Below are 55163 nucleotides of genomic sequence, written 5' to 3'. Positions count from 1 at the left end.
CGTGGTCTTGCCCGCGCCGTTGGGGCCGATGATGGCATGCAGCTCGCCCACCTCGACGGAAAGGGTGAGGTCGTCGGTGGCGCGGATGCCGCCGAAGCTCTTCATCAGGCCGCGGGTTTCGAGCAGGCTCATTTGCGCCCTCCGAACATGCCCATCAGCCCGCCGCGGGTGAAGAGCACCACGGCGATCAGCAGCAGGCCGAAGGGCAGGTGCCAGTAGATGGTGAAGTGGCTGAGCACTTCCTCGAGGATGATGAAGGCCGCCGCGCCCAGCACCGGGCCGCCGGTGGTGGAGGCGCCGCCGAGGATGACCATGAACATCAGCTCGCCGGAGCGGGTCCAATCCATCATCTCGGGCGAGATGAAGGTGGTGAAGTTGCCCAGCAGCGCGCCCGCGTAGCCCGCCATGGCGCCGGAGATCACGTAGGCGGTGAGGCGGTAGGCGTAAGGATTCAGCCCCATCATCTGCACCCGCTCGGCATTGCCCTTGGCGCCGCGCAGCACCATGCCGAAGCGCGAGCGGGTGATCATCCGCACGATCAGCATCGCCGCCACCAGCGAGACATAGGCGAGGCCGAAGAGTTGCAGCGGATCATCAAGGCTGACCCCGGGCAGCTCGGAGCGGGTGTCGATCACCAGCCCGTCGTCGCCGCCGTATTCCTCGACCGAGACGATGGCGTAATAGACCATCTGGGCGAAGGCCATGGTGATCATGATGAAGTAGACGCCTTTGGTGCGCAGGCAGATCGCGCCGGTGACGAGGGCGAAGAGGGCGCAGACCGCCATGGCCAGCGGGATCTGGACCAGCCCCGATGTGGTGGCCAGCCCGAGGTGCTCGAGCCCGCCGTAGAGCCAGTGATAGGCCGGGATGCCGACGGCATAGGCCCCGAGGCCGACGTAGGCGGCATGGCCGAAGCTCACCAGCCCGCCGTAGCCGAGGATCAGGTTGAGGCTGACCGCGGCGATGGCGAGGATCACCAGCCGCGTGGCCAGATCGAGCCAGAAGGCGTTGCCGGTGAAGTAGAACACCGGCGGCAGCACGGCGAGAAGGGCCATGGCGGCGAGGGTGATGAGGGTGCGTGACGTCATCTGCGGGCCTCCGCGCCCGGCTGCACTGTGGAGTGAGTATTTGCAGCAAGAAAATGGGCAGGGAGGGGCGCCGGAACGCGGACAATTTGACTCAAATTGCGCATTTTCTTGCGGAAAATATCCCCGCCGGAGGCATTGAATCTTTTCTGGAGCGCCATCAGCCTCACCGCACCTTCGGCGGGAACAGGCCCTGCGGCTTCAGGGCGAGCACGCAGGCCATGATGATGTAGATCAGCATGGCGGAAATGGCGGGGGCGGAGTTTTCGGCGGCGTCGGGGGACATCACCAGCTTGAAGATGTCGTCGAGGAAGGAGCGGCCCAGCGTGTCGATGAGGCCGATCAGCAGGGCGGCGATGAAGGCGCCCTTCATCGAGCCGATGCCGCCGACGATGATGACCACGAAAGCGGTGATGATAACCTGGTTGCCCATGCCGATGGAGGCCTCGGTGATCGGGGCGATCAGCATGCCCGCCAGCCCGGCGAGCGCGGCGCCCAGCGCGAAGACGAGGCCGAAGAGCAGCTCGATGTTGATGCCGAGCGCGGCGACCATGGTGCGGTTGGAGGCCCCGGCGCGGATCAGCATGCCGAGGCGGGTGAAGGTGACCATCCAGTAGAGCCCCCCCGCCGCCGCCAGCCCGGCGGCGATGATGACGAGGCGGAAGGTGGGGATGACGAGGGTTTCGGAGAGGGCGAGCTGGCCCTGGAACGCCTCGGGAAGGGGCACGGCGATGCCCTCGGGGCCCCAGATCAGGTGCGCTGCCGTATCGAACACGAGGATCAGGCCGAAGGTGGCGAGCACGTGGTCGAGGTGGTCGCGGGCATAGAGCGGGCGCGCCACGAATCGTTCCACCGCCCAGCCGAGCGCCGCCGTCACCGGCAGGGCCAGCACCACTGCCAGAAAGAAATTGCCGACGAGATAGGTCAGCGAGGCGCAGACGAAGGCGCCGATCATGTAGAGCGAGGCATGGGCGAGGTTGACGAAATCGAGGATGCCGAAGACCAGCGTCAGCCCGGAGGCGACTAGGAACAGCAGCAGGCCCAGTTGCAGCCCGTTCAGCGTCTGGATGATGAGGAGAGAGGTGTCCACGGAGGTCTCGCGTGTTGGGCGGGCAGGGAAAGGCCCCTGCCCGCCCGGATTTCAGGTCATTCCATCGAACATTCGGCGGCGAAGCTGTCGACGTGGTCTTCGAAGACGGTGCTCACAACCTTGGTCGTCCAGGTGCCATCGGCATCGGCCACCACCTCGCGCAGGTAGAAATCCTGCACCGGGATGTTGTTCTTGCCGAACTTGAAATCACCGCGCACCGAGTCGAACTCGGCGGCCTTGAGGGCGGCACGCAGGGCGTCCTTGTCCTCGGTATTGCCGACCTTGGCCACGGCGGAGGCGATCAGCATGATCGAGTCGTAGCTTTGGGCCGCGTAGTAGCTCGGGTAGGTGCCGAACTTGGCCTTGAAGTCGGTGACGAACTTCTTGTTGGCTTCGTTGTCGAGCGTCGGGTCCCATTCCTGCGTGGTCTGCGAGCCGAGCACCGCCTCGAAACCGGCCTCTTGCAGCTTGGGCAGGGAGAGCGCGTCGACGGTGAAGACCGAGTAGAGCGGCAGCGTGTCTTTCAGGCCGGCCTGATCATACTGCTTGATGAAGGCCCCACCGGCGGCACCGGGGTAGAAGACGAACAGCCCGCCTGCGCCCGAAGCCTTGGCCTTGGCCAGCTCTGCCGAGAAGTCGAGCTGTGCGTCGGCGCCCCACTTGGTGAGGTCCTTGCCGGCGATCTCGCCCTTGAAGGTGCGCTCCACGCCCGCGGTCATGTCCTTGCCGGCGGCGTAGTTGGGGGCCATCAGGTAGAGTGATTTCACGCCCTGCTGGTTGAGCACCTCGCCCAGCGCCATCGGGGTCTGGTCGTTCTGCCAAGAGGTGGAGAAGAAGTTGGGGTCGCAGAGCTTGCCGGCCATCTGCGAGGGGCCGGCGTTGGCCGAGATCAGGAACTTGCCGGCATCGAGCACCGATTTGCGCGAGGCGAGAAGCACGTGGGACCAGATATACCCGGCGACGAAATCGACGTCGTCCTGCTTTACCAGCTTGTCGGTGGCCTGCTTGCCCGCTTCGGGGGCGAACTGGTCATCGCCGAAGATGACCTCGATGTCGAGATCCCCGGCTTTGCCGCCGAGATGTTCGACCGCGAGGTTCACCGCGTTTTCCATATCCTTGCCGATCACCGCCGCGGGCGTGGTGAGCGTGGTGACGAACCCGATCTTGACCGACTCGGCAAAGGCGCCGGTGGCTGCAAAGCTGGCCGCAAGGGCCGCTGTCAGTAGCTTGTTCATGTTTTCCTCCCTATGTGGGGCCGCGTTTGCACCGGCCACCGTGAGTTTTGTGCACTATATTGCTGAATTAGGCAATATTCTTCTCATTTCCCTGTAAGAGCGATTTGACAGCCTGCCGGTCGATTTTTCCAGTGCCTGTTTTGGGCAGGTCTTTCACGAAGGTGATCTGTCGGGGGTACTTGTAGGGCAGCAGGGTGGATTTGACGTGGTCCTGCAGCATCTTCACCGCGCCCGCGTCGCCCGGGCCGGAGCGGAGCGAGACGAGGGCGGAGAGGGTCATGCGGCGGTCGGGCAGCTCGTGGGCGAGGACGGCGGACTCGTGCACCTCGGGGTGTTCGTTCAGGGCGCGCTCCACCTCGAGCGGCCAGACCCATTGGCCGGAGACCTTCACCAGGTCATCGGCGCGACCCTGAAAGTAGTAGAAGCCCTCGCGCTCCTCGAAGCGGTCGCCGGTGTTGATCCAGTCGCCCTGCATGGTTTCGGCGGTCTTGTCGGGGCGGTTCCAGTAGGCGGGCGCGGAGGAGTGGCCGCGCACGAACATCACCCCGCCCTCCCGCAGCTCAATCTCGTAGCCCGGCACCCGCTTGCCCGCCGCGCCATGGCGCATGTCGTCCGCCGTATTGGAGAGGTAGACGTGCAGCATTTCGGTGCTGCCCAGCCCTTCGATGGGCGAGAGGCCGGTGAGCGCCTTCCAGCGGTTTGCGACGTCTTCGCTGAGGATCTCGGCGGCGGACATGCACTGGCGCAGCGAGGAGAGGTCGCGCGCGGACACGCCGGGGGCGTTGATGAGCGCGGTGTAGAGCGTGGGCAGGCCGAAGAAGACCGTGGGAGCGTGCGCCTCGATCATGTCGAGCACGGCATCGGCCTTGGGCTGGTCGGGCATCAGCAGGGTGCAGGCGCCGATGGCGAAGGGGAAGGTGATGCTGTTGCCGAAGCCGTAGGCGAAATAGGCCTTGGGCACGGAAAAGCAGACATCATCGTGGCGCAGGTGCAGCACGTGGGCGGCGAAGCTGGCCTGCGAATAGGCCATGTCGTGGTGCAGGTGGACGATGCCCTTTGGGCGGCCAGTGGAGCCGGAGGAATACATCCAGAAGGCCATGTCGTCGGGGCCGGTGGGAGCGGCGTCGAGCGTGGTGGGCCGGCCTTGGGTGAAGGCGGCGTGATCGGTGATGACCGGGGCGCCCTTGGGGAAGCGGTCGGCGTAGTGGGGTTCGGTCACGGCGAGCGGGGCGCCGCTGTCGGTGAGGTAGAAGGCCAGCAGCTCGGGCGGGGTCATGGTGTTGAGCAGCACCGGCACGAAGCCCGCGCGGGTGGCGCCGAAGAAGGCGGCGGGAAAGCTGGGGGTGTCGTCGAGAAACAGCGCGATGCGGTCGCCGGGGGCGAGGCCGTGGGCGGCGAAGGCGTGGCCCCACTGGGCGGCCTTGGCGATGAGCTCGGCGTAGGTCAGGTCGCCGGCGGGGCCGGTAAGGGCGCGGGCCTCGGGGTTGCGGGCGAGGTTCTGCCAGAGGATCTCGGCGCAGTTGGCGTGGGCGGCCTTGGTGAAGCCGATCTCGGCGGCGCCGGGCGGGTTGGTGACGGGGTCGATCATCGGGCGGCCTCGTATTGCGCCATGAAGCCGGGCGAGAGGGCGCGGAGCTTTTCCGGCGGCACGCGGCCCGAGCGGGTGATGTAGGACATGGCGAAGTCGAGCGGCGGCTGGTCGAGGCGCTGGGAGAAGGTCTCGTACCATTGCGCCGAGGTGTTGGCGCCGGTGACGATCTTGCGGGCGATCGGGGGGCGGGCCTGCTGGTAGGCGGCGAGGCCGGCCTGAAGACTGGGCGCGTCGCGCAGGGCGGCGTTGAGGGCGATGGCATCTTCCATCGCCAGCCGGGTGCCGGAGCCTATGGAGAAATGCGCGGTGTGGACGGCATCGCCCAGCAGGGCCACGTTGCCGGTGGTCCAGCGCTCGCACCAGAGCCTGGGAAATTGCCGCCAGATTGAACGGTTGGTGAGCAGCGGCGCGCCCTCTAGAACCTCCGAGAACAGCGCGGCGCAGTAGGCGGCGCTCTCTTCCTCGTCCATCTCCGCCAGCCCGTGGGCGGCGAAGGCCTCTGCCTCCAGCTCCACGATGAAGGTGCTCATGTCGGGGGCGTAGCGGTAGTGGTGGGCGTTCAGCGCGCCCTTGGGGTGGCGGATGAAGCTCTGGGTCAGCGCGTTGAAGGGACGCGGTGTGCCGAACCATGCGAAACGGTTGGACATGTGCGACAGCTCGGGCGCGTTGGCGGCGCTCCGGGTGCGGGAGTTGAGGCCGTCTGCGCCGATGACGAGATCGGCGGCGAGGCTCGACGGGTCGACCTCGGAGCCGAAGTGGAGATCGACGCCGAGGGCCTCGGCGCGGGCGGTGAGGATGGTGAGCAGCTCGAGCCGGCCGATGGCAGCAAAGCCGATGCCGTCGAGGGTGACGGCGCCATCGGGGTGGTTGAGAACCATGTTCTGCCAGCGCTCCATGCGGGGCGTGATGAGAGCGTGGGTTTCGGGATCGTCGGCGGCGAGAAAGTCGAGCGCCTGGGTCGAGAAGACCACGCCGAAGCCCCATGTCACGCCGCGCGGCGCGGCTTCGTGCAGGGTGATGCGGGCGTCGGGAAAGGTGCGGGCGGCGAGGATCGCCGCGACCAGCCCGCCGGGGCCGCCACCACAGATCGCGATTGAGGAAAGTTCTGCCATTCCGCCCTCCCCTGCGGTTTGGTCTTGTGTCAGGGTGAGGCTAGGCGGTAATTCCGTATTACGCAACTGATTTCACGGAGTGGAAATTATGGACGACAGCAGCCCGCTGCACCTGCTGGAGATCGCGATCAGCTTCGGAGACTGCGACCCGGCGGGAATTGTCTATTATCCCAACTACTTCCGCTGGTTCGACCGGTGCTTTCACAGCTATGTCGCGGCCCGTCACGGCGGCCATGATGCCCTGCGCCGCGCGCTGCAATCGCGCGGGCTGGGGCTGGTTTCGGCGAGCGGGCGGTTTCGGACGCCGGGGCTGGAGGGCGAGCTGCTGCGAGTCGAGATGCGGGCGGTGAACTGGTCGAAGCGGACGATGACGCTGGGCTATATCGCGCGGGTCGGCGAGCGGGTCGTGATCGAGGGCGAGGAGGTGCGGGCGATCTTCGTGGAGGACGGTGCGGGCGGCATAAGGGCCGGGTCGATGGAGCCGTTCCGGGAGATGGTCGATGGCTGAGGGGCTCAGTTCTCTCGACGCGGCGCTGGGGCTGCTGAAGCTGCTCTCGCAGCAGGGCGGGCCTGTCGGGCTGAGCGAGATTGCGCGGGAGGCGGGGATGCCTGCCAGCAAGGCGCACCGCTACCTGGCCAGCTTCATGGCCGCCGGGCTGGTGAGCCAGGCCGGGCGCTCGGGCAAATACGACCTCGGCCCCGGCGCGGTGGCGCTTGGCGTGGCCGGAATGGCGCGGATGGAGCTGGTGAACCGCACCGCCGATGCGCTGCCCGAACTGGTGGAGCAGACCGGGCTGACCGCCCTGCTCTCGGTCTGGGGCAACGCGGGCGCGACGGTGGTGCGCTGGGAACGCGCGCCGCGCTTCGTGGTCACGACACTGGGGCTGGGCACCGTGATGCCGCTGCTGAACTCGGCCTCGGGCCGCGCCTTTCTGGCCTGGGCACCGGAGGCGGTGGTGTCGGGGCGACTGGCGGAGGAACTGGCGCTGGAGCCGGGACGGGACGCCGCCGTCCTCGCGGCAGAGGTCCGGGCGGCGGGATACGCGCAGGTGAGCGGCGACCTGATCCCCGGGCTGGCGGCAATTTCGGCTCCGGTGCTGGACTGGCAGGGCGAGATCGGCGCGGCGGTGACGCTTTACGGGACGGACCCGGTGATTTGCGGGGCGGATCGGGCGGAAGTGGCTGCGCTGAAGACGTTTTGCGCGGGGCTTTCGGCGGTTTAGGCCGGGGCGGGCGCGCCCGCCTGCATGGCACATGAAAAAGGGCGCAGAGGTTCCCCTGCGCCCTTGTTTCGTTGTGCTAACGCGCGATCAGACGTCGAAGCGGTCGGCGTCCATCACCTTGGCCCAGGCGGCGATGAAGTCTTCGACGAACCCGTGCTGCGCATCGGACTGGCCGTAGATTTCGGCAATCGCCCGAAGCTGGCTGTTGGAGCCGAAGACCAGATCGACTCGGGTGGCGTCAAACTTCTTTTCGCCGGTCTTGCGGTCCTTGCCGATGAAGACCTTTTCGTCGCCCGCGTCTTCCCACTTGGTCGACATGTCGAGCAGGTTGACGAAGAAGTCGTTGGTCAGCTGGCCCTCGCGGGTGGTGAAGACACCTGCCTTGGAGCCGCCGTAGTTGGCCCCGAGCACCCGCAGACCACCCACCAGCACCGTCATCTCGGGGGCGGTGAGGGTGAGGAGCTGGGCCCGGTCCACCAGCATCTCTTCGGCGGAGACCGAGAAGTTGCCGCCCATGTAGTTGCGGAAGCCGTCGGCGCGGGGTTCGAGCGGCTCAAAAGCCTCGGCATCGGTCTGCTCGGCGCTTGCGTCCATCCGGCCCGGGGTGAAGGGCACCTCGGTCGGCGAACCGGCATCGGCGGCGGCCTTCTCGACGGCAGCACAGCCGCCGAGCACGATCAGGTCGGCCAGCGAGATCTTCTTGGCGCCCTGCCCGTCGAACTCGGACTTGATCCCTTCGAGCACACCCAGCACGCGGGCCAGCTCGGCGGGTTCATTTGCTTCCCAGTCCTTTTGCGGTGCGAGACGGATGCGCGCGCCGTTGGCCCCGCCGCGCAGGTCGGAGCCGCGGAAGGTGGAAGCGGAGGCCCAGGCGGTTTTGACGAGGTCGGACACCGGCAGCGCAGCGAGGAGCTTCTGCTTCAGCGCGGCGATATCGGCGGCGTCCACCAGCGGGTGATCGACGGCCGGGATCGGATCCTGCCAGATCAGGTCTTCTGCCGGGACTTCGGCGCCGAGGTAGAGATCCTTCGGCCCCATGTCGCGGTGGGTCAGCTTGAACCAGGCGCGGGCAAAGGCATCGGCAAACTCTTCCGGGTTTTCGTGGAAGCGCTTGGAGATCGGCCCGTAGATCGGGTCGAACCGCAGGGCGAGGTCGGTGGTGAGCATGGTGGGGGCGTGGGTTTCGCCCTCGCGGTGCGCGTCGGGCACGGCATGCTCGCCGTTCCAGTCCTTCGGGGTCCACTGATGGGCCCCGGCGGGCGACTTGGTCAGCTCCCACTCGAAGCCGAAGAGGTTGTCGAAGTAGCCGTTGGACCATTTGGTCGGCGTCGAGGTCCAGGTCACCTCGAGGCCCGAGGTGATGGTGTCGGCGCCCATGCCGGTGCCGTGGCTGTTGATCCAGCCGAAGCCCTGCTCGGCCATGCCGGCCTGCTCGGGCTCGAAGCCGACGTTTGCGGCATCTGCGGCGCCGTGGGTTTTGCCGAAGGTGTGGCCGCCGGCGATGAGCGCAACGGTCTCCTCGTCGTTCATGGCCATCCGGCCAAAGGTTTCACGGATGTCACGCGCCGAGGCCAGCGGGTCGGGGTTGCCGTCGGGGCCTTCGGGGTTCACGTAGATCAAGCCCATCTGCACGGCGGCGAGCGGGTTTTCCAGCTCGCGGTCGCCGGAGTAGCGGGAGTTGGGCGCGTCGGATTGGGCGAGCCACTCGTCTTCGGCACCCCAGTAGATATCTTCCTCGGGCTCAAACACGTCAGCCCGGCCGCCGGCAAATCCGAAGGTCTTGAAGCCCATCGACTCGAGCGCGACGTTGCCGGTGAGCACCATCAGGTCGGCCCAGGAAATCGCGTTGCCGTACTTGGCCTTGATCGGCCAGAGCAGGCGGCGGGCCTTGTCGAGGTTGGCGTTGTCGGGCCAGCTGTTGAGCGGGGCAAAACGCTGGGAGCCGGAGCGCGCGCCGCCACGGCCATCGGCGGTACGGTAGGTGCCGGCGGAGTGCCATGCCATGCGGATGAAGAACGGGCCGTAGTGGCCAAAGTCGGCGGGCCACCAGTCCTGGCTGTCTGTCATCAGCGCGTGGAGGTCTGCCTTGATGGCGGAGAGGTCCAGCCCCTTGAAGGCCTCGGCGTAGTCGAACCCTTTCAGCGGCGAGGTGCCGGGCGCGTTCTGGTTGAGGATTTTCAGATTGAGCTGGTTTGGCCACCAGTCCTTGTTGCCGCGTGCCGCGAGGGTGTGCATCACCGGGCATTTGCTGATGTTTGAAAGTTCGGCTCCGTCCATCGGGCGCTCCTGTAGCTGGATGTGGCGTCGGGAAGAGAGCCAGCGCCCTGCGGCGTGGCGATTCCCCCCATGTGTCCGCACCGTAGCAAGAGAGCGCTATCAGGAAAAATTGGAAATGCGATGAGGAGCGATAAGCACATGTTATTGGATGCCGGCGAGCCAACAAGAAAAGGGGCGCCCGAGAGCGCCCCCTTCCCCTGTTCCGAGGGAAACGTCAGAACTTCATGTTGGCCGAGAGCAGGATTGTGCGCCCCGGCTCGGTGAGCGGCACCACGCGGGAGAAGCCGTCGCCGTCATTGCCGCGACCGGTGTAGGTGGTGTCGAACACGTTCTTCACATCCAGCCGCACGGTGAGGTTTTCGTAGGCGCGCGGGGTCCATGTGGTCCAGAGGTTGAGCACTTCGTAGCTGTCGAGCGGGGCGTAGCCGGTGGGCACCTCGTCCTGTTCCAGCGCGATCTCGGCGGTGCCGCCGATCATCCACTGGTCGTTCAGCTCGTAGGCGCCGGAGAGGCCGATGACATGGCCCACCGGACGACCGATGTAGTAGCTGGTGGTGCCGACCGGCTGGTCTTCGACGCTCACGTCGGCATAGGTCCAGTTGCCTTCGATGTAGCCGCGTGCGCCGGTGTAGCGCAGCTTGGCGTCGAAGCCGCGGGAGGTGACGTTGTAGCTCGCCAGATCGCCGGTGTAGTCGTTGGGGTAGAAGGCGTTGTCGACCCCTTCCAGTTCGGTGTGGAACAGCGCGAAGCCGGCCTGCCACGGGCCCTGCTCGTAGCGCAGGCCGATGCGGGCGTTGTTGGCGCGGCTTGTGGTCTGGGGGCCGTAGTTGTCCCAGTTATAGGCGGTGTTGCCGGTCAGGTCGGAGCGGCCGATGAGGGCCGCCTCGTTCAGCTCGTAGCCGCCCCAGACCGAGGCCACGCCCACGTTGAGGGTGAGGCTGTTGGACAGGATCACGTCGGCGGAGCCGTTGACGCTGATGCCGGAGTCGGAGAACTCCTGGCCGTCTGCGCCCTTGAAGGTCTGGCTGTCGAAGCGGATGCCGTAGGAGAGCGACACGCGCGCGCTCACGTCCTGCCGCATCTGGGCGTAGACCCCGATGCTGTCGATCCGCTCCTTGCCGTTGGGCAGGTAGTAGGCGTCGCTTTCCAGCGCCTCGGCCTCGTCGGAGAAGAAGTCGAGCCCGGCGGTCAGCACGCCGTTGCCCATGGAGAAGGCGTTTTCGACCTTGCCGGAGAGCGAGGTGTTGCGGCCGGCCACGGCGCCCGCGTCGACATACTGCTCGTTCCAGGCGAGCTGGATCGTGGGGGCCCAGATGCCCTGCGGGTTCTCGTCGGTATAGGTGAAGCTGTAGCTGGTGCGCTCGGTCACGGCGACGTCGTAGGTGGTGGCACGGCCCGGAACTTCGGTGAAGTCGGGGCGGGTGATGCCGCCCTGGAAGGCGCGGAGGCCTTGGTCGGACACGTGCTCGGCGGAGAAGACGAAGCGCTTGCCGCTGTCGGTGGTGTAGCCGACCTTGGCGAAATAGTCGGTCATGTCGGGCTCGGTGCCGCCGATGGTGGTGCCGGCGCCGTCTTCGTAGTCGTCGCCGGTCTGGCGCGAGTAGCCGACGAGGTAGTCGAAGCCGCCCTGCATGCCGTAGATCGCCGCCGAGCGGCGGAAGGTGCCGCCGTTGGAGCCGAAGGTGAGGCCGGTGAAACCGCCGACGGTGGCGCCGGGCTCCAGCAGGTCGCGGGCGTCCTTGGTTTCATAGGCGATGATGCCCGCCAGCGCGCCGGGGCCGGCATCGGCGGGGGCGAGGCCGGAGCTGACTTGCACGCGCTTCAGCAGGAACGGATCGAGCGGCACGTTGCCGGTGTGGTGGAAGGCGCCCTTGTTCTGGCGCGCGCCGTCGATGGTGACAGCGAGGTTGCTCTCTTCGAGCCCGTGCACCAGCACCTTCTGGGCAATGACGGCCCCGCCGCTGGCGATGATTTCGGATTGCCCGGCAAAGAGCTCGTCGGTGCTGGCGGCGTTGCGCTCCGCGATCTCCTCGGAGGAGATTTCGACGTTGCCCAGCGCGTCCTGCGCGGCGTCGGCCTCGACCCGGATGGCCTCGAGGTCGATCACCTCCTGCGCGGCGGCGGCATTGGCGGCCAGAGCGGAGACGGAGGCCAGCAGAATGGCCCGCATTTGGATGTTCATGACGTGGTGTCCCAAGTTCTTTCGTGGTGTCGGCTGGCTGGCACGAAAGACGCTTGGACACGTCGGCTGGCGGCTCGGATTGCGGCTCGACTGGATTAGTTGACCAAAAGAGTCAAGAAGCTGCGGCCCTTCGAGAAGGACCGTTGCATTCAGGACGCGGTTGCGAGGCGTTCCCAGTCCATCTTTTCGAAGTTCTCGCGGAAGGCGAAGCGCACGAGGTGGTTGTCGATCGCGCCCCGTGCCCGTTGCAGGCCCTCCTCGTCGGCAGCCGTGATGGTGACCACCAGCGCGTCGGGTTCGGCCTTCAGCACGGCGGGACCGACCGGCAAGGCCGCCTCGCCAAAGGTTTCATCGAACCTCACCTCAATCTTGTGGGCGAAATGTTTGCACAGTTGTTGCAGGTACTTGCTGGCCAGTTTGGTCGAAAACCTGCCGGTGTCATGGAGTTGCTCTTGCATCTGTCTAATCTCTGAGTTCTTTTGTCGGGTATAAACCTGATGAAATGAATCGGGTTTGTCCAGCCCTGAACACCGAACCCCAAGAGAGGCCCCATGAAATCGTTCGTTCCCCTCGCTGCCCTGGTCCTGCTGCCCGGCGCGGTGGCGGCCCAGTCCGTCGAGATCGAAACCGCCGCAGGCCCGGTGGCCGCCCCGCAAGCGCCCGAAACCGTCGTGGCGCTCGACATTGCCGCGATCGACACGCTCTCGGCCCTCGGTGTCACAATTGCCGCCGTGCCCCAGTTCACCCCGCCGGCCTACCTGGCCGATGTCTTTGCGGCAGCCCAGCCCGTGGGCAGCCTGTTCGAGCCGGATTTCGAGGCGCTGGCCTCGCTCGGCCCCGATCTGATCGTCGCAGGGGGCCGCTCGCAGAAGCAGGTGGAGCCGCTCTCGCAGATCGCTCCGACGCTCGACATGACCATCGGCCTTGACGTGGTGGGCGAGGGCAAGGCCCGGCTGGAGGCCTATGGCAAGCTGTTCGGTGCCGAGGAGCAGGCTGCCGCGCTGGAGGCCAAGCTCGACGAGGCCGTTGCCGGCGCGCAGACCGCTGCCGAAGGCAAGGGCGATGCGCTGATCCTGCTGGTGAACGGCGGCAAGATCTCGGCCTATGGCGACGACAGCCGCTTTGGCTGGCTGCACACCACCCTCGGCATTCCCGAGGCCTTCCCCGACATCGTGGCCGAGGGCCATGGCGAGGCGGTTTCCTTCGAGTTCGTGGCCGAAACCGACCCGGACTGGATCTTCGTGATCGACCGTGGCGCCGCCATCGGGCAGGAGGGCGAGGCCGCTGCCGCCGTGCTCGACACGCCGCTGGTTGCGGGCACCAAGGCGGGCAAGGCCGGACAGATCGTGTATCTGGACCCTGCCCCGCTCTACCTCGCCGGGGGTGGCATCAACTCGATGCTGGGCTCCATCGGTGAGGTCACCACGGCGCTGGAGGGCGCCGGGGCCAGCAATTGAGCCGCAAGACGCTTTGGCTCACCGCCGGATTGATCCTCGCCGTCCTGATCTGCACCTCGGTGCTGATCGGGGCGGCGAGCCTCTTTTCGGGAGACGTGGACAGCGGGCTGCTGATTGCCGTCAGCCGCGTGCCGCGCACCCTTGCCGCCCTGCTGGCCGGGGCCGGGCTGGCGCTGGCGGGTGTGGTGGTGCAGATGGCGGTGCAGAACCGGCTGGTTGAGCCGGGGCTGGTCGGCACGCCTGAGGCGGCCATGCTGGGGCTGCTCGCCGTCACCCTCGTGGCACCGGGCGCGGCGCTGATGGTGAAGATGTCGGTGGCCGCCGGGGCCGCGCTGCTGGGCACGCTGGGCTTTTTGCTGCTGGCCCGCCGGGTGCCGCGCCGCGACCCGGTGCTGCTGCCGTTGGTGGGGCTGATCTATGGCGGCATTCTCGGTGCCGCCGCGCTCTGGCTGGCCTGGACGACCGACCTGCTGCAATACCTCGGCACCTGGATGTCGGGCGAGTTCTCGGGGGTGTTGGCCGGGCGCTACGAGCTGCTCTGGATCGTCGCCGTGCTGGCCCCGCTGCTCTACATCGCCGCCGACCGGATCACCCTGCTCGGCCTCGGAGAGGACGCCGCCCGCTCGCTTGGCCTCAACTACCGCCAGACCCTGCTGGCCGGGCTGCTGCTGGTGGCGGTCATCACCGCTGCCGTGGTGGTGACGGTGGGCGCCATTCCCTTTGTCGGCCTCGTGGTGCCCAACATCATCTCGCGCTGGCGGGGCGACAACCTGCGCCGCAACCTCGGCCTGACCGCATGGCTCGGGGCCGTCTCGGTGCTGGCCTGCGACATCATCGGGCGGGTGGTGCGCTGGCCCTACGAAATTCCGGCGGGCACGATCTTTGCGGTGCTGGGCGCAGGGCTGTTCCTGTGGCTGCTCAACGCCGCCCCACGCCGCCTCAGACAGAGGCAGAACAGCAATGCCTGACGCCCGCCGCCTCCTGCCCCTCGCCCTCGCGCTCGCGCTGTTCATCGCGCTCTTTCTGGCGTGGAATCTGCGCGCGCCAGTCGAGTTCATCCTGACGCTGAGGGCCACCAAGCTGGCCTCGTTGCTGGTGGTGGGCGCGGCGATCGGGGCGGCGACGGTGATCTTTCAGACCATCACCGAGAACCGGCTGCTCACCCCGGGGATCGTGGGCTTCGATGCGCTCTACATCTTCATCCAGACCGCGATCGTGCTGCTCTTCGGCGGCGCGGCGCAGGCCGGGACCGGGCAGATGGTGCAGTTCTTTGCCGAGGCCGGGTGCCTCGTGGCCGCAAGCCTTGCGCTCTTTGCCCTGCTGCTGCGGCGCGGGGCTTCGGACATTCTGCGGATGGTGCTGACCGGGGTGATCCTCGGCATCTTCCTGCGCGGGCTCACCAGCTTTGCGCAGCGCCTGCTCGACCCCTCGGAATTTGCCATCGTGCAGCAGGCGAGTTTTGCCAGTTTCACCGCCGTCGACCCCGCCGTGCTGGCGATTGCCAGCCTCACCCTCGCCGCCACCCTTGCCGGAGCGCTCTGGCTCGCCCCCTCGCTCGATGCGGCCGGGCTGGGGCGGCAGACCGCGCGGGGGATCGGGCTGGACCATGACCGGGTGGTGCTGCTCGGGCTTGCGCTGGTGGCGTTGATGGTCGCGCTCTCGACCGCGCTTGTCGGGCCTGTCACCTTCCTTGGGCTGATCGCCGCCAGCCTCGCCTACCGGCTCACCCGAAGCTGGCGGCACATCACCCTCATCCCCGCCGCCGCGCTGATCGGTGCCGCGATCCTCGTGGCCGGGCAGTTCGTGTTCGAGCGGCTGCTCGGCTTGCAATCCACCCTCGCCGTGGTGGTCGAGTTTCTCGGCGGATTGCTGTTTCTCGTCCTCCTGCTCAAAAGGTCAGCCCGTTGATCCGGATTGCCAACCTCACCGTGAACCGGGGCGAAAAGCCCGTGCTCCGCGACCTCTCGCTCAACTTCGGCAGCGGCGGGATCACCGCGCTGATCGGGCCGAACGGGGCGGGCAAGTCGACCCTGCTGCACGCCATCGCCGGGCTTCTGCCCGCCGATGAGGGGCGGGTGCAGGTGGAGGGGCAGGACGTGGCCGGGATCGCGCCGATGGCGCGGGCGCGGCTGGTGGCGCTGCTGATGCAGACCGATCAGGTGACGGCGCGGCTGACGGTGGAGGATCTCGTGACCTTCGGCCGCTGGTCCTACCACAAGGGCCGCCCCTCGGCCCGCGACCGGCAGATGGTGGCCGATGCGCTCGCCCACTTCGACCTTGGCGACCTGGCCCATCGCCAGATCGACACGCTCTCGGGCGGGCAGCGCCAGCGGGCCTTCGTTGCCATGGCCTGGGCGCAGGAAACCCCGTGGCTGCTTCTCGACGAGCCGCTTGCCGCGCTCGATCCGCGCCACGTGCGCGACCTGATGGAGCGGCTTCACGCCATGTCGCGCCCCGGGGTGGAGGGCGAGCGGAGCATCATCATCGTGATGCACGACCTCGGCGCGACCGCCCGCTATGCCGACAGGATCATTGCGCTGAAGGACGGGCAGATCGTGAAATCGGGGCCGCGCAGCCTTGCGATGACCAAGGGCGTGCTGAGCGGGCTGTTCGAGACCGGGCTCGATGTGGTGCGGGTGCGCGGTGCCGATGTGGTGGTGCCGAGCGACCCGGTGGAGAGCGGCGCAGGGGAGATTGGCGCGGAGTTTCAGCCCGCGGGGGCTGCCAGCGCGGATCGCAGCGCCGCCTCGTCGAGCGGTGTGCCCGAGAAGTGACCCCAGGCATGCACGCCCTGCCAGAAGAACAGCTCGTAGCCTGAAATCACCTGCAGCCCGCCGGCGCGGGCCTCGGCCACGAAGGGGGTTTCGACCGGCGTGTAGACCGCATCGAACACCCAGGTCGCGCCCTTGGTCGCCCCGTCGGGAAAGGCATTTCCGCCGATCCCGTCCATCCCCAGCGGTGAGCCGTTGAGCAGGCCGGCAGCGCCGGAACTGGCGCGGCGGGCATCGGGCTCGACCACGAGGCGCGGGGCCTTGGGCAGCGCCCCCAGATCGGCGGCCAGCGCCTCGGCCTTGGCGGTGTCACGGTCGCAGAGGCGGATCTCTGAGGCGCCGAGTGCCACCAGCCCGAAGGCCAGCGCACGGCCCACGCCGCCGGTGCCGACGAGGCAGGCCACGCCCGGCGCGTCCTCGCCCCGCGCAACGCGGTAGGCGGCGATGAAGCCGGTGTAATCGGTGTTGTGCCCCTGCGGCCCCTCCGGCTCGAAGAGTACGGTGTTGACCGCGCCCATGGCCTTCACCAGCGGATCTTCGATCGCCACCTTCTCGGCGGCGCGCTCCTTGTAAGGGTAGGTCACGTTGATGCCGCGATAGCCGCGCGGGGCGCAGTTGGCGAAGACCTCCTCGAAGGCCTCGCCCATCTGCGCCGGCACCAGCCGGTCATACTGCACCTCGATGCCATTCTGCGCCCCCGCAAATCCGTGCAGCCGGGGGGCGCTGGACTTGGCGATGTTGTCTCCGATGAGGCCGAGCTTGAGGGCGGTCATTGCTGGGGTTCCTTGTTGCGTCCGAAGAGGCGGGCCTTGCCCCATGTCCAGAGCGGGGTTTGCGACACGAAGATGAGGATGACGCCGATGAAGAGGGTCAGCGACAGCGGCGAGCTGACGACGCCGCCCATGAAGCGCCAGAAGTCTTCGCGCTCGGAGATGATCGCGCGGCGCCAGTTGTCATCTAGCAGGCGGGAGAGAATCACGCCGAGGATCACCGGGCCGAGCGGGTAGCCGTAGTGGCGCATGAAGTAGCCGAAGACCCCGAAGCCGAGCATCCAGTAGACATCGGTCAGCGAGTTGTTCACCGCATAGGCGCCGACGATGGAGAGCAGCATGATCAGCGGGATCAGCACCGCGCGGGGCATCTCGACGATCTTGGTGAAGAGCCGGATGCCGGTGAGCCCGAACAGCAGCATGAAGAAGTTGGCCGTGACCAGGGCGCCAACGATGAACCAGAACATGTCTGGCTGGTCGACCATCAGCATCGGCCCCGGATTGAGCCCGTGGATGAAGAGCGCGCCGATCATGATGGCCGTCACCGCATCGCCCGGAATGCCCAGCGTCATCATCGGGATGAAGGCCCCGCCGACGGCGGCGTTGTTGGCGGTTTCGGGCGCGACCAGCCCCTCCATCGCGCCCTGTCCAAAGGGGCGCTCGGGGTTCTTGGTGACGCGCTTGGCGTGGTCGTAGGCCATGAGTGCAGCAATGTCGCCGCCGGTGCCGGGAAGCGCGCCGATCACCACACCGATGGTGGAGGTTTGCAGGCTGAGCGGCAGGTGTTTGCGCACGGTGGAAAGCGAGGGGACGATGCGGGTGATTTTCTGGCGGACCGTAGGCTGGCCGACGTGGCGCAGCTGGAGCAGCGCCTCTGAAACGCCGAACATGCCGATCATCACTGCAATGAAGCTGATGCCGCCTTCCATGATCTGGAAGTCGAAGGTGAAGCGCTCGGTGAAAGTGAGCGGATCGCGCCCGACCGCGCCGATGGCGATGCCCAGCGCCCCGGCGAAAATGCCCTTCACCAGTGAGCCCTGCGAGAGCGAGCCGACCAGCAGGATGCCCAGCACGGCCAGCAGCATGTAGTCGCGCGGCTGGAAGCGCAGCGCGAAGTCCGACACCAGGGGCGCGGCAGCGGCCAACACGGCGATGCCGACAAGCCCGCCGAAGAACGACATCGTGGTGGTCACGCCGATGGCCTGCCCGGCCTCGCCGCGTTGCGCCATCGGATAGCCGTCCATCGCGGTTGCGATTGCGCAGGGGGCGCCGGGGATGTTGAGCAGGATCGCCGTTCGCGCCCCGCCGTAGACCCCGCCCATGTAGATGCCGATCATCAGCGAGATGGCAGGGTAGACGTCCCAGGAGAAGGTGAAGGAGATCAGGATCGACACCGCCATCGTGACCGAAAGGCCCGGGATCGCGCCGACGTAGATGCCGAGGAAGGTGCCGATCGCCACCATGGCCAGAAGTTCGGGCTGGGTGACGACGGTGAAGAGGGCTGCGAGCGTTTCCATCATGCGCCCCCGCCGTTGAAGAGATTGCGCATGAGCTGGATGAACTCGGCCTCAGGCACGATGCCCGAGGGCATGAGGACGGTGAAGACCACGCGGAAGATGACCCAGATCACGACCAGCGAGGCGAGCGACACCGTGAGCGTGAAACCCCAGCTGCGCCGCCCGAGGATCTTGATCGCTGCCACCAGGAACAGGAAGGCGGTCGGCAGAAAGCCCAGCGGCTGGAGCAGGAGCGAGAAGACCACGAGCAGACCGGCAAAGATGAGCACGACCCATGGGAGCACTTCGTCGCCCAGCTTTTCGCCCAACACCCTGGGCAGGCGCGCGGTGCGGGCGAGCAGGATCACGGAGGCGATCACCATAATCGCGGTGGTGCCCATCGGTACGGCACCGGGGCTGGAGAGCGCGTCGAACCCGGCGATCCCGTAGGCGCTCCAGAGCAGGTAGAGGCTTGCGAGGCAAAGCAGCAGGGTGAACACGAGTTCGCCCGGGCGGCGCGCGGTTTGCGGGCCGTCCTGGTCGCCCGGGATGCCGTTGCGGTACTGCGGGTCGGGAGAGTCCATGTCGGGCTCCGTGATTGGTGTGAAAGCGGGTTGAAGGCGGGCGCGCTGCGTCGTGGCTGACGGCGGCGCCCGATGTCAGGTCGGCGGACGGCCCGGCAGGGGCCGTCCGCCAGATGATCACTCGCCCGGGCGCGCGATGCCGAACTCTTCGGGCGACGCCTTGGTGAGGCCGGCGTCGTTCAGCAGCCAGGTCGTGCCCTGCTGCCACTTGTCGAGAAAGGCCTGCGCCTCGTCGCCGGAGATGTTCATCATCTTGAAGCCACGGTCGTCCATCAGCGCGAGGAAGTCGGGGTGCTCGGCGCCGGTGGCGAAAGCCTCCGACAGCTTGGCGACCACGTCCTCGGGCGTGTCCTTGGGCGCGAAGACCCCGAAGAAGGAGCCCCACGGCAGGAAGGTGTTGTAGCCTTCGTTGAACGAGGTCACGATCGGCACGTCGGGCAGCTTTGCGGCCGCTTCGACGTCGAAGACGGCGAGCGCCTTCATGTTGCCGGCGCGCACGCCTTCGATGGCGGCGCCGAGCACTGCGGGCATCACGTCGACCGCGCCGCCCTGCATGGCGGTCAGCGCCGGGCCGTCGCCGTCGTAGGGCACGGCGATCATGTCGAGGTCGCCTTCGACTTCGTTCATCATCGCGGTGATGACCGAGGGCAGGCCGCCGGGGCCGGTGGCGCCGATGCGGATCTCGCCCGGGTTGGCCTTCACGTAGTCGACGAAGCCCTGGTAATCATCGAAGGGCGCGTCGTTGTTGGCCACCAGCAGCGGGGTGCCGCGGGCCAGCAGGATCAGCGGGATGAAATCGGAGTAGTCCTTGTCGCCAAGCCCCATCACCTTGTAGAGCAGCGGGTTTTCGGCACCCATCAGCAGGCTGTAGCCGTCGGCATCGGCGCCAGACACGTGGTTCAGCGCAATCGCGCCCACACCGCCGGTCATGTTCTGCATGACGATGGTGCCGCCAAGGGCCTCTTCGGCATGGGGGGTGACAGAGCGCATCACGGTGTCGGTGGAGCCACCGGCGCCCCACTGGATGAAGCCCTGGATCTCTTTCTCGGGGTATTCGGCCAGCGCGGCGCCAGCGGTGAGGGTCAGCGCGGAGAGTGCGCCGAAGATCAGCTTGTTCATGGTGTCCTCCCAGACAGTTCGGAAAGTGGCGGCCCGATGGGGCCGCTCCGATGGACGGGGAGTATCGTCGGGCAACAGGTAACGTCAAATACCTTTTTGTCGCCTGCGATAACCTTATGTTAATGCGCACCTACCCATCCCGCCAAAGTCCGGGCCCTTCCTCGATGGCCCGCGCCAGTTCGCGCCGGAAGTGCTCGATGGTGTGCTGGGCATAGCCCGACAGCACCCTGCCCTTCTTGGTGGAGACGTAGATGGAGATGCGGGTTTCCTCGGCCAGCGGGCGGCGGACGAGGCCGGGCATGTAGGTTTCGGCGACCGAGAACTCGTCGATCACCGCCACGCCGAGGCCGTGGCGCACGAGGCTCACCACGGTCTGCGCGAACCGGCCGCGCATGGCGTGCTGCACCTCGACCCCGGCGGCGCGGAAGGGCTCGGCGACGATCTGGCCGTAGGGGTCGCGCGGCTCGATGCCAATGAGCGCCTCGCCCGTCAGGTCGCGCACCGAAATCTCGGCCCGCGCGGCCAGCGCGTGGCCCTCGGGCAGAACCACCACCAGCCGCCCCTCGGCGATCTTCTCGTTCTCGACCGAGGCATTCTTGACCGGGGTCGACATGATGACGAACTCGCCGCGTTCCAGCAGAAGGTAATCAACCGTCTCCTCGATCTTGAGGATGTTGAGGTCGATGAACAGGCTCGCATAGCGCTCGCGCACCCGGCGGATCACACGTGCGGCGATGAACTGGGCCACGGAGGGCGCGGAGGCAAAGGCCAGCTCCACCTCTTCGCCGCGTTTGAGCGAGCCGACCGCCTGTTGCAGGTTCTCGACCCCCTTGTAGACCTCGCGCACATGGTCGAACACGCGGCTCGCCTCGACGGAGGGCACGAAGAGCCCGGCCTTGCGCTCGAACAGGCGGATGTCGAGCGCCTCCTCGGTATGCTTCACCAGCCGCGAGATACCGGGGGCGGAGACGCCAAGCATCTCGGCGGCGGCAGAGATCGTACCGGTCATCATCACGGCGCGGATCACTTCGATCTGGCGCAGGGTCATCTCGGGCATGGGCGGCTCCTCCTCCGGGCCGCGATTAACCTGATGTTACGCAAAACAAAAAGCAAGCATTTGACGTTAGGCGTGAAGCGGCAGAAGCATGGGGGCCGACAAAGGCGGGAGAATGCACGTGAGCCAGACCATCGACTGCGACCTTCTGGTGGCCGGCTCCGGCGCGGCCGGGCTGGCGGCGGCGGTTGCGGCGGCGCATGGCGGTCTGAAGGTGGTGGTGGCGGAAAAGGCCGAGGTGATCGGCGGCACCACCGCGTGGTCGGGCGGCTGGATCTGGGCGCCGGGCAACCCGGTTTGCGCGGCGGGCGGAACACAGGAGGTGCCCGGCGCGGCGCGGGACTACCTGGAGGCTGTGCAGGGCAATGCCTTCAACGCCGAGCTGGTGGATGCCTTCCTGAAGGCGGCACCGGAGATGGTGGGGTTTTTCGAGCGCGAGACGGAATTGCAATTCGATCCGGGGCTGAAGATACCCGATACCTACAGCCACCAGCCCGGCGCGGGCATGGGCGGGCGCTCGGTCATCGCGCAGCCCTTCGATGCACGGCGGCTGGGCAAGGCGCTGGCGCTGCTGCGCAAACCGATGCGCGAAACCAGCTTCATGGGCATGACCATTCAGGCCGGGCCGGACCTGCGGGCCTTCATGACCGTGCTGCGCGCGCCCCGCTCGGCGATTTACGTGGCCAACCGGATGGCGCGGCACCTCTGGCACCTGGCCCGCCACGGGCGCGGCATGGCGCTGCGCAACGGCAACGCGTTGGCAGGGCGGCTGATGCGCTCGGCGCTGGACCTTGGGGTGGAGCTGCGGGTGCAACATGCCCTCGGCTCGCTTGAAACCGAAGGCGGCGCGGTGGTGGGGGCCCGGCTGGCGGGGCCTGATGGTGAGGTGACGGTGCGCTCGCGGCGCGGCGTGGTGCTGGCCTGCGGCGGCTACCCGCATGACATTGCCCGGCGCAATGCCACCTTCCCCCGCCCCGAGACCCATGCCTCTCTCGCGGTGCCCGAGGCCGGTGGTGACGGGCTGCGGGCGGGCGAGGCGGCGGGCGGGCGGCAGACGCAGGCGCTGGTGGCCCCGGCGGCGATGTGCCCGGTGTCTGAGGTGCGCTGGCCCGACGGCACGCGCGGCACCTTTCCGCACATCATCGAGCGGGGCAAACCCGGGGTGATCGGCGTGCTGGCGAACGGCAGGCGGTTCTGCAACGAGGGGCTGGGCTACCACGATTATGTCACCGCCCTGCTCGAGGCCACGGCGGAGGGCGACACGCCGGAGAGCTGGCTGGTCTGCGATCATCGCTTCATCCGGCGTTACGGGCTGGGCATCACCCGCCCTGCCCCGCTGCCTCTCGCCCCCTGGCTGCGCGCGGGCTACCTGACGCGGGCTGCGACGCTCGAGGCCCTTGCCCAAGCCTGCGGGATCGACGCGGAGGGGCTGGCGGCGACCATTGCGCAGTTCAACGAAAGTGCGGCGCGGGGCGAAGACCCGGAGTTTCAGCGCGGCACCTCGCCCTACATGCGCCTTCAGGGCGATCCGGACCACGGGCCGAACCCCTGCCTCGCCCCGATCGAGACCGGCCCATTTTACGCGGTGCGTGTGATCCCCGGCAGCTTCGGCACCTTTGCCGGGCTGGTGACGGATGGCACGGCGCGGGTGCTCGGGCCGGAGGGCACGCCCGTGCCGGGGCTCTACGCGGCGGGCACCGACATGGCCTCGGTCATGGGGGGCACCTATCCGGCGGGCGGCATCAACCTCGGCCCGGCGCTGACCTTCGGGTTCATCGCGGGGCGTCACGCGGCCGGAGCCACGACATGAGCCGAATGCCTGCCGCCCAGAGAGGAGTTCCCGAGGGAGGGGCTGCCGCGGCAGAGGGCGAGGCCGCCGTGCTGAAACATGCGGCCCGTGCCGCCCGTGCGCTCTTGGCCCGGATCGACGCGTCCGACGCCTGAATCTGAGGCGCTTCGGCGGGTTATTTGCCACGGTTTCCAGTTCGTTACGGAACGACGCCGGAAAGCCCGACAGATTCATTGACAATTTTAGTCAGCTTTTGTAGCTGGCACCCAACGCGACCCACCCAACCGGCAGGCCTGCTCAACGCATCGCATGTCGGAAGGGGACCAAATGCGCAAATTTTCATGCTATTCCACCACCGCCCTCGTGGCCCTTGCCGGGGCCGCACAGGCACAGGCGCAGGATCTCGCCTTCGATCTCGACCCGATCTATGTCGAATCTGCGGCCCGGACCGAGCGGCTGGTGCTCGACACGCCAGTCGCCGTCTCGACGCTGAGCGGCGAGGCGCTGGCCAACCGGCAGGCGGGCGACTTTCAGGAGCTGATCGGAGACATGCCCGGCGTCACCATCGGAGGCGGCCCGCGGGCGATTGCGCTGGAGCCCAACATTCGCGGCTTCACCGACGACCAGATCGTGCTGCGCTTCGACGGCGGACGCTTCAACTTCAACCAGGGGCACCGGGGGCGGTTCTTCCTTGATCCAGCGCTGGTGAAACGGGTGGAAGTGGTGCGCGGCGGCGGCTCGACCCTCTATGGCTCGGGCGCGCTCGGCGGGGTGATCTCGGTGGAAACCGTCGACGCCGACGACCTGCTGGAAGAGGGCCGTACCATCGGGGCGCGGGTCGGCATGGGCTATTCCACCAATGGCGGGCAATGGTCGGCCAATACCTCGGTCTATGCCGACTGGGGCGCGTTGGATGCGCTGCTGTTCCTCGGCACCCGCGACACCACCAGCAACTACGTGGCCGGGGATGGCGCCGATATCCCGTTTTCGGAGCTGGACCAGCAGAACACCATGCTCAAGCTCGGCTTCGAGCCGTCCGCCGACAGCCGCATCGAGTTCAGCTTTGCCGACTATCACGACAGCGCCCTCACCCTTGCTTCGGCCAATGGCGCCCCCTCCACCTCGAACCCCGAAGTGGAACGCGAGGCCGACGAGCAGAGCTTTCGCCTGAGCTGGGACTATGCGCCGGAGGGCAATGACGCGGTCGACCTGTCGGTGCTGTTCTATGGCGACCGGCTGAAGATCACCGAAGACCGGGTGAGCGCCCCGCGCCTTGACGAAAGCACCTATGACAGCCTCGGGCTGGAAGTGACCAACCGCTCTCGGTTCGACCTCGGCGTGCCGGTCGAGGTGGTTTACGGGCTGGAGGTGTTCCGCGAGAGCCAGGAGGGCACCCGCGACGGGGCACCGCGCTCCACCTTCCCGCCGGCCAGCGCCATGACGACAGGCCTCTTTGCCGAGGCCACCTTGGAGATGTCGCCGCAGTTCGACGTGATCGCCGGCCTGCGCTACGACCTCTACAAGCGCGAGCCCAACGACGGCACGCTGGAGGATGTGAGCGAAGAGTTCCTGTCGCCGCGCCTCGGCCTCAGCTATCGACCGAACCAGAACTGGCAGCTCTTTGCCAACGTCTCCCGCGCCTACCGCGCCCCGTCGCTCAGCGAGCTCTACAACGACGGGCTGCACTTTGCGGGCAACCCCTTCGGCTTTCCGCCCGACAACTTCTTCGTGCCCAACCCCGACCTGAAACCCGAGGAATCGACCCAGATCGAGCTGGGCGCGCGGTTCGAGAAGCGCGGCGTGCGGCAGGCCGGCGACAAGTTGAGCTTCTCGGTCAACGTCTACAATGCCGATGTGAAGAACTACATCGAGCAGACGGTCGATATCTTTGCCGGCACCACCACCTCCGCCAATGTCGACGGGCGGCTCTGGGGCCTTGAGGCGGAGGCCCGCTATGACACCGCGAGATGGTTCGTCGGCAGCGGGCTGTCGATTGCGCGGGGCGAGGGTGACGATGGCGACTGGCTCGCCTCGATCCCGCAGGACCGGCTGACGCTGGAGGCGGGGTATCGCCCCGAGGCGGACTGGCTGCTTGGGGCCCGCGCCACGTTTGCCGCCGCGCAGACCCGCGTGCCCTCCGGCGGTGTGGAAGGCGAGGCCTGGGAAACGCTGGATCTCTACGCCGCCTGGACGCCCAGCAGCAAGGCGATGGCGGGCAGCAGCTTTCGGGTGGGCATAGATAACGTGTTCGACCAGCACTACACGATCTACCCCAACGAGCTGGCCCAGCCCGGCCGCTCGCTGGAGATCTCGGCCGCCTTCACCTTCTGAGCGCGCCGCGAAGCCCAAAAGAAAAACCGCCGCGGGCCGAAGGGCGCGCGGCGGTTTCCTTTTGGTGGATGGCGCGCGTTTCAGGCGATGTTCTGGAACGAGGCGAAGCCTTCGAAGTTCGGGTGCCCCTCGAACAGCTTGCCGCCGCCGGTCTTGGCATGGGAGGCGCGGAACTGCTCGGAGCGGGTCCAGGCACGGAAACTCTCTTCGTTCTTCCAGACGGTGTGGGAGGCATAGAGAATGGTGCCGTCCTCGCGCTCCGGCCCCTTGAGCATGTGGAACTCGACGAAGCCCTCCATCTCCTTGAGGTGGGTGTCGCGCGAGAGCCAGACCTGCTCGAAGGCCTCGGCATTCTCGGGTTTCACGGTGAAGCGGTTCATTGCCAGATACATTTGGGTCTCCTTTGGTGCTCCGGTGTCTTTTTGGGTGTGAGGGTCAGCCCGGCGGGCGGGCGGTGTGGGGCAGCAGGAAGGTTGCGGGGGTGGGCGGCGCGGTGTTGACGCGCAGGGCACAGCCGTAGGCCTGGCTGAGGGCCGTGTCGGTGAGCACGGCGGCGGGCGGACCCTGATCCAGCCGACGACCTTCGGCCATGAGCATCACCCGGTCGGCATACATGGAGGTGAGGTTGAGGTCGTGCATCACCGCCACCACCCCGCCGCCCTGCGCGGCATAGCTGGCCATGAGGTCCATCACCTCGAGCTGGTGGCCGATGTCGAGGCTGCTCACCGGCTCGTCGAGCAGCAGCCAGCGCGGCCCCTCCGGCCCGACCGGCTCCCAGACCTGCGCCAGCACGCGGGCAAGCTGCACCCGCTGCTGCTCGCCGCCCGAGAGCGCGTTGTAATGGCGACCGGCAAAGCCCGCGAGCCCGACCCGCGCCAGCGCCTCTTCCACCCGGCCGGGCGGCGGCGGGGTGGCGGCTGCATCAAGGCCGAGTCGGACGATCTCGTGGACGGTGAAGGGAAAGGCGATGCGGCTGTGCTGGGGCAGCACGGCGCGGCGGGCGGCGAGCTGCCAGCCCGGGAGCGCGGCGATGTCATCGCCCTCAAGCCGCACGTTGCCGCGATAGGGCACTTCCTGGGTGATCGCCCGGAGCAGGGTTGTCTTGCCGGAGCCGTTCGGCCCCACGATCACCGTGACCTCGCCCGGGCGCGCCTCGAAGCAGACGCCCCGCAGCACCTTCGCCCGGCCAAGCTGCACCTCGATATCCGTTGCGCTCAGCATTCGCTCACAAGTCCAGCAGGCTGCGGTTGCGCAGCAGAATCCAGAGGAAGAACGGCCCGCCCAGCGTGGCGGTGACGATGCCGATGGGCAGCTCTGCCGGGGCGATCACCATGCGCGAGATCATGTCGGCCCCGATCAGCAGCGAGGCCCCCAGCAGTGCGGAGGCGGGCAGCAGGTAGCGGTGGTCGGGGCCGATGACGAGGCGCAGCAGGTGGGGCACCACGATGCCGACAAAGCCGATGCCGCCCGAGACCGCCACCGCCGCGCCGGTGGCCCCGGCGACCGACAGGATCGCCGCGTTCTTCATCCGCTGCACCGGGATGCCCAGATGCGCCGCCGGGGCCTCTCCCAGCGCCAGCGCGTTCAGCCCGCGCGCCAGAAAGGGCGAGGCGGCCAGCGCCAGCGCGATCAGTGGCCCGGCCACGGCGATCTTGCCCCATGTCGCCCCGGCCAGCGAGCCAAGGCCCCAGAAGGTGAGGTCGCGCAGTTGCGCATCGTCGGCCATGTAGACCAGCAGGCCCGAGACCGCGCCGGTCAGCGCCCCGAGCGCGATGCCCGCAAGCAGCATGACCGCGACCGAGGTGCGCCCGCCGCTGGTGGCGATGCGATAGAGCAGCAGCGTGGAGAGCCAGCCGCCGACGAAGGCGGCGACGGGCACGAGATAGAAGCCGAACGCCGATTGCAGGGCGAGCGGCAGCAGCCCGCCGAGCACGATTGCGGCGATGGCGCCAAGGCCGGCTCCGGCGCTCACCCCGACGAGGCCGGGATCGGCCAGCGGGTTGCGGAACAGCCCCTGCATCACCGCCCCCGACACCGCCAGCGCCGCGCCGACCAGCAAGCCCATTGCCAGCCGTGGCAGCCGGATGTCGAAGAGGATCAACGCCTCGCGTGCCCCCACCTCGCCGCCGGTCAGCACCTGCCCCAGAGCCGTCAGCAGGCTCGTGCCCGATGCCCCGGTGCCGAGGCTCGCCACCGAGACCAGCACCAGCAGGGCCGCGAGCGCCCAGAGCGCCAGCCATGCCCGGTGCCGCCTGTCGCCCTCGACGCGGTGCACCCGGGGCGCGGCTGTGGCGCGGGTCAGAACGTCGGCCACCCGGCGCCTACCTTTCGACCGTGGCAATTGCCTCGCTGAGGGCCTTCACCGCCTGCGGCGTGCGCGGCCCGAAGCCCAGCAGCAGAAGGCCCGGCTGGCGGACGATCGCGCCGGAGGCGGCGGCAGGGGTCTGGCCCAGCACCGGGTGGGCGATCACGTCGTCGGTGCCGCCGCCATGGTCGCCGCCGCGGTTCATCATCAGGATCACCTCCGGGGCCGCCTCCAGCACCGCCTCGTCGGAGACCTGCTTGTAGCCCTCGAAACCACTCAGCGCGTTGCGGGCCCCCGCCAGCTCGATGATTGCCTCGGCAGAGGTGCCCTGCCCCGCCGCCATCAGCCGCCCGCCCTGCATGGAGAGCACGAAGAGCACCCGGGCGGGCGTGTCGCTGCGGGCGGCGGCAACCGCGGCGGCGAGCTCCGCCTCGACCTGCGCTGCCAGTGCCGCGCCCTTGTCGGAGACGCCGAGCGCCCCGGCGACCACCTCGATCTTGCGGCGGATTGCGGCGGCGTCGAAACCATCGGGCACCACGACGAAGGGGATCTGCGCCGCCTTCAGCACATCCACCGTTTCGGGCGGGCCGCTGCTGGCTTCGGCGAGGATCATGTCGGGCCCGACAGACAGCACGCCTTCGGGCGAGAGCGCCCGCAGGTAGCCTACATCGGGCAGCGCCTGCGCCTCTGGCGGGAAGGTCGAGGTGGTGTCGCGCGCCACCAGCCGGGCCTCTTCGCCCAGGGCATAGACGATCTCGGTGACGGTGCCGCCGAGCGACACGATGGCCCCGGCGGCCGGGGTTTCCTGCGCCGCAAGCTCCCGGGCGGGTGCGGCGACGGCAAGGCAGGTGAGCAGGCCCAGAAGCGCAAGGGCCACCCGGCGGGAGGCATGCGGGCAACGGGCGGAAGACGGGGAAGCGGTCATGGCAGCGGCGACTTTCACTTGCGGAGATTTCGCGGTGTCGCTGGCCGCGCCGCGGGGGCGCATGTGCTGGCATGGGGCAATGCCCGAGATCTACTGCGCTTCCGACCCGACTTCAAGCCGCCCGAAGGCAAGGAGGCGGGCCTAAACGGCCTTGCAGGCAGAGGCAGGCCGCTGTCGGCGGGGCGTCAGCCGGCATCCTACCGGGGCGGCCTCACGCGGAGGTCATTTCCCAGCCGCGGATCAGCACGGCGGGGCGGGCCGGACGGGCCGACTGGAGGGTTCCGACGATCAGGCGGCGGCCGAGCCAGGCCCAGGGGCCGTCAGGGGCCTGCACCTCGATGCGCGACAGGGCGTAGCGCGGGCCGGGGCCGCTTTCGTCGATGATCACCCGATTGCGGATGGTGAGCAGGGTGCCGTCGGCAACCTCCATCTCGTAGAGCGCGTCGAGCTCCTTTGCCCCGTCGGCGCGCACAAGCTGGCGGTCGGCCCCGCCGGGCAGGACGGTGCCGTGAAACCCCTCAAGACCCGGCCCACCGCGAAACTCGCCTCCGGTGATGGGCACGATGCGGCGCTCGCCGTGCGGGCCGGGGCCGAAGCTGCGCATTTCGTCCACCTCGACGATGGCCTCCCAGAGCAGGCGGTGGCCGAGCGTGGGGGGCGCGATGGTGTCAAACTGGCTCACGGTGTTTTCTCCTCTGTCAGCTCGGTGGCACATGCATCGAGCGCCGCAAAGAACCGGCTCACGGCGGGGCCGACCCTGTCGGGACGCCAGAGATACCCGATCGGCGGCAGTTGCAAGCCCAGCCCGGCATCGAGCTCCTTCAGCAGGCCGATCGAGAGCCAGGGCATGACCACGCTGCGCGGCACCAGCGACAGAAGCTCGCCGGTCTTCAGCATCGACCAGCTGATGACCGGGATGCGCGAGGTCACATGGACAAGCTTCAGCTCGTCCCAGCCGTGTTGGATGCGCAGTTCGTCGAACTGGCCACGCGCGAGCGAGACGGCGGTGTGCTGCACCCAGGTTGCACGGTAGAGCGCCTCGATGGTCACTGTCTCGGCCCGGGCCAGCGGATGGGTGGTGCCCGCCGCCACGATCAGCTCGTCGGGCACCAGCACCTTGAACTCCCATCCGTCGGGGATGACCTCACGCTCGCGGCAGCAGACCACGTCGAACTCGTCGCCCGAGAAGGCATTGTCGAGCGCCTGCCCGATCACCGTTTGCACCTGCGTCAGAATGTTGGGATGCGCCGCGCCGAAGGCGGGCAGCGCCGCGTCGAGCAGGGCGCCGGTGGCGGCGACACTGGAGCCGACGCGCACCATGCCGCCCTCCCGGCGGTGATGCGAGGCGATGCGCTCGGCCCCCTCCTCGGTGGCGGCAACGATGCGGCTGGCGATGGGCAGGAGATCAAGTGCGGCGGGCGTGGGATCGACCCCCTTGGAGTGGCGCAGGAAGAGGCGGGTATCGAGCAGCTTCTCCAGCTCGACCAGAAGCTGGCTCATTGCGGGCTGGGTGATGCCCAGCGCCTGCGCCGCGCGGCCGATGCCACGCAGCTCGCAGAGCGCCATGAGCGCCCGCATGTGGCGGATCTTGGCGCGGGTGGTCAGGCGGTTGAGCAGGACGGCGGCGGTGAGGGACATTGCATAAGCATCAGTTATGGATGGGCCGCAAAAGGAATTACCAACCTATGGCCAAAGTCAATAGCTTCGGGGCGAGGAGACATTTGGGAGGATTCTCTATGCACCGTGACACTCACGTCCGCGTCGCCCGTCGGCGGCTGATGAAAACCCTTGGCGCCACCGCGCTGGCCGCGCTTTCGCTCGGGGTCATGCCCGCCGCCGCGCAGGCGCAGGAGTGGCCCTCGGGCTCGGTCCAGCTTGTGGTGCCCGCCAAGCCCGGCGGTGGCACCGATGCGGCGGCCCGCGTTCTGGCGGCCGCGCTTTCGGAACAGACCGGCGGCGATTTCGTGGTGGTCAACACCCCCGGCGGCGGTGGCGCCGTGGCCGCGGAGCAGGTGCGCACCGCCGCGCCCGACGGCCAGCAGCTGCTGTTCTACCACACCAGCCTGATCGCCACCTATCACACCGGTGGATACGACCAGAACCCGCTGGAAGAATTCAGCCTGCTTGCCGCCATGCCGGTGGGCGGCAGCTATGCCCTCGCCGTGGGGGCCGATGCGCCCTACGAGACCATGGGCGACCTGATGCAGGCGGCCACCGACAACCCCGGAAAGATCACGCTCGGCGTGCAGATCCGCGGCTCTTCCCACTTCATGGCCGGGCTGATCGAAATGGGCAATGACGCCAAGTTCCGCGTCGTCGAGGCGGGCAGCGATGCCGACAAGCTGGTGCAGCTTCAGGGCGGGCAGATCCAGGCCGCGCTGATCAACACGCCGGGCACGCTGCAATATGTCGAGAACGGCGACCTGCGCATTCTGGCGACCATTTCCGGCCAGCCCGACCGCGACCCGAACGCGCCCGATTACCCCTCTGCCGCCGAACTGGGCTTCGAGAATGCGGTTTACGGCCTCGATTTTCTCGTCTTCGGCCCGAAGGGAATGGACCAGGGCATGGCCGAGCAGATCAACGCCGCCTTCGGCGCGGTTCTGGATGACCCCGAGGTGTCCGGCCAACTCGAAAAGATGCGCTTTCCGGTGAGCCACCTCGGCCTCGCCGAGAGCCGCGCGCGCACCGTGGACGCCGACAAGCGCCTTGGTGCCACCGCGAAGGCCCTTGGCCTTAGCGACTGACACCGGCCCGCGGCGGGCCGCCCCTTTCGCGTCCCGCCGCCGCCCTCCCCTTCTCCTCCACAGCCATCCCCGATTGCAGGTATCCGTTCCGATGCAGAAAAGACCTTTGCCGCCCCTCCCCACCGATCCATTCGAGTGCCTCCAGCAAGGCTGCGAGCGTCCGTGGGAGGTGGATGTAGACCCTTTCGAGGTCGCCGAGCGCACCTGGTACGTGGGCAACAACTGGGTGGGGGCCTACCTGCTGGAGACCGACGCCGGGCTGGTGCTGATCGACACCACGATGCAGCCGCAGGTCTACCTGCTGTTCGAGGCGGTGCGGAAGCTGGGCTTCGAGCCGACCGATATTGCGCTGATCCTGATTTCGCACATGCACTACGACCACATCGGCGGCGTCCGGGCGGTGCAGGAGGCCAGCGGTGCGAAGGTGATGATGAGCCGCGAGGACTGGGCGTTCATGCAGGCCCGGCCCGACCAGATCTTTGCCAGTGGCTACCCCTGCGGCGACTTCACGCCCGATGCCTTCTATTCCGACGACACCCCGGTCATGCTCGGCGACCGCTCGATCCGCACCCTGCTGACCCCGGGCCACACGCCGGGCACCACCTCGTTTTTCTTCGAGGCCGGGGGGCGGCTGTGCGGGCTGCATGGCGGCGTTGGGCTGAACACGCTGGCCGATGAGTTTCTGGCCGAGACCGGGCTGCCGGTGAGCGCACGCGACGCCTACCTCGCCTCCATGCTGAAGGTGCGCGAGATCCCGGTGGAGATCACCCTTGGCTCCCACCCGGCGCAGGTCGGGATGCTCGGCAAGGTCGACACCATCCGACCCGGCCGGAACCCGTTCTACGACCCCTCCACCTGGCACGCGCTGATCGACGGGCGCATCGCGCAGGTGCGCGACCTGATGGGACAGGCGGCATGACCTATTCCTTCGACATGAGCCCCGAGGCCAAGCTGGCGCTGGCCGGCGAATTGCGCGAGGGCACCCTGCTGCCCCCGACCATCACCCCCGAGATGGAGGCAGATCTGGCCGCCGTGACCGTGGAGGAGCTTGCCGTGCCCACCCGCGTCGGCCCGTCCCGGGTGATGAAGGTGACGCCCGCCGAGGGCACCGCCCCCCGGCCCTGCTTCATCAACTTTCATGGCGGCGGCTTCGTGCGCGGATATCATCGCCGCGATACGATGTTCTGCGCCCAGCTCGCCCGGGCCACCGGGGCGCTGGTGCTCGACGTCGACTACCGGCTTGCCCCCGAGCACCCCTTTCCCGCCGGGCTGCACGAGTGCCATGACGTGGTCGCCTGGACCTTCGAGCAGGCCGGAGCCCTCGGGATCGACCCCGCACGCATTGCCATCGGCGGCCATTCGGCAGGCGGCAACTTCACCGCCTCGATCTGCCAGATGGCGCAGGAGAGCGGCGCGTTCCGGGTGTGCGGGCAGCTGCTCGACTATCCGTTTCTCGATGCCGCCACCCCGCCGGAAGACAAGATCGACCCACGCTCGATCATGCCGGCCGAGCGGATGCACGCCTTCAACGTGCTCTACTGCCAGGTGCCCGAAAACATGCGCAATCCGCTGGTCTCGCCGGTTCTGGCCGCGCCCGAGCTGCTGGAGGGCCAGCCCCCCGCGCTGATGATCGTCGCCGGGCTCGATCCGTTGCGCCACGAGGCGCATCGCTATGCCGGGCAGCTCATTGCCGCGGGTGTCGATATCGAGGTGCGCCAGTTCGACGATTGCGACCACGGCTGGGTCGTGAGCGGCAAGGCCCGCCACGAGGAGGCGCGGGCGCGGATCTTCGGCTGGCTGAACCGGCTTTACGGCTGAAACCATTCAAGGGAGGACAACATGAAAGCAACCAATCTCATCGGGGCCGCAGTGGCACTGACACTTGCGGCGGGCGCGACGGCGCAGGCCGCCGAGTGGCCCACCCAACCCGTGCAGATCATCGTGCCATCCAAACCCGGCGGCGGAACCGATGTGATGGCGCGGATCTTCTCCGACTATCTCGCCCGCGAAACCGGCGGCGACGTGGTGGTGGTGAACGTCGATGGCGGCGGCGGCTCGATTGCCTACAATCAGGTGATGACCGCCGCGCCGGACGGCAACACCATTCTGTTCAACCACACCGGCCTGCTGGCGGGCTACCACACAGGCCACAGCGACATCGGGCTTGATGACTTTACCACCATCGGCGTGGCGCAAAGCTATGCGCCGCAGGTCTATGCCGTGGCCGCCGATGCGCCTTGGGATACCATGAAGGAGTTCGTGGACGACGCCCGCGCCAACCCCGGGGCGCGCACCGTCGCGGTGTCGCTCGGCCGCACGACCCATTTCATCGCGGGCCTCATCATGATGAACGAGGATGTGGACCTGAAGCTGCTCGAAGCCTCCGCCGAGGTCGACAAGGTGGCGGCGATCCAGGGGGGCCATATCGAGATGGGCAACCTCGGCGCGGGCTCGGCCAAGCAATACGAACAGGCGGGCGACATGAAGGTGCTCTGCCTGCTCGACCCCGAACCTCATCCCGCCTATCCCGAGTACGAGACCTGCGTGCAGCAGGGCGTGAATGTGAGCTGGCTGGCGCCACTGGTCCTTTGGGGCCCGAAGGACATGGACCCGGACCTCGTGGCCACGATCAACGCCGCAACCGCCGGCATGGCCGAGGACGCCACGGCACAGGACGCCCTGAAGAAGGCGGACAGCGTGTTCACCTACTACGACGTGGAGGGCGCGCAGGAGCTGATGGCCACGGAGGACGCCAAGATTGCGGCGCTGGCCGAACGACTGGGCCTCTCACGCTGATCGTCGGCATGTGACAGACCATACCGCGGGGGCGGGCCCAACCGGCCCCCGCAGCCTTGAGGGAGGACAGGATGAACACCGAAAAGCCGCTTGGAGCCGGGCTGGTCGCATTTGCGATTGCCGGAATCCTCGTGACCATGCAGATCAGCGTGCGCACGTTCAACGACGACCCGGGGCCGCGGCTCTTTCCGCTGCTAGGGTTCTCGATCCTGCTGCTCTGCGGGCTCGGGATGGTGCTGACCAGATCGAAGATCTCGGACGTCCTGCGTGAGGAAGAGGAGGCGGCCGCCGGGACCGACCAGACGCCCGCTGCCCGCAGGGGGGCCATCATGTTCGGCCTTCTGGTGGCCTACTCCCTCGCCCTCTGGCTGCTCGGCTACTACATCGCCACGCCGCTGATGGTCTACGCCTTCTACCACACCATCGCCGGGGCCGAGCGCCGGGTCTGGTGGCGCGGGGCGCTCTATGGGCTTGCCGTCACCGGCGGCGTGCATCTGGTGTTCTCCGAACTGCTGAACACGCTCCTGCCCTCCGGCATCCTCTTCTGACGGGCCAAGAAAAATGCAAGACATCCTCGCCAGCTTCGGCACGCTCCTCGCCCCGATGACCCTGCTGGTCATCATCCTTTCCACCGCGCTCGGCATCGTTCTGGGCGCGATCCCCGGCCTCTCGGGCGGGCTCGGCGTGGCGCTTCTGCTGCCGATCACCTTCGGCATGCCGCCCGAGGTGGGGCTGGCGATGCTGGTCTCAATCTGGGTCGGCGGCGTGTCGGGTGCCATGATCGGCTCGATTCTGCTGGGCATTCCCGGCTCGCCCTCGGCCATCGCCACCTGCTTCGACGGCTACCCGATGACCCGCAATGGCCAGGCCGTGAAGGCGCTCGGCGCGGCTATCACTGCCTCCTTCATCGGCACCTTCCTGTCGATCCTCATCGCCATGGCCGCCTCGCCGCTGATGGCGCGCCTCGCGCTGAAGATGGGGCCGTGGGAGTATTTCTCGCTCGGGTTCTGCGCCATCTCGCTGGTGGCGGCGCTGTCGCGCGGCTCGGTCTTTCACGGGCTGGCCGCCGCGGCCCTCGGGCTCATCCTTGCCTCGGTGGGCTTCGCGCCGATCGACGGATACCCGCGCTTCACCTTCGGCAACATCTACCTCAACGGCGGGTTCGACCTGATTCCGCTGATGCTTGGTTTCTTCGCGCTCAAGCAGATCGTGCAGGACTATGCCCGCGGGCAGCAGCAGGTGCCGGAGGTGGATGCGAGCGACATCAAGGGTTTTGGCGTGACGTGGAAGGAGTACCGCGACAACACCTGGAACATGATCCGCTCCTTCATGATCGGCCTTTGGATCGGCTTCCTGCCGGGCATGGGCGCGGCGCTTTCGAACATGGTGGCCTATGCGCAGGCCAAATCGGCCAGCAGGCACCCGGAGAAGTTCGGCAAGGGCTGCGTCGACGGCGTTTTTGCCTCGGAAACCTCCAACAATGCGAGCGTGGGCGGCTCGCTGATCCCGATGGTCGCCCTCGGCATTCCGGGGGACGGGGTCACGGCGATCCTGCTCGGCGGGCTGATGATTCATGGCGTGCAGGCCGGGCCGCTGCTGTTCAACAACAACCCCGAGATCGTCTATGCGCTGTTCCTGACCGCGCTGATCGCCGCGGTTCTGGTGCTGGTGATGCAGTTCTGGGGGATGCGGCTGTTTCCGGCGATCCTGAAGATTCCGTATCACTACCTCTACCCGGCGATCGTGGTGCTGGGCTTCATGGGCGTCTTCGTCGGCTCCTCGACCGCCTTCAACTACGTGCTGCTGCTCGGGTTTGCCGGGCTCGGGCTGGCGATGGACAAGCTGCGCCTGCCGATCGGCCCCTTCATCCTCGCCTTCATCCTCGCCCCGATGCTGGAGCTGAACCTGCGGCGCGGGATGACCTACACCGACGATGGCATCCTGCCCTTCTTCACCCGCCCGATCTCCGGCCTGCTGCTCTTTGCGGCCGTGCTGAGCATCGTTTCACCCTTCCTGATGCCATGGCTGAGAAGCCTGCGGCGGGCGCGTCAAGGCGGCTGACCGGGGCACTCACCGCGCGGGCCAGCCCTGTCGAATCAAGTTCGACGGGCTGGCTGCCCGGCCCTGCGGGCGATTTTTCTCCTTGATATCAGTCTCTTTCGCCGCATTACATGGTCGCCGCCTAACTGAGTTGACATATCAAGAGACACCCCTATTCTGACCTGAGTTGAATCATCAACTCCGCACCCGGGGAGGTGTGCGGGACTTCAGGGAGGATATTCCATGACACGCGCCATCCACGCGGCCCTTGCGGCCGTGATAGCTACCGCTTTGCCCGCAGCCGCCGGGGCCGACACGATCAAGGTCGGGGTCGTCGCGCCCTTTTCCGGGCCCTTCGCCATCTACGGCAAGCAATACCAGGAGGCGGTGGAAACCTACGTGGCCCAGCATGGCACCACGGCGGGCGAGCACGAGATCGAGTTCATCTACAAGGACGTGGGCGGGCCGAACCCCGACCAGTCGCGCAGCCTCGCGCAGGAGCTGCTGATCCGCGATCAGGTGGATTATCTCGCCGGTTTCACCTTCACCCCGAACGCGCTGGCCGTAGCGCCGCTGATCGAGCAGAGCCAGACGCCGACGGTGATCTTCAATGCCGCCACCTCCTCGATCAACAAGGAGAGCGAATTCTACCTGCGCACCAGCTACACCCTCTGGCAGGTTTCCGCGCCGCTGGCCGAATGGGCCTATGACCAGGGGATGCGCACGGCGGCGACCACCGTGACCGACTACGGCCCCGGGATCGACGCCGAAAACGCCTTCAAGGCCGCCTTCGAGGCCAGGGGCGGCGAGGTCGTGGATTCGATCCGCATGCCGCTCAGCACCACCGATTTCACCCCTTTCATCCAGAGCGTGCGCGACGCCGCGCCCGATGCGGTCTTCACCTTCCTGCCCGGCGGCCCGCCCACCTTCACCTATACCAAGACCTACAACGAGAACGGTCTGGCCGAGGCAGGCATCAAGTTTCTCGGCACGGCGGAGACCGAAGAGGTGAACCTTCAGGGGCTGGGCGATGCCGCCATCGGGCTGACAACGGCCTACCACTACTCGGGCGCGCATGACTCCGACGAGAACCGCGCGTTTCAGGCCAAGCTCACCGAGCTGTTCCCCGACGCAATCGCCAACTGGGCCTCGGTCGGCGCCTATGACGGCACCCACCTGATCTACCAGATGGTTGCCGCCGCCGGGTCCGACGGCCCCGCCGCCGTCGAGGCCGCCAAGACCATGGAATGGGAAAGCCCGCGCGGCCCGGTCAAGATGGACCCCGACGCCCGCACCCTGATCCAGAACGTCTACATCCGCGAAGTCGCCCGCGACGAGGACACCGGCAAGCTGGTGAACCGCGAGACCGGCGTGATCGCCACCGTGGGCGACCTCGGCTGGGACAAGTGATCCTCCCCGCTCCGGGCCGGTCCGCCGGCCCGGGGCTGATCCAGCGATTGAAAGCCAGATGACCCTGTTTCTCAACATACTCGTGGACGGCGTTGCCTACGGGATGATCCTGTTCATGATCTCCGTCGGCCTCTCCGTCACCATGGGCCTGATGCGGGTGGTGAACCTCGCCCACGGCGGTTTTGCCCTGCTGGGCGGCACCTTTGCCCATTGGTTCGCCGCCGACCTCGGCCTGCCGTTCTGGCCTGCGCTGGCGCTGGCGATTGCCGCAACCGTGGCGCTCTCGGTGCCGCTGGAGCGGGTGATCTATCGCCGGATCTACGGCTTTACCGACCTGCAGCAGGTGCTGGCCACCATCGGCCTGACCTTCCTGATGATCGCCTCGGTCAACCTCTGGCAGGGCTCCAGCCTGCTCTCGGTGCCGCTGCCCGAGGGGCTGAAGGCCAGTGTCGATCTCGGCTTCCGCACGCTGCCGGTGCATCGTCTGCTGGTCATCGCCGGTGGTCTGGCCGTGGTGCTGGGCCTCTGGCTGCTGCTCGAGCGCACCCGCTTCGGCATCCGCCTGCGCGCCGCCGTCGACAATCGCGGCGCCGCCTCGGCCCATGGTATCGACACCGACCGCATCTTCATGGCCGCCTTCGCCCTCGGCGCGGGCCTCGCGGCATTCGGCGGTGTGCTCGGCGCAGAGATCCTGCCGATCGACGCCTATTATCCGCTCCGCTACATGGTGCTCTTCCTGATCGTGGTGGCGGTGGGCGGCATGGGCTCCATCGCGGGCAGCTTCCTGGCCGCCATCGGGCTGGGCCTGCTGGAAACCGCGGCCCGCTACCTTGCGCCCGACTTTGCCACCATCACCTTCTTCGCGCTGGTCATCGCGCTTCTTGCGCTGCGCCCGAACGGGCTGATCGTGAGGACATCATGAAATCCTGGATCCCGCCGCTGGCCCTTCTGGCCCTCGCTGTCGCGCTCCATTTCGCGCTGCCCTACAACCTCGCCTTCCTCACCCGCATCCTGATCATGGCGGTGTTGGTGCTCTCGCTCGACCTTGTGCTCGGCTTCGCGGGCATCGCCACTCTCGGGCAGGCCGCCTTTTATGGCGCAGGCGCCTATGCGGCCGGGCTTTTCGCGATCCACGCCTGGGCCGACCCGATTGCCGGCCTTCTGGTGGCCGGGGTGGCAGGGGCGGCGCTGGCCTTCATCTCGGGGCTGATCGTGCTGCGCGCCCATGGGCTGACGCTGATCATGCTCACCATCGCCGTGGCCGCCATCTGCCACGAGGTCGCCAACAAGGCGCGTGACCTCACCGGCGGGGCCGACGGGCTGCGCGGCATCCGGATGGAGCCGGTGCTGGGCCTCTTCGAGTTCGATTTCGTCGGGCAGACCGGCTTCTGGTATGCCCTCGCCGTCCTCGCGACCGTCTTCGCCTTCCTCACCCTGCTCACTCGCGCGCCCTTCGGCCTGTCGCTGCGCGGCATCCACGAAAGCCCCGAGCGCATGGCCGCCATCGGCACCTCGGTCTACTGGCGGCGCGTGGCGGCCTACACCATCGGCGGGGCGATTGCGGGGATCGCGGGCGCGCTCTCGGCGCAGGTGACACAGCTTGTGAGCCTGGAGTCCTTTTCCTTCACCCTCTCCGCCGAAGCCCTGATCATGCTCATCCTCGGCGGCACTGGCAGGCTCTACGGCGCGGTGCTGGGCACCCTCGTTTTCATGTTCGTCCACCACTGGGCCGCCGCGAACGACCCGTTCAACTGGCTCTTCGTCATCGGCGCGCTGGTGCTGGCGGTGGTCTTCTTCCTGCCGCGCGGGCTGGTCGCCGTGCCCACCGCGCTGAAACGCCTGGGAGGTCGCGATGCAGGGACTTGAGGTACGCGGACTTTCCAAGCGGTTCGGCGGGCTGACCGTGTCGGAGAATATCGACTTCGACCTGAAGCCGGGCGACCGCAAGGCGCTGATCGGCCCCAATGGCGCAGGCAAGAGCACGTTCTCAAACCTCGTCACCGGCATCCTGCCGCCCTCCTCGGGGGCGATCCGCTTCGACGGGGTGGACATTGGCCGCCTCAACGAGGCTCAGCGGGTCAAGCGCGGCATCGCCAAGACCTTCCAGATCACCACGCTGTTCCGAGACCTCACGGTGCGCGAAAACCTCCGCCTGCCGATCCTCGAGCGGCAGGGGCGCGGGTTTTCCATGTTCCGCCGGGCCGATGGCAATGGCGAGACCGAGGCAGAGGTGGCCGCACTGATCGACCAGTTCGCCCTGGAGCCGCTGGCCGACAGGCGCGTGGCCGATCTCGCCTATGGCCAGCAACGGCTCGTCGAACTGGCGCTCACGCTGGCCCTGCGTCCGCGCGTGCTGATCCTCGACGAACCGGCCGCCGGAGTGCCCTCTTCGGAAACCCATCTGATCGTGCAGGCCATAGAGGCCCTGCCTGCCGATCTCGCCGTGCTCATCATCGAGCACGACATGGATCTCGTCTTCCGGGTCGCGCAGCAGATCGTGGTGCTGGTGCAGGGGCGCATTCTGACCGAGGGCACGCCGCAGGAGATCGCGGGCAATGCGCAGGTGCGCGAGCTTTACCTTGGAGGGCACGGAAATGGCTGATGCGCTGAGGCTCGAGAACGTCACCGCGGGCTATGGCCCGACCCATGTGCTGAACGGCATCGACCTTGTGATCCCCCGCGGCGAACGGCTTGCCGTGATCGGACGCAACGGCGCGGGCAAGACGACCCTGCTCGCCACCATGATGGGGCTGACAAAGCTGCACGGCGGCACCGTCAGCCTGAACGGGCAGGCCGTGAGCGCCCTGCCCCCGCACCGCCGCAACGCCGCCGGCCTCGGGCTCGTGCCGCAGACACGCGACATCTTCAAATCGCTCTCGGTCGAAGAGAACCTGCTCGCCGCACAGCGCGGCGAGGCAACGCTGGAGGAGGCCTATGCCCTCTTCCCCCGGCTCAAGGAGAGGCGGCGCAACGGCGGCGGGCAGCTTTCGGGCGGCGAGCAGCAGATGCTCGCCATCGCCCGCACCCTGATGACCGGCCCGCAGACCCTGCTGCTCGACGAGCCGCTCGAAGGCCTCGCCCCGGTGATCTGCGAACAACTGATGCAGGTGTTCGAGGGCCTCGCCGCAGAGGGTCGCACGGTGGTGCTGGTGGAACAGCACGCCGAGGCGGCGCTCAACTTCGCCTCCCGCGCGCTCATCATGACCGGCGGGGCCATCGTGCATGACGGCCCTGCCTCCGCGCTGAAGGGCTCCGACCTGCTCGAACGCCACATCGGCGTGGCGCTGGCCACATGACCGGAAAGGAAACCACCATGACCCTGATCGAGGGCCACGCCCCGCTCACCCCCGATGCCTCCATTCCGGTGCTCGACGTCGATCCCTACGACGAGACCGTTCTGGCCGACCCCTTCAGCTGGTATGCCGCCCTGCGCGAGGCCGGGCCGGTCGCGTTCATTCCGCGCTACAACGTGCTCGCAGTCGGGCGCTACGAGGAAACCCGGCAGACCTTCTCGGACCACGAGAACTTTGTCTCCTCCCGGGGCATCGGCTTCAACGATTTCAAACTCGAGAAGCCCTGGCGCCCGCCCTCGATCATCCTCGAGGCCGACCCGCCCGATCACACCAAGACCCGGCGGGTCATGTCCAAGGCGCTCTCGCCCAAGGTGGTGCGCACCCTGATGGACGATTTCCGGGCCGCCGCCGAGGAGGTGGTGGACGCTCTGCTGGAGCGCTCCGAGGTCGAGGGCGTGGTGGAGATTGCCGAGGCCTTCCCCACCCGCGTCTTTCCCCGCGCCGTGGGGATGCGCGATGTGAACCCGCGCCATCTGGTGGATTACGGGGCCATCGTCTTCAACGCGGTGGGCCCCGACAACGCCCTGCGCCGCGCCGCCATGGCCCGCGCGCCCGAAGTCGCCGCATGGATCAACGCCGCCTGTGCCCGTGATCGCCTCACCGACGACGGGCTTGGCGCGCTGGTCTACGGTGCCGCCGACGAGGGCGAGATCACGCCGGACGAAGCCGCCATGCTGGTGCGCAGCTTCCTCTCCGCCGGGGTCGACACGACCGTGACCGGCATCGGCAACGCGCTCTGGTGCTTCTCGCAGAACCCCGACCAATGGGAGGCGCTGAAGGCCGACCCCTCGCTCGCCCGCCCGGCCTTTGAGGAGGTGCTGCGCATCACCTCGCCGGTGCACACCTTCCTGCGGACCGCCAACCTCGACACCGAAATCGCCGGCCATCCCGTGCCCGAGAGCGCCAAGGTGCTCTGCGTGCTCGGCGCCGCCAACATGGACCCCGAGAAATGGGGCGACCCGGAGGCCTTCCGGATCGACCGCCGCCCGGTCGGCCACATGGCCTTCGGCGCGGGCATCCACGGCTGCGTCGGCCAGAACATCGCCCGGGGCGAACTCGAAGCCCTTCTGTCGGTCATGGCCGAGAAGGTCGACCGCATCGAACCCGCCGGCCCGGCCCGTTGGCGCCCCAACAACGCGATCCGCGCCCTCGACCGGCTGCCGCTGAAACTCATCCCGAATTAAAGGACATCCCATGGTTAAAGTGACCTACAGGCAACCCGACGGCAGCGAGCAGACCCTCGAAGGCAAGCCCGGCGACAGCGTGATGCAGCTCGCAATCGGCGCGGGCGTGCCCGGCATCGTGGCCGAGTGCGGCGGCTCCATGGCCTGCGCCACCTGCCACGTCTATGTCGACGACGCCTGGACCGGAAAGACCGATACACGCTCGGAAAGCGAGGAAGACATGCTCGATTGCGCCATGGCTGAAATGAAGGACAGCTCGCGCCTCTCCTGCCAACTCCGTCTGACCGAAGCGCTCGACGGCCTCGTCGTGCATATCCCCGAGGAGCAGTTCTGAACCGGGCCGTGCCCCTCGTGACAACGCGCCCGAACCCGGATATCGGTGAGCGCTTGAAAGGGCCAGCCGCATGACACGAGCCGATCAGATCACCGCGCAGGACGAGAGATTTCATCCGCCGACCCGCAACCGGGAAGGCGCCGAGATTCTCGACATCGACTACTACGCGCCCTTTCTGCTGAATGCCGTGGCCAGCGCCTGGGGGCGGCAGACCTCGGCAATCTACCGGCGCGACTTCGGCCTCGGGCTGACCGATTGGCGGGTGCTCGCGATGCTCAATATCGAGCCGGGCATCACCGCCAGTCGCGTCTGCGACGTGATCCGCATGGACAAGGCCGCCGTCAGCCGCTCGCTGAAAACCCTGAACGAGATGGGCCACCTGCGCCACGAGCAGCCCGGCGCCGACCCGCGCAAACGGCTCTGGTGGCTCTCTGACCGGGGCCTGCAGGTTCACGCCGAGATTCTGGCCGTCGCGCTCGGCTGCGAGGCGGACCTGATCCGGGACATCGCGCCCGAGGATCTGGAGACCTTTCTCAAGGTGATGCGCCAGATGCTGGCAAACATCGACCCGAAGTAACTGGCGAACTGGCGCTCAGGGCCTTTTGCCCGTTTCCGGCTGCCTTGCAGAGGACCGGCGGGGCTGAAACGGCAAAAAATGCCACTTTCGCAGGTTCCCGCACGTCACCCGCCTAGAATTGGCTAAATCAAGTCAACGTTCTGACAGATTTGACTTTCAACTTCCAGATGTAACACCCGCCCAGATTGTGCGGCCCGCGCTTCGGATTCCTTATTCGGGTGACTTGCCTGAAAAGGGACCGAAGGACAGAAGGAGCGAAAATTGCAGATCCTTGCAGTCGATGATGACACCACCTTTCTTCAGTTGCTGAAGTCTGTGCTCACGCACGCCGGGTATGACCAGGTTGAAACCGCCTGCGACGCCGACAGCGCCGAGGCCAGGATCGCGGCCGCGAAGGAGCCCTATGACTGCATCCTCCTCGACATCCAGATGCCGGGCACCTGCGGCATCGAGCTCTGCGCCCGGATCCGCAAACTGCCGGACTATGCCATCACACCCATCCTGATGCTGACCGCCCTGCTCGACGAAGCCTCGATCGACCGGGCCTTCAACGCCGGCGCGTCGGACTACGTGACCAAGCCGATCAAGGGGCTGGAACTCGGCGCCCGCATCCGCACCGCCCGCCTGTTGGCGGAGCAGACCCGCAAATCACTGGGCCTCGAACGCTCGGAAGCCCAGCTCAGCGCCCGCCTCGACAAGCTGATGCAGGTTCCGGTATCGGAAGCCGTCGAGATCGAAGGCGTTCCGGCCTGTGTGTCGCAGCGCGACCTCGAGCACCTGCTCTCGCTCCTGCCCGAAAAGATCCTTGCGATCGCGAGTTTCGCTTTGAGGGTGGAAGATATTGCCGAGATGAACGGCGCCATGACCCGCGACGCGTTTTCAGGCTTTCTCGCAGAAGTGGCCGGGACCATCTCGCACAAGCTCACACCTAGTCAGCACTACATCACCTATGTCGGTGACGGCATTTTCGGCTGTGTGGTTCTGGGGAGCGGCTGCCGGTCGTTCGATCTGAAGGCCGATGAGCCCGATTTCTGGAACACACGCACCGAAGCCATGGGCGGCAGCCCCCGCAATGTGCGGCTGAGGGTGAACGCGGCCGAGGGTATGGAGCCGGAGACGGGCAAGGATTGCGTGGACTCCCTGCGCTCTGCAATTGCCGGAGCCTCCGAGGATGGTCTGATGAACCGGCTGCAGCAGAAGCTCGATCACAGCAGGGCCAAGGAAGGCGTGATCGTTCCGCGGCGTCCGCGCCTTGGCATCACGCGCCGCGTGGCCCGGCAGCACAGCGAACCCACTCTGGATACGAACTGACGGCAAAAGCCGATGGGCGGCGGGGTTCAGCCCGCCGGCCTCGCGTTCTGCCAGATGGTGACCACTTCCGCAGCCAGCGTAAGCGGATCGAAGGGTTTGGCGATGACCTTCTCGGAGCCGAGTTCCATCAGGTGCTCGACATCGCTTTCCTGGGCCTTCGCCGTCATGAAGACCACCGGCACACGATCAAGGTCAGGCAGCAGACGCAGCCCGGTCAGGGTCTCTTCGCCGGTCATGTCCGGCATCATGACATCGAGAAGGAAAATGTCGGGGTCGAAGCCCTTGGCGACCTCGAGGGCTTCCTTTCCGCTCGAACATTGAAGAACTTCGAGCCCGCCCACGACCGAAAGGGCGATCTGGGCGATTGCGCGGATGTCATCGTCGTCGTCAACGTGAAGGACGCGCGGAAGCGGTGCTGATGAGTTATTCACGGTGGGTGATGCGCAAAAACACTTGAACTGTACCTCCTTTCGTTGATCGACTCTTAAACCACTGGTTGAACCATAATAAAGACTGAGGGCGTTGGTAAGCTCAACTGCTTTCGGGGCGTTCCGGTTCCATCGCCTCGCTCACATTGAACAGCGCGGCCTGAGATTTATCGCCGTCGAGCTCGAAACGGGGGCCCACCGGAACGGCGTCCAGACCGATCCGCTTGAGCCAGCGCTGAAACACCGCCGGCACGATTCCGACAACGTGATCAGCACCTTCACTGCGCGCGGTGGCCGCCATCTTCAGCATCAGCAGACTCTGCACCTCGGCGCGGCGGGAGGCCGGAACGCGGTCGAGCAGAAAAAGACGCGTGGCCTCCCAGATCTTTTCAGAAACCGGCGCCTCGGCGTAGAGCGGGTCGAGCGGCAGGCCCTTCAGAAGGCCCAGTTGGGCGTCGCGGATCATGTAGGTGTGCAAGCCGCAGCGGGCCGTGGTGGGCGCAATGCGGATGCCCGCCAGCACCTCGTTGCCCTCATGCACCACGATCCAGCGGGCCTCGGGCGTATCGTACTGGTCGAACTCCATGCCGCGGGTTTCCGAGAGCTGCCACCCCTTGGACACGATGAAGACCTCGCGCCGCGCCTGCAGGTATTTCACCATCAGGTCGCCGTGCAGGTGCATCGTTTCGAGGGACATGGAGGTTGCGCTCAGGCCGCTCGGCCGGGCTTCTTCGGAGGGCTTCGGCGCGGGGTGCACGCGCGGCTCTTCCTCCTGGCGCGAAAAGCGCCTTACCACTCCAGGAGTGATCAATTCAGGAAACACGCGCTGAGCCTTCGTGGCCTCCAGACCGTGATAATGTCGCATCTAACCCCAACCCAAGGTAGTTATCCCCATCTTTACTTTCTCTGTAGTTGTCAGAAGGCGCCACATTTTCGCCACGTAAGCCTTCTACTCATCCTATGAGTGTGTCCCGCATGCACAGGTGTAGCGGAGAAACGAACAAACGCAGGTACATGCGTTGTTGGAGAGGCAGTGTGAATTTGGAACCCAGCCGAGCGTTGTTGCGTCTCGAGGCCAAGAACACGAAGATTCTGGCCAAGCAGATGAAAGACTACGCCACAGTCGGAAAGAACCTGGTGTGGCAGCGGCAGATGATCTTTGCCGCCGCACTGATCCTCGCGGGCTACTACTACAGCGTCGCGCTGGCCGTCACCACGGCGGTGCTCATCGCGCTTTCCGAGATCTACGATTTCGTCATCTTCCGCCGCATCCTCGCGTGGCGGGGCCAGAACCCCAAGATCGGGCGGCAGCTTCTTAACGGCCTCTATGGCGGCACGATCATCAGTGCCTCGGTGATCGTGTTCTACTCGATCTCCATCGCGCTGACCCAGGGCCCCGGGGCGCATTTCATGTCGCTCTTCTTCCTGTTCGCGGCCGCCCTGTTTGCGGCGGTGAACAACCACCAGATCCTGCCGATCCTGATCCTGCGGCTCGGCATGTACGGCGCGACGTTCATCTTCATTCCGGTTCACGATATCTGGGTGACGGGCGCCTCGATCCACTCGGAGCTCTGGGCACAGCTGTTCACCAGCGTCTTCGTTCTGTACTTCGTCGTCGATTGCTCGCGGATCTATCTTTCGTTCTACCGCGGCAAGTTCGAGCAGGTCGAAGCGCTCCAGAACGAGAACTACAAGGCCCAGGAATCCTACAAGGCGAAGAACGAGTTCATCTCCACGATGAGCCATGAACTCCGCACGCCCCTGACCTCGATCAAAGGCTCGATCGACCTTGCCCACGCCGGCCACCTCGGTCCGCTCAGCGACCAGGCCAAGCAGGTCATGGGCATCGCCCAGCGAAACTGCACCCGACTGATCGAACTCATCGACGAGATCCTCGACATCCAGAAGATCGAAGCCGGGCGCATGCCCTTCAAGATGCAGCCCTTCGATCTGGCCTCGATGGTCGAGCAGTCGGTCGCCTCCAACGCGCCCTACGCCGCGCGGCTGGGCGTGCGCCTTGGCTACGAGGGTGTCGACAGCGTCGTTCAGGTGATCGGCGATGCCGCCCGGATCGAGCAGGTTCTGACCAATATCATCTCCAACGCCGCAAAGTTCTCGCCCGAGGGCGGGCTGGTGCGCGTTCGCCTCGAGGTTGCCGACGGCACCGTGCGTGTATCGGTCATAGACGAGGGCTCCGGCCTGTCCGAGTCCGACCGTGAGCGTGTCTTCGACAAGTTCAGCCAGGTGGACTCGTCCGACACGCGCAAGATCGGCGGAACCGGGCTTGGCATGAACATCTCGAAGCAGATCATGCAGGCCCACGACGGCACGATAAACTACACCAAGAACGAAGGAAGGGGGACGACCTTCTTCTTTGAACTTGGGGTTGATTCGGAATTCACGGCCTCACCCCGGGAATCCGACGAGCAGGATGCCTCCGACGCGGCGGATCTGACCAGCGCCCGCCGTGTTGTTTCTGCCCTGCGGTGAGGTTTTTCGATCTCGCCACCGCCAATCGGGCCGGTCGCGCGAAAGAAGATTAAGAAAAAGCTCCGCCACCTACGGTTGAACCAATTTCTGCCGCATTCCGTTTTTAAGATTCCTTTAAGTAGAAGGAACAGGTCAATGAAAACACTCACAGTAGATGATGATCCGATTTTCCGGGAAGCCTTCGAGGCGGTGCTTCGTCATCACGATGTGACAGACATTCAATCGGCAGCGTCCGGCCAAGAGGCGCTCCGTATTGTCAGCCAGCAGGTCGTGCCGTTCGACTGCATCTTCGTCGATATCCAGATGCCGGAAATGGACGGTATCGAACTGGTCGGCATCCTGCGTGCGATGGACCCGGAGGGCCACTCGCAGATCGTCATGGTCACCGGCATGTCGGGCCGCCAGCATATCGACCAGGCCTTCATGGCCGGTGCTGTCGACTATATCACCAAGCCGCTGGAGCCACTCGAGTTCAAGACCCGGCTCGCCTCGATCGTACGCCTGCACGAGGGCCGCCGCCACAACGCCGCGATCCAGGAGCAGCTCAAGGCCGCCACGTCGCAGCAGCATCGCTACGACTTCGAGGATGCCGAGACCCCACCGGACGTCACCGGCCTGATCTCCTTCACCGCCCTGCGTAACTACCTCAAGGCCATCGGCCGCCCGCGCTACGCGATGAGCCAGCGCATCGGGATCACGGTCGAGAACGCCGCCAGCATCTACGTCCGCACCAATGATGAAGAGTTCCTCGACATCATGGGTGACGTGGCCGAGGTCATCGTTGATACTCTGAGGGGCAACCAACTGTTGCTGGCCTATGCCGGCAGCGGCGATTTCCTGGCGGTAACGACGGCAACCCACATGGCTTCCCCGGATCGGATCGAAAACCAGATCAACACGGCCCTGGAGGAATTCCAGGAGACCTACCTCACCAATTGCTGCCCGGTCGTGCGCGTGGGCAAGCCGACCCGTGGCTCGTTTTTCTCGCGGAGATCCATTGATGAAACCATCGAGGAAACTCTGCTGGGCGCACGCACACGCCCGAATGTGCAACAGTACCCGAGAAGGAAGATCGCCTGATGAATTCCGCGTTCAATCGTTCCAGTATGCCCGTTGATGCCGCAAATTCCTTTGCGGCCATGCTCGCGCCGGTGCGGGTGGCCTTCCTCAAGTCCCTGCCGGAACACATCTGCTTCTTCGAAGAATACCGCGATGCCGAGGCCGGCGCGAAGCGCGACGACATGGAGCAGCAGCTCGCGCGCCGGGCGCATCGGATCGTTGGCGTTGCCCAGACCCTGAGCTACGGACGGCTCGGCAGGCTGGCATCGCGGCTCGAATATGCCCTAACCGACGGCAACGCCGAGGCCGACGTGCCGCCTCTGGTCACGGAAGTCATTGAAGAGATGCTGTTCGCCACGAACTCCTGATACTTTCAGCTCTTTCCCCTCCGAGGAAAGGATCCCGCGCAGTCTCTGCAAGCGGGCGGATGCGGCTTGCCTTGTGCGAGCCGCATTTGCCGTTGCGAGTGTCGCGCCAGGATCACGAACGCCGCCGAGATACAACTTTGGGTCGAATTCCCGTTTGACAGTTGAGGGGCTCCGTTGGACCCTTCCGCGCAAACAAAAGTCGAGGGTGGAGCCGTGTCTGAACAACTGGAAACCGAGCCGTCCGACACGATGTCGGTCGAGGCCAGGCACGATTTCGCCCTCCGCCAGCTCTTCATGCTCTCGCTGGACCCGGACGTCAGCTTTGATGGCAAGGTTTCGGAGCTGCTACGGATCGGTTGCCTGGCCCTGGAGCTTCCGCTGGGGATCGTCAGCAAGATCAACGGCGATGCCTACCGGATCGAGTATGTCAGCGGTGAGGATTGGGCCCCCGAGGCGGGGACCGCGTTCAACCTTGGCGAAACCTATTGCACCCATACGCTGGCCGCCAACGGCGTTCGGCATTTTCACCACGCGGGCGAATCCGAGATCGCCGAACACCCCTGCTACGTGTCGTTCGGGCTCGAAAGCTACATCGGCGTGCCGCTCCGGGTCGGGCTTGATCGCGTCGGCACGCTGAATTTCTCCGGCCCCGACCGCCGAGAGCCCTTCTCGTCCAAGGAAGAGGAACTGGTCCGCCTCTTCGGCCGCTGGCTCGGGCAGGAATGGCTGAACTGGAAGAAGTCGACGGACCTCGCCGAGAAGACCATGGTTCTCGATGCCATCGTCGACTCCGTGCCCGAGGGCATCATGTCGGTCGACGAGGAGCGGCGGATCACCATGGTGAACCGGGCGACCGAACGGATCTTCGGCTTTGCAAAGGAGGAGATGATCGGAAAGACCACCGAGATCTTCTTCACCGACAAGCTCGCCTTCGAAGAGAACGGCGACGCGATCTACCGCAAGGTTCGCGAAGCCGGCGACCGGCGGCTCGAGCTGGACCTGCAACGCAGAGACGGCAACGTGTTTCCCGCCGAGCTGTTCTTCACCCCGCTCAAGCACGAGAACGCACCGCGCCTTGGCATCCTCGGCGTGGTCAAGGACATCACCGAGCAGAAGGCCATCGAGATCGCCCGCGAAGAGCTGATTTCCACGGTCTCGCACGAACTCCGCACACCGATCACCGCCGCCAGTGCCGCGGTCAAGCTGCTCGACCTCGAGAAAGACAAGTTCAACGCCGTCTCGCAGACCTCGCTCGAGATCGCGGGTCGCAATCTGGACCGCCTGATGACGCTGGTCGGTGACCTGCTCGATTTCGAGCGTCTGAGCGCCGGGGGCCATGTTCAGGACGCAAAAGCCGTCAACCTGCAGGCCCTCCTCGAGAATGCCGCGCGCGAGATCAGCCCCTTCGCCGATCAGCATGGCGTGGCCGTGAAGGTCGCAGGCAGCCCGGCCGCCAAGGCCTCGGTGGTGGGCGAAGAACGACGCCTGCTTCAGGTGCTCAACAACCTCCTGTCCAATGCAATCAAGGCATCGGATCGCGGGGCAAACGTGGAGCTGGGCCTGACCACGCCACATGCGGGCTTCTGGGTCCGCGACACCGGCCCCGGCATTCCCATAAGCCTGCAGCCAAGGCTCTTCGAACGTTTCTCCCGCGCGCCCGAAAGCTACCAGAAGGGCCAGTCCGGAACCGGCCTCGGCATGGGCATCACGAAAACCATCGTGGAACAGCACGCAGGCACCATCGAGTTCGACACCGGCGCAGGCCGCGGCACGACCTTCACCGTGCAGTTCCCGGAGGCAACGCACTGAGACTGCGGGTGAGGTTCTTGAAGCGCATTTTTTCGTTAACCTCGCCACGCCTTGCTCCCCGCAACTCCCCGGACCACACCGCCGGGGAGGACGCTGAACGCGTTCACCCTCCCAACATGCGCGGCAGGAACAGCACCACGGAGGGCAGCAGCACTATGACGGCAAGCCGGAAGATGTCCGCGATCCAGAACGGGGTCACACCCCGGAAGATCGTCGCGGTCGAGACATCGGAGACCACCGAGCGCATGATGAACACGTTCAGCCCCACTGGCGGGGTGATCAGGCTGATCTCGGTCACGACCACCACGACAATGCCAAACCAGATCGGGTCGAACCCGAGCACGACATGCTGAAGCGCTTTCTGGACAATCTCGACAGGCTCAACAACCAAACTGGACCCGATGGCCGCGAATAGGCTGCACTCCCTTACCTTGGCCCTCTGGCCGCCCGGCGGCGCCGTATCGCGAGCCCCTTGGAGATGACGGAACGCGACTGCCGAGGCGGCAAGGCTCGTGCGCGATGCGCGCAAGTGCCCTTCTTCGTGGCTTTATAGAGCGCCTGGACAATGACTTCGCGTCCAGCAGTCGACACGGGTGCCAGCCAGCATCGGAACGGACGGACCAAACGCGCGCTAGGTCAGGGTGGCTTCGGCAGGCATGGGAACGTTGAAGTCTGCGGCGCAGGTTGCGAGTCGGGTGGCGACTTCTGCGGGCAGCCGAACTTCGCCCGCACGTGACGCCGCAAGCGCTTCATTGGCCCGGTCGCCGGGCATTCGCACCGGCCGCCCCGGATCTATCGGGCGGTTGGCGCGGCAAAGGTCGCCAAGGTGTGAAACCTCGCGAACAAAGCCCTCGCGCCCTCCGAAGGCCTCCGGGTCGATGACTTGCAGAAAAACGTTGCCGCCCCAGCGGGTCACGTTTTCGGCCCGGCCATGCCCGGAGAGGCCTTGGGTCAGCATCTCGACCATCACCGCCATGGCAAAGCCCTTGTGGCCATGATCGGCGCCGCCGACCGGCATGATCGAACCCTTCGGTTGTGTGTTTACCACCGTCGGGTCGGTGCTCGGCTGGCCCTCGGCCGTAAGCATCCACGGGTGGGCGAACTCCACGCCCGTGTTCACCAGCTCGCGCACCTTGGAGACGGTGGTGATCGAGGCGCAGGTGTCGATCAGCACCGGGTGGCCGTCGGTCGGGTAGCCCACCGCCCACGGGTTGGGCGTGAGCAGTGGCTCGGTGCCGCCGAACGGCGCGACCCAGTTGCCCGAGGGGTCGGAGGTGGCGATGTAGCAGACAAAACCCTGCTCCGCGACAATCCGGGTGAGCGTGGAGAGGCAGCCGATGTGATGCGCCCGCCGCATGGAGAGCGCGGCCATGCCGAACTCGGCGGCGCGCGTCATGCAGGTGTCGAGCGCCTGCTGCATCAGCCAGTGGCCAGGCAGGTAGTTGCCATCCCAGACCATCGTGACTTTGCGGTCCTGCACCACCTCATGGGTGCCCTCGGTGGTCATGGTGCCGCCGGTCAGCTCGGGCAGATAATAAGGGATGAGCGAGACGCCGTGGGTCGTCACCCCCATTTCGTCGGTCTTCACCAGAAGCTCGGCCACCACGGCCGCCTTGTCTTCCGGCAGGCCGGCGCGGGTGAGCAGGGCGAGGGCGAAGGCAAGGAGGTCGTCGCGTTTGTAGGCGGTCATCGGATCATTCCCCCGAGAAAGAAAGCTGGACCTTCACCGCGCCGGAGCGGTCGCCAGCACTGTTGAAGGCTTCGACGGCCTGTTCCAGCGGGAAGCTGCCGGTGATGATCGGCGACACGTCGATCCGCCCGGCGCCGATCAGTGCCACCGCCTCGGCGAACTCGCCCGCAAAGCGCTGGGTGCCGTGGTAGGCGATCTCCTTGCCCACCAGCATGTTGAGCGGGATCGGCACATCGCCCGACACGCCCACCTGCACCAGCCGCCCGCGCGGGCGCAGGCAGGTGATGGCACTCTTGATCGCAGGGGCGGCGGCGGAGCACTCGAAGGCCACGTCGAAGCTGCCCTTGTTCTCGGCATAGGGCTCCAGCGCGGCGGCGTCGGTCGCCACGTTGATGGTGCGGGTCGCGCCCATCTTTGCGGCCACGCCGAGGGTGAAATCCTGAAGGTCGGTCACCACCACCTCCGCCGCGCCCGCCTCGACGGCAGCAGCGGCGCAGAGAGCGCCGATGGGGCCGGCGCCGGTGACCAGCACCCGCTTGCCCGCAAGGTCGCCCGCCTGATTGCGGGCGTGGAGGCACACCGCCAGCGGCTCGGCGCATGCAGCTGCGGCCAGGCTCACGCCATCGGCCACCTTCACGCATTGCGCGGCATCCACCACCATCCGGTCGCGGAAAAGGCCCTGCTCGTGCGGCATCCGCATGGCAGAACCGTTGAACCGCATCGAGAGGCAATGGATCGGCAGATCCTGCTGGCAGAAGGTGCAGGTGCCGCAGGGGCGGCTGGGGTTGATCGCCACGCGGTCGCCCTCGGCCACGCCGGTCACGCCCGCGCCAACCGCCACAACGGTGCCGGAAGCCTCGTGGCCCAGGATGATCGGCTCACGCACCCGAATCGGGCCAAAGCCGCCGTCCTGATAGTAATGTAAGTCCGAGCCGCAGATGCCGCCTGCGGCCAGCGCCAGCAGCACCTCGCCGGGGCCGGGCTCGGCCACGGGGGCGGTTTCGATCCGGATGTCGTTCTGGCCGTAGAGGCGGCAGACGCGGGCGTCCATGGGCAGGCTCCTAGGGGATGAGGACCGAGGGCAACCAGGTGGCGAGCGGCGGGATGTAAGTCACCGCGAGCAGCACGAGGATGTTGGTCAGAAGGAAGGGGAAGATCGCCACCACCACCGGCGCCAGCGGCAGCCGGGCGATATTGGCGCAGACGAAGAGGCACACGCCCACGGGCGGCGTGGTGAGACCGATCATCAGGTTCAGCACCGCGACGGTGGCAAAGTGGATCGGGTCGATGCCGACGGCGTTGGAGAGCGCCAGCAGCGGCACGAAGAGGATGATCAGCGCCGCGATGGTCTCGAGGAACATGCCGACGAAGAGCAGCAGTAGGTTGATCAGCAACAGCACCAGGAACTTGTTGTCGGTGACCGAGAGAACCGCATCGGCAATCGCCTGCGGGATGCGCTCGGAGACGAGGATCCAGCCGAAGACATTGGCAAAGCCAACGAGCGCGAGGATGCCCGCGGCGGCCACGGCGCTGTCTACCACGATGCCAGGTACGCGCTTGAGCGGCAGCTCGCGGTAGATGAAGGCGCCGACTAGGAAGGCATAAACCGAGGCGACGACGGCGGTTTCGGTCGGCGTGGCGAGGCCGGAGAGCAATCCGTAGATGATCAGGAAGGTCATCGCCAGCGCCCAGATCGCCCCGCCGAAGCTGCGGGCGACCTCGCCGAAGCCCTGCCACGGCTGATGCGGAAAGTTCTTGCGGCGCGAGATGATGTAGCAGGTCACCATCATCGCAAGCCCCATCAGGATGCCGGGGATGGCACCGGCGAGAAACATCTTGCCCACCGAGATGCCCGAGAGCGCGCCGACGATGATCATCGGCACCGAGGGCGGGATGATCGGACCGACCGTCGAGGAGGCGGCGGTGACGGCGGCGGAGAAGTCGGCCGGGTAGCCCGCCTTCTTCATGCCGGGGATCATTACGCCCCCGATGGAGGCCGCATCCGCCACGGCGGTGCCGGTGATGCCGCCGAAGAGCATTGAGGCGGCGATGTTGGTGAGGCCCAGCCCGCCCCGGATCCAACCCACCAGCGCATTGGCAAAGCGGATGATCCGCTCTGTGATGCCGCCCCGGTTCATCAGGTTGCCCGCAAGGATGAACCCGGGGATCGAGAGCAGCACGAACACGTCCATGCCCGCATACATCTTCTGCGGCATGACCACGGGCGGAATACCGGCGTAGAGCAGATAGGCGAGCGACGAGAGGCCCAGCGTGATCGCCACAGGCACACCCAGCGCGAGGCCGAGCACGAAGACGGTGAGGAGGATGGTCACGTCCATGAGGTCACTCTTCCTCTTCGGCGGGTTTGACGGGGGTGCCGTCTTCGGTGCCCGAGAGCATGGCGATGCAGCGGAGAAGGGCGAAGAGGGCAAGACCAGCGATCAGGATGAACACGGTGAGATGCGCCCATGTCATCCGCATGCCCAGCGCCGGAGCGGTCTGCATCTTGCCGATGGTCACGTATTTCCAGGCATGGGGCAGCAGGTAGAGCGCAAGGCCGGCGGTGGCGGCAGCGGCCAGCAGGCGCAGGAGCCACGGCAGCTTGCCGGGCAGCGACTCGCTGATCACGTCGACGTTCACCAGATCGCCGGTGCGCAGGCTGAGGCCCGCGCCGAAGGCCACGAGATAGAGCAGGGCAAAGCGGGTGAGTTCTTCTGTCCACACGGGCGACTGCCCCGTGGTGCGCCCCACGACCTGCACCAGCACGGTGCCGATCAGCACCGCAAAGGCCACGCCTGCGCCGGTACGGGCGATCAGGGTGAGAAGGCGAACAAGGGTCTCGACAGGGCGCATGGCGAAGATCTCCGGCGGGAAAGAAGGCGGCCGGCGCGGGGGAGAACCACGCCGGCCGTGTGCCCGAAGGCGGGGTTACTCGGCGAAGAGCCCCTCGACGATCGGGCGGATCTCGTCGCTGACGTTCGCCAGCACGGCATCCTTGGCCTTGGCGGCAAAGGCGGCGCCGTCGACCTCGACGAAGGTCATGCCGTTGGCCTCAAGGTAGGCGCGGTCATCGGCCACGCTCTGCTCGAAGAGCCCGCGCTCGTATTCCTGCGCCACGGCGGCAGCGGCCAGCACGGCCTCCTGGTCGGCTTCGGAGAGCTTGGCCCAGGT

Annotated in this window: 55 protein-coding genes and 1 pseudogene (2 of these 56 cut by a window edge); 28 read left to right on the top strand and 28 right to left on the bottom strand. The window is 66.7% G+C overall.

Translation table 11 applies throughout. From position 1 onward, the window contains the following. The 6 genes from GTH22_RS18370 to GTH22_RS18345 form a co-directional block, all read right to left on the bottom strand. Positions 1–132: the 5' end (the start) of an ABC transporter ATP-binding protein gene (locus tag GTH22_RS18370; RefSeq protein WP_252947039.1), read on the bottom strand. It extends 612 nt beyond the left edge of the window; 132 of the gene's 744 nt are visible here — the first part of the coding sequence; the start codon lies at positions 130–132; the stop codon falls past the left edge of the window. Next, positions 129–1088, bottom strand: a complete 960-nt coding sequence (locus tag GTH22_RS18365) for a branched-chain amino acid ABC transporter permease (protein ID WP_252947038.1) — start codon at positions 1086–1088, stop codon at positions 129–131. Before GTH22_RS18365 ends, GTH22_RS18370 begins: the two co-directional genes overlap by 4 nt. Before the next feature lie 163 nt (positions 1089–1251). Further along, positions 1252–2175: a branched-chain amino acid ABC transporter permease gene (locus GTH22_RS18360; RefSeq protein ID WP_252947037.1), complete on the bottom strand. Its 924-nt coding sequence runs from the start codon at positions 2173–2175 to the stop codon at positions 1252–1254. A gap of 56 nt (positions 2176–2231) precedes the next feature. Further along, complete coding sequence (locus GTH22_RS18355) at positions 2232–3410, bottom strand: ABC transporter substrate-binding protein (protein ID WP_252947036.1); 1179 nt, start codon at positions 3408–3410, stop codon at positions 2232–2234. 67 nt (positions 3411–3477) lie between these two features. Beyond that, a complete protein-coding gene (locus GTH22_RS18350; protein ID WP_252947035.1) occupies positions 3478–4998 on the bottom strand; it encodes a benzoate-CoA ligase family protein in 1521 nt (506 codons plus the stop codon). Further along, positions 4995–6113: an FAD-dependent monooxygenase gene (locus GTH22_RS18345; protein WP_252947034.1), complete on the bottom strand. Its 1119-nt coding sequence runs from the start codon at positions 6111–6113 to the stop codon at positions 4995–4997. The genes GTH22_RS18350 and GTH22_RS18345 overlap by 4 nt, the downstream gene beginning before the upstream one ends. A gap of 88 nt (positions 6114–6201) precedes the next feature. Between GTH22_RS18345 and GTH22_RS18340 the strand changes: the two genes are divergently transcribed. Continuing rightward, positions 6202–6621: an acyl-CoA thioesterase gene (locus GTH22_RS18340; RefSeq protein WP_252947033.1), complete on the top strand. Its 420-nt coding sequence runs from the start codon at positions 6202–6204 to the stop codon at positions 6619–6621. After that, positions 6614–7336, top strand: coding sequence for an IclR family transcriptional regulator (locus GTH22_RS18335; RefSeq protein ID WP_252947032.1), 723 nt, complete (start codon positions 6614–6616; stop codon positions 7334–7336). Before GTH22_RS18340 ends, GTH22_RS18335 begins: the two co-directional genes overlap by 8 nt. Positions 7337–7423: 87 nt before the next feature. On the opposite strand, the gene katG is transcribed toward GTH22_RS18335, so the two are convergent. The 3 genes from katG to GTH22_RS18320 form a co-directional block, all read right to left on the bottom strand. Further along, complete coding sequence (gene katG / locus GTH22_RS18330) at positions 7424–9613, bottom strand: catalase/peroxidase HPI (RefSeq protein ID WP_252947031.1); 2190 nt, start codon at positions 9611–9613, stop codon at positions 7424–7426. Positions 9614–9827: 214 nt separating this feature from the next. Beyond that, positions 9828–11795, bottom strand: a complete 1968-nt coding sequence (locus GTH22_RS18325; RefSeq protein ID WP_252947030.1) for a TonB-dependent receptor domain-containing protein — start codon at positions 11793–11795, stop codon at positions 9828–9830. Positions 11796–11944: 149 nt separating this feature from the next. Further along, positions 11945–12253 (bottom strand): DUF2218 domain-containing protein, encoded by a 309-nt coding sequence (locus tag GTH22_RS18320; RefSeq protein ID WP_252947029.1) that lies wholly within the window; start codon positions 12251–12253, stop codon positions 11945–11947. Positions 12254–12346: 93 nt separating this feature from the next. On the opposite strand from GTH22_RS18320, the gene GTH22_RS18315 reads away from it, so the two are divergent. Genes GTH22_RS18315 through GTH22_RS18300 form a run of 4 tightly spaced genes read left to right on the top strand, consistent with a single transcriptional unit; the run spans position 12347 to position 16026 of the window. After that, positions 12347–13252, top strand: a complete 906-nt coding sequence (locus GTH22_RS18315; protein WP_252947028.1) for a siderophore ABC transporter substrate-binding protein — start codon at positions 12347–12349, stop codon at positions 13250–13252. Next, positions 13249–14220, top strand: a complete 972-nt coding sequence (locus tag GTH22_RS18310) for an iron chelate uptake ABC transporter family permease subunit (RefSeq protein WP_252947027.1) — start codon at positions 13249–13251, stop codon at positions 14218–14220. Before GTH22_RS18315 ends, GTH22_RS18310 begins: the two co-directional genes overlap by 4 nt. Next, on the top strand, positions 14213–15160 hold the full coding sequence (locus GTH22_RS18305; RefSeq protein WP_252947026.1) for an iron chelate uptake ABC transporter family permease subunit: 948 nt from the start codon (positions 14213–14215) through the stop codon (positions 15158–15160). Before GTH22_RS18310 ends, GTH22_RS18305 begins: the two co-directional genes overlap by 8 nt. Then, positions 15157–16026, top strand: a complete 870-nt coding sequence (locus tag GTH22_RS18300) for an ATP-binding cassette domain-containing protein (RefSeq protein ID WP_252947025.1) — start codon at positions 15157–15159, stop codon at positions 16024–16026. Before GTH22_RS18305 ends, GTH22_RS18300 begins: the two co-directional genes overlap by 4 nt. Here GTH22_RS18300 and GTH22_RS18295 read toward each other — a convergent pair. From GTH22_RS18295 to GTH22_RS18275, 5 genes are all read right to left on the bottom strand, one after another. Next, the gene (locus GTH22_RS18295; RefSeq protein ID WP_252947024.1) at positions 15960–16796 is read right to left on the bottom strand and encodes a shikimate dehydrogenase; all 837 of its coding nucleotides are present in this window, start codon (positions 16794–16796) and stop codon (positions 15960–15962) included. The two genes, GTH22_RS18300 and GTH22_RS18295, sit on opposite strands and share 67 nt — an antisense overlap. Then, the gene (locus GTH22_RS18290; protein ID WP_252947023.1) at positions 16793–18310 is read right to left on the bottom strand and encodes a tripartite tricarboxylate transporter permease; all 1518 of its coding nucleotides are present in this window, start codon (positions 18308–18310) and stop codon (positions 16793–16795) included. The genes GTH22_RS18295 and GTH22_RS18290 overlap by 4 nt, the downstream gene beginning before the upstream one ends. Continuing rightward, positions 18310–18873, bottom strand: coding sequence for a tripartite tricarboxylate transporter TctB family protein (locus GTH22_RS18285; protein ID WP_252947022.1), 564 nt, complete (start codon positions 18871–18873; stop codon positions 18310–18312). The genes GTH22_RS18290 and GTH22_RS18285 overlap by 1 nt, the downstream gene beginning before the upstream one ends. A gap of 117 nt (positions 18874–18990) precedes the next feature. Continuing rightward, entirely contained in the window at positions 18991–19992 is a 1002-nt protein-coding gene (locus GTH22_RS18280; RefSeq protein ID WP_252947021.1) for a tripartite tricarboxylate transporter substrate binding protein, read from the bottom strand. Positions 19993–20122: 130 nt separating this feature from the next. Beyond that, positions 20123–21049, bottom strand: a complete 927-nt coding sequence (locus GTH22_RS18275; protein WP_252947020.1) for a LysR family transcriptional regulator — start codon at positions 21047–21049, stop codon at positions 20123–20125. A gap of 118 nt (positions 21050–21167) precedes the next feature. Here GTH22_RS18275 and GTH22_RS18270 point away from each other — a divergent pair, with 118 nt between their 5' ends. The 3 genes from GTH22_RS18270 (at position 21168) to GTH22_RS18260 (ending at position 25166) form a co-directional block, all read left to right on the top strand. After that, on the top strand, positions 21168–22856 hold the full coding sequence (locus GTH22_RS18270; protein WP_252947019.1) for an FAD-dependent oxidoreductase: 1689 nt from the start codon (positions 21168–21170) through the stop codon (positions 22854–22856). Beyond that, positions 22853–22990 carry a hypothetical protein gene (locus tag GTH22_RS18265; protein WP_252947018.1) on the top strand — a complete coding sequence of 46 codons (138 nt, stop codon included), beginning with the start codon at positions 22853–22855 and terminating at the stop codon, positions 22988–22990. The genes GTH22_RS18270 and GTH22_RS18265 overlap by 4 nt, the downstream gene beginning before the upstream one ends. A 172-nt stretch (positions 22991–23162) precedes the next feature. Then, on the top strand, positions 23163–25166 hold the full coding sequence (locus tag GTH22_RS18260; protein ID WP_252947017.1) for a TonB-dependent hemoglobin/transferrin/lactoferrin family receptor: 2004 nt from the start codon (positions 23163–23165) through the stop codon (positions 25164–25166). 80 nt (positions 25167–25246) lie between these two features. On the opposite strand, the gene GTH22_RS18255 is transcribed toward GTH22_RS18260, so the two are convergent. The 6 genes from GTH22_RS18255 to GTH22_RS18230 all read right to left on the bottom strand — a co-directional run bounded on the left by GTH22_RS18255 (position 25247) and on the right by GTH22_RS18230 (position 30034). Beyond that, a complete protein-coding gene (locus GTH22_RS18255) occupies positions 25247–25558 on the bottom strand; it encodes an antibiotic biosynthesis monooxygenase (RefSeq protein ID WP_252947016.1) in 312 nt (103 codons plus the stop codon). A 43-nt stretch (positions 25559–25601) separates the two neighbouring features. Next, positions 25602–26387: a heme ABC transporter ATP-binding protein gene (locus GTH22_RS18250; protein ID WP_371928368.1), complete on the bottom strand. Its 786-nt coding sequence runs from the start codon at positions 26385–26387 to the stop codon at positions 25602–25604. A 4-nt stretch (positions 26388–26391) separates the two neighbouring features. After that, on the bottom strand, positions 26392–27480 hold the full coding sequence (locus tag GTH22_RS18245) for a FecCD family ABC transporter permease (protein WP_371928367.1): 1089 nt from the start codon (positions 27478–27480) through the stop codon (positions 26392–26394). Between the two features lie 7 nt (positions 27481–27487). Continuing rightward, entirely contained in the window at positions 27488–28348 is an 861-nt protein-coding gene (locus GTH22_RS18240; RefSeq protein ID WP_252947015.1) for an ABC transporter substrate-binding protein, read from the bottom strand. 259 nt (positions 28349–28607) lie between these two features. Beyond that, positions 28608–29078 (bottom strand): DUF3237 family protein, encoded by a 471-nt coding sequence (locus tag GTH22_RS18235; protein ID WP_252947014.1) that lies wholly within the window; start codon positions 29076–29078, stop codon positions 28608–28610. Then, positions 29075–30034: a LysR family transcriptional regulator gene (locus GTH22_RS18230; protein ID WP_252947013.1), complete on the bottom strand. Its 960-nt coding sequence runs from the start codon at positions 30032–30034 to the stop codon at positions 29075–29077. The genes GTH22_RS18235 and GTH22_RS18230 overlap by 4 nt, the downstream gene beginning before the upstream one ends. A gap of 98 nt (positions 30035–30132) precedes the next feature. Here GTH22_RS18230 and GTH22_RS18225 point away from each other — a divergent pair, with 98 nt between their 5' ends. The 15 genes from GTH22_RS18225 to GTH22_RS18155 all read left to right on the top strand — a co-directional run bounded on the left by GTH22_RS18225 (position 30133) and on the right by GTH22_RS18155 (position 44148). Further along, the gene (locus tag GTH22_RS18225; protein WP_252947012.1) at positions 30133–31143 is read left to right on the top strand and encodes a tripartite tricarboxylate transporter substrate binding protein; all 1011 of its coding nucleotides are present in this window, start codon (positions 30133–30135) and stop codon (positions 31141–31143) included. Positions 31144–31234: 91 nt separating this feature from the next. After that, positions 31235–32062: an MBL fold metallo-hydrolase gene (locus GTH22_RS18220; protein WP_252947011.1), complete on the top strand. Its 828-nt coding sequence runs from the start codon at positions 31235–31237 to the stop codon at positions 32060–32062. Then, complete coding sequence (locus GTH22_RS18215) at positions 32059–32961, top strand: alpha/beta hydrolase (protein ID WP_252947010.1); 903 nt, start codon at positions 32059–32061, stop codon at positions 32959–32961. The genes GTH22_RS18220 and GTH22_RS18215 overlap by 4 nt, the downstream gene beginning before the upstream one ends. A gap of 21 nt (positions 32962–32982) precedes the next feature. After that, a complete protein-coding gene (locus tag GTH22_RS18210) occupies positions 32983–33939 on the top strand; it encodes a tripartite tricarboxylate transporter substrate binding protein (protein ID WP_252947009.1) in 957 nt (318 codons plus the stop codon). A 71-nt stretch (positions 33940–34010) separates the two neighbouring features. Beyond that, a complete protein-coding gene (locus tag GTH22_RS18205; RefSeq protein WP_252947008.1) occupies positions 34011–34487 on the top strand; it encodes a tripartite tricarboxylate transporter TctB family protein in 477 nt (158 codons plus the stop codon). Between the two features lie 13 nt (positions 34488–34500). Further along, positions 34501–36000 (top strand): tripartite tricarboxylate transporter permease, encoded by a 1500-nt coding sequence (locus GTH22_RS18200; protein ID WP_252947007.1) that lies wholly within the window; start codon positions 34501–34503, stop codon positions 35998–36000. Positions 36001–36222: 222 nt separating this feature from the next. Beyond that, positions 36223–37389 (top strand): ABC transporter substrate-binding protein, encoded by a 1167-nt coding sequence (locus GTH22_RS18195; RefSeq protein ID WP_252947006.1) that lies wholly within the window; start codon positions 36223–36225, stop codon positions 37387–37389. A 58-nt stretch (positions 37390–37447) separates the two neighbouring features. After that, positions 37448–38311, top strand: coding sequence for a branched-chain amino acid ABC transporter permease (locus GTH22_RS18190; protein ID WP_252947005.1), 864 nt, complete (start codon positions 37448–37450; stop codon positions 38309–38311). After that, positions 38308–39255, top strand: a complete 948-nt coding sequence (locus tag GTH22_RS18185) for a branched-chain amino acid ABC transporter permease (protein WP_252947004.1) — start codon at positions 38308–38310, stop codon at positions 39253–39255. Before GTH22_RS18190 ends, GTH22_RS18185 begins: the two co-directional genes overlap by 4 nt. Next, positions 39242–39991 (top strand): ABC transporter ATP-binding protein, encoded by a 750-nt coding sequence (locus GTH22_RS18180; protein ID WP_252947003.1) that lies wholly within the window; start codon positions 39242–39244, stop codon positions 39989–39991. The genes GTH22_RS18185 and GTH22_RS18180 overlap by 14 nt, the downstream gene beginning before the upstream one ends. Then, entirely contained in the window at positions 39984–40685 is a 702-nt protein-coding gene (locus GTH22_RS18175) for an ABC transporter ATP-binding protein (protein ID WP_252947002.1), read from the top strand. The genes GTH22_RS18180 and GTH22_RS18175 overlap by 8 nt, the downstream gene beginning before the upstream one ends. Beyond that, on the top strand, positions 40682–41926 hold the full coding sequence (locus tag GTH22_RS18170; RefSeq protein ID WP_252947001.1) for a cytochrome P450: 1245 nt from the start codon (positions 40682–40684) through the stop codon (positions 41924–41926). Before GTH22_RS18175 ends, GTH22_RS18170 begins: the two co-directional genes overlap by 4 nt. A gap of 10 nt (positions 41927–41936) precedes the next feature. Next, a complete protein-coding gene (locus GTH22_RS18165; RefSeq protein WP_252947000.1) occupies positions 41937–42260 on the top strand; it encodes a 2Fe-2S iron-sulfur cluster-binding protein in 324 nt (107 codons plus the stop codon). 70 nt (positions 42261–42330) lie between these two features. After that, entirely contained in the window at positions 42331–42837 is a 507-nt protein-coding gene (locus tag GTH22_RS18160) for a MarR family winged helix-turn-helix transcriptional regulator (RefSeq protein WP_252946999.1), read from the top strand. 261 nt (positions 42838–43098) lie between these two features. Further along, the gene (locus GTH22_RS18155) at positions 43099–44148 is read left to right on the top strand and encodes a PleD family two-component system response regulator (RefSeq protein ID WP_252946998.1); all 1050 of its coding nucleotides are present in this window, start codon (positions 43099–43101) and stop codon (positions 44146–44148) included. A 26-nt stretch (positions 44149–44174) separates the two neighbouring features. Here GTH22_RS18155 and GTH22_RS18150 read toward each other — a convergent pair whose 3' ends face one another. Both GTH22_RS18150 and GTH22_RS18145 read right to left on the bottom strand, forming a co-directional pair. After that, entirely contained in the window at positions 44175–44579 is a 405-nt protein-coding gene (locus tag GTH22_RS18150) for a response regulator (protein ID WP_252946997.1), read from the bottom strand. A gap of 100 nt (positions 44580–44679) precedes the next feature. Continuing rightward, on the bottom strand, positions 44680–45273 hold the full coding sequence (locus tag GTH22_RS18145) for an acyl-homoserine-lactone synthase (protein WP_252946996.1): 594 nt from the start codon (positions 45271–45273) through the stop codon (positions 44680–44682). Positions 45274–45680: 407 nt separating this feature from the next. Here GTH22_RS18145 and GTH22_RS18140 point away from each other — a divergent pair, with 407 nt between their 5' ends. The 4 genes from GTH22_RS18140 to GTH22_RS18125 all read left to right on the top strand — a co-directional run bounded on the left by GTH22_RS18140 (position 45681) and on the right by GTH22_RS18125 (position 50302). Next, complete coding sequence (locus tag GTH22_RS18140; RefSeq protein ID WP_252946995.1) at positions 45681–47066, top strand: sensor histidine kinase KdpD; 1386 nt, start codon at positions 45681–45683, stop codon at positions 47064–47066. Between the two features lie 135 nt (positions 47067–47201). Further along, positions 47202–48146 carry a two-component system response regulator gene (locus GTH22_RS18135; RefSeq protein WP_252946994.1) on the top strand — a complete coding sequence of 315 codons (945 nt, stop codon included), beginning with the start codon at positions 47202–47204 and terminating at the stop codon, positions 48144–48146. Then, complete coding sequence (locus GTH22_RS18130; RefSeq protein WP_252946993.1) at positions 48146–48493, top strand: Hpt domain-containing protein; 348 nt, start codon at positions 48146–48148, stop codon at positions 48491–48493. The genes GTH22_RS18135 and GTH22_RS18130 overlap by 1 nt, the downstream gene beginning before the upstream one ends. Positions 48494–48706: 213 nt before the next feature. Then, positions 48707–50302 carry an ATP-binding protein gene (locus GTH22_RS18125; protein ID WP_252946992.1) on the top strand — a complete coding sequence of 532 codons (1596 nt, stop codon included), beginning with the start codon at positions 48707–48709 and terminating at the stop codon, positions 50300–50302. A 103-nt stretch (positions 50303–50405) separates the two neighbouring features. Here the strand turns inward: GTH22_RS18125 and GTH22_RS18120 are convergent. The 6 genes and pseudogenes from GTH22_RS18120 to GTH22_RS18095 form a co-directional block, all read right to left on the bottom strand. Next, positions 50406–50642: pseudogene (locus GTH22_RS18120) on the bottom strand (TRAP transporter large permease subunit); the annotation flags it as partial. Between the two features lie 291 nt (positions 50643–50933). Beyond that, positions 50934–51992: an Ldh family oxidoreductase gene (locus GTH22_RS18115; RefSeq protein ID WP_252946991.1), complete on the bottom strand. Its 1059-nt coding sequence runs from the start codon at positions 51990–51992 to the stop codon at positions 50934–50936. Between the two features lie 4 nt (positions 51993–51996). Beyond that, the gene (locus tag GTH22_RS18110) at positions 51997–53043 is read right to left on the bottom strand and encodes an L-idonate 5-dehydrogenase (protein WP_252946990.1); all 1047 of its coding nucleotides are present in this window, start codon (positions 53041–53043) and stop codon (positions 51997–51999) included. A gap of 10 nt (positions 53044–53053) precedes the next feature. Next, positions 53054–54331, bottom strand: a complete 1278-nt coding sequence (locus tag GTH22_RS18105) for a TRAP transporter large permease (RefSeq protein ID WP_252946989.1) — start codon at positions 54329–54331, stop codon at positions 53054–53056. Positions 54332–54335: 4 nt separating this feature from the next. Then, the gene (locus tag GTH22_RS18100) at positions 54336–54845 is read right to left on the bottom strand and encodes a TRAP transporter small permease (protein WP_252946988.1); all 510 of its coding nucleotides are present in this window, start codon (positions 54843–54845) and stop codon (positions 54336–54338) included. A gap of 75 nt (positions 54846–54920) precedes the next feature. Further along, positions 54921–55163, bottom strand: partial view of a TRAP transporter substrate-binding protein gene (locus GTH22_RS18095; protein WP_252946987.1) — the 3' portion only. It continues 729 nt past the right edge of the window; the window shows 243 of its 972 coding nt (coding positions 730–972); the start codon falls outside the window, past its right edge — the gene reads right to left on this strand; the stop codon is at positions 54921–54923.

The sequence above is a fragment of the Oceanicola sp. 502str15 genome, from assembly GCF_024105635.1.
In the GTDB taxonomy this organism is placed as follows: domain Bacteria; phylum Pseudomonadota; class Alphaproteobacteria; order Rhodobacterales; family Rhodobacteraceae; genus Vannielia.
Note: the sequence above shows the minus strand (reverse complement) of the source record. Positions and strands in the feature narration are given on the sequence as shown.

What these genes read in the sequence shown, in the direction of transcription:
- GTH22_RS18250 (WP_371928368.1), bottom strand. Translation starts at nt 26,387, where the DNA reads ATGCTGAGCGCAACGGATATCGAGGTGCAGCTTGGCCGGGCGAAGGTG.
- GTH22_RS18160 (WP_252946999.1), top strand. Translation starts at nt 42,331, where the DNA reads ATGACACGAGCCGATCAGATCACCGCGCAGGACGAGAGATTTCATCCG.
- GTH22_RS18165 (WP_252947000.1), top strand. Translation starts at nt 41,937, where the DNA reads ATGGTTAAAGTGACCTACAGGCAACCCGACGGCAGCGAGCAGACCCTC.
- GTH22_RS18170 (WP_252947001.1), top strand. Translation starts at nt 40,682, where the DNA reads ATGACCGGAAAGGAAACCACCATGACCCTGATCGAGGGCCACGCCCCG.
- GTH22_RS18285 (WP_252947022.1), bottom strand. Translation starts at nt 18,873, where the DNA reads ATGGACTCTCCCGACCCGCAGTACCGCAACGGCATCCCGGGCGACCAG.
- GTH22_RS18110 (WP_252946990.1), bottom strand. Translation starts at nt 53,043, where the DNA reads ATGGACGCCCGCGTCTGCCGCCTCTACGGCCAGAACGACATCCGGATC.
- GTH22_RS18295 (WP_252947024.1), bottom strand. Translation starts at nt 16,796, where the DNA reads ATGACCGCCCTCAAGCTCGGCCTCATCGGAGACAACATCGCCAAGTCC.
- GTH22_RS18145 (WP_252946996.1), bottom strand. Translation starts at nt 45,273, where the DNA reads ATGTCCCTCGAAACGATGCACCTGCACGGCGACCTGATGGTGAAATAC.
- GTH22_RS18355 (WP_252947036.1), bottom strand. Translation starts at nt 3,410, where the DNA reads ATGAACAAGCTACTGACAGCGGCCCTTGCGGCCAGCTTTGCAGCCACC.
- GTH22_RS18205 (WP_252947008.1), top strand. Translation starts at nt 34,011, where the DNA reads ATGAACACCGAAAAGCCGCTTGGAGCCGGGCTGGTCGCATTTGCGATT.
- GTH22_RS18175 (WP_252947002.1), top strand. Translation starts at nt 39,984, where the DNA reads ATGGCTGATGCGCTGAGGCTCGAGAACGTCACCGCGGGCTATGGCCCG.
- GTH22_RS18260 (WP_252947017.1), top strand. Translation starts at nt 23,163, where the DNA reads ATGCGCAAATTTTCATGCTATTCCACCACCGCCCTCGTGGCCCTTGCC.
- GTH22_RS18365 (WP_252947038.1), bottom strand. Translation starts at nt 1,088, where the DNA reads ATGACGTCACGCACCCTCATCACCCTCGCCGCCATGGCCCTTCTCGCC.
- GTH22_RS18220 (WP_252947011.1), top strand. Translation starts at nt 31,235, where the DNA reads ATGCAGAAAAGACCTTTGCCGCCCCTCCCCACCGATCCATTCGAGTGC.
- katG (WP_252947031.1), bottom strand. Translation starts at nt 9,613, where the DNA reads ATGGACGGAGCCGAACTTTCAAACATCAGCAAATGCCCGGTGATGCAC.
- GTH22_RS18115 (WP_252946991.1), bottom strand. Translation starts at nt 51,992, where the DNA reads ATGACCGCCTACAAACGCGACGACCTCCTTGCCTTCGCCCTCGCCCTG.
- GTH22_RS18130 (WP_252946993.1), top strand. Translation starts at nt 48,146, where the DNA reads ATGAATTCCGCGTTCAATCGTTCCAGTATGCCCGTTGATGCCGCAAAT.
- GTH22_RS18265 (WP_252947018.1), top strand. Translation starts at nt 22,853, where the DNA reads ATGAGCCGAATGCCTGCCGCCCAGAGAGGAGTTCCCGAGGGAGGGGCT.
- GTH22_RS18185 (WP_252947004.1), top strand. Translation starts at nt 38,308, where the DNA reads ATGAAATCCTGGATCCCGCCGCTGGCCCTTCTGGCCCTCGCTGTCGCG.
- GTH22_RS18305 (WP_252947026.1), top strand. Translation starts at nt 14,213, where the DNA reads ATGCCTGACGCCCGCCGCCTCCTGCCCCTCGCCCTCGCGCTCGCGCTG.
- GTH22_RS18325 (WP_252947030.1), bottom strand. Translation starts at nt 11,795, where the DNA reads ATGAACATCCAAATGCGGGCCATTCTGCTGGCCTCCGTCTCCGCTCTG.
- GTH22_RS18190 (WP_252947005.1), top strand. Translation starts at nt 37,448, where the DNA reads ATGACCCTGTTTCTCAACATACTCGTGGACGGCGTTGCCTACGGGATG.
- GTH22_RS18100 (WP_252946988.1), bottom strand. Translation starts at nt 54,845, where the DNA reads ATGCGCCCTGTCGAGACCCTTGTTCGCCTTCTCACCCTGATCGCCCGT.
- GTH22_RS18320 (WP_252947029.1), bottom strand. Translation starts at nt 12,253, where the DNA reads ATGCAAGAGCAACTCCATGACACCGGCAGGTTTTCGACCAAACTGGCC.
- GTH22_RS18345 (WP_252947034.1), bottom strand. Translation starts at nt 6,113, where the DNA reads ATGGCAGAACTTTCCTCAATCGCGATCTGTGGTGGCGGCCCCGGCGGG.
- GTH22_RS18290 (WP_252947023.1), bottom strand. Translation starts at nt 18,310, where the DNA reads ATGGAAACGCTCGCAGCCCTCTTCACCGTCGTCACCCAGCCCGAACTT.
- GTH22_RS18195 (WP_252947006.1), top strand. Translation starts at nt 36,223, where the DNA reads ATGACACGCGCCATCCACGCGGCCCTTGCGGCCGTGATAGCTACCGCT.
- GTH22_RS18280 (WP_252947021.1), bottom strand. Translation starts at nt 19,992, where the DNA reads ATGAACAAGCTGATCTTCGGCGCACTCTCCGCGCTGACCCTCACCGCT.
- GTH22_RS18135 (WP_252946994.1), top strand. Translation starts at nt 47,202, where the DNA reads ATGAAAACACTCACAGTAGATGATGATCCGATTTTCCGGGAAGCCTTC.
- GTH22_RS18210 (WP_252947009.1), top strand. Translation starts at nt 32,983, where the DNA reads ATGAAAGCAACCAATCTCATCGGGGCCGCAGTGGCACTGACACTTGCG.
- GTH22_RS18275 (WP_252947020.1), bottom strand. Translation starts at nt 21,049, where the DNA reads ATGCCCGAGATGACCCTGCGCCAGATCGAAGTGATCCGCGCCGTGATG.
- GTH22_RS18215 (WP_252947010.1), top strand. Translation starts at nt 32,059, where the DNA reads ATGACCTATTCCTTCGACATGAGCCCCGAGGCCAAGCTGGCGCTGGCC.
- GTH22_RS18140 (WP_252946995.1), top strand. Translation starts at nt 45,681, where the DNA reads ATGAAAGACTACGCCACAGTCGGAAAGAACCTGGTGTGGCAGCGGCAG.
- GTH22_RS18335 (WP_252947032.1), top strand. Translation starts at nt 6,614, where the DNA reads ATGGCTGAGGGGCTCAGTTCTCTCGACGCGGCGCTGGGGCTGCTGAAG.
- GTH22_RS18200 (WP_252947007.1), top strand. Translation starts at nt 34,501, where the DNA reads ATGCAAGACATCCTCGCCAGCTTCGGCACGCTCCTCGCCCCGATGACC.
- GTH22_RS18315 (WP_252947028.1), top strand. Translation starts at nt 12,347, where the DNA reads ATGAAATCGTTCGTTCCCCTCGCTGCCCTGGTCCTGCTGCCCGGCGCG.
- GTH22_RS18105 (WP_252946989.1), bottom strand. Translation starts at nt 54,331, where the DNA reads ATGGACGTGACCATCCTCCTCACCGTCTTCGTGCTCGGCCTCGCGCTG.
- GTH22_RS18230 (WP_252947013.1), bottom strand. Translation starts at nt 30,034, where the DNA reads ATGTCCCTCACCGCCGCCGTCCTGCTCAACCGCCTGACCACCCGCGCC.
- GTH22_RS18255 (WP_252947016.1), bottom strand. Translation starts at nt 25,558, where the DNA reads ATGTATCTGGCAATGAACCGCTTCACCGTGAAACCCGAGAATGCCGAG.
- GTH22_RS18225 (WP_252947012.1), top strand. Translation starts at nt 30,133, where the DNA reads ATGCACCGTGACACTCACGTCCGCGTCGCCCGTCGGCGGCTGATGAAA.
- GTH22_RS18180 (WP_252947003.1), top strand. Translation starts at nt 39,242, where the DNA reads ATGCAGGGACTTGAGGTACGCGGACTTTCCAAGCGGTTCGGCGGGCTG.
- GTH22_RS18350 (WP_252947035.1), bottom strand. Translation starts at nt 4,998, where the DNA reads ATGATCGACCCCGTCACCAACCCGCCCGGCGCCGCCGAGATCGGCTTC.
- GTH22_RS18340 (WP_252947033.1), top strand. Translation starts at nt 6,202, where the DNA reads ATGGACGACAGCAGCCCGCTGCACCTGCTGGAGATCGCGATCAGCTTC.